This window comes from Streptomyces sp. NPDC038135, assembly GCF_055601245.1.
The window spans coordinates 619,890-677,560 of the sequence record NZ_JBVJXS010000003.1; the positions used below are offsets into that span (position 1 = coordinate 619,890).

The window sequence follows — 57,671 nt, forward strand, 5'->3', positions numbered from 1 at the left end:
GGGAAGGTCGATCCGTACGGCCGCTGCCGCGGCGGGTTCCGTCATGAGGACGAGCGTGCCACAGCTTCGATGGCCTGGGGCGCACGCTCCTGCGGAAGCTCGGGGCGCGGGTGCGGCTTGGCGTTCTGCAGGACGCTCGCCGACTCCTTCACGGACGCGGCGACCTTCTGCGGGCCCTGGCTCTTCTTCGCCTTCTTGGCGAACATCACGCCGATCAGCGCGAGCAGCGCGGCGACCAGCACGTTGGCCGCGAAGGACAGCAGGAAGCAGACCGCGAGGTTCCAGCCGCTCCAGGTGCGGATGCCGTACGCCAGCGCGAAGTTGAGCATGGGCAGGGAGAACAGCAGCAGCATGCCGGCGGCGCTGAACGCGCCGCCGCTGGTCGCCCCCCGCTTGACGTCCTGCTTGAGCTGGGCCTTGGCCAGCGCGATCTCGTCGTGCACCAGCGCAGACATCTCGGTCGTCGCCGAGGCGAACAGCTGGCCGATGCTGCGTTCGGCGCCGACCGGGCTGCCGTCGGGTGCGCTCATCGCGTTCTCCCTTTGAAGTCTCGCGTGCCGTGTGACGTCTCGAGTGCCGTCTTGATTTGTACCGTCTCGTCAGATCATGCCGGACGGCCGTCCTCAACGCCTGCCCCGCCCCGTACTTCCTATAGCCCGTGGCGCGCCGCGGCGGCCTTCTCGGCGGCGATGCGCCGGTGGTCGGCGGCCTTGCGCTCGAGGATCTCCGCCATCCGCAGGTGGTACGCCGGGTCGTCCTGCTCGTAGACGTCCGGGATGCCGTCCTCGTCCTCGTCGCGCTCCTCGTCCTCCCAGAGCCTGCGGTACCGGGCGTTGCGTATCTTCAGCAGCACCGTGGCGCACACGGCCGCGATCAGCGAGCCGCAGAGGACGGCCGCCTTCACCTCGTCGGTGAGCGCCATGTCGCCGTCGAAGGCCAGCTCGCCGATGAGGAGCGAGACGGTGAAGCCGATCCCGGCGAGCGAGGACACCGCGAAGACGTCGGCCCAGGCGAGGTCCTGGCTGAGCGAGGCCCGGGTGAAGCGCACGGTCAGCCAGGTGCCGCCGAAGATGCCGAGCGCCTTGCCCACGACCAGCCCGAGCACCACGCCGAGCGTCTCGGGCCGGGTGAAGACGTCCCCGAGCGCCCTGCCGGACACCGACACGCCGGCGCTGAACAGCGCGAACAGCGGTACGGCGAGCCCGGCCGACAGCGGCCGCACCAGATGCTCGATGCGCTCGCCCGGCGAGTGCTCCTCGCCCTCGCGGGTGGTGCAGCGCAGCATCAGGCCCATCGCCACGCCGGCGATGGTGGCGTGCACGCCGCTGTTGTACATCAGCGCCCAGACGACCACCGCGAGCGGCACGTACACGTACCAGCCGCGCACCCCCGCGCGCAGCAGCAGCCAGAAGACCACCAGCCCGGCGACGGCTCCGCCGAGCGCGGCCAGGTCGATCCGTTCGGTGAAGAAGACGGCGATGATCAGGATCGCGAAGAGGTCGTCCACGACCGCCAGGGTCAGCAGGAAGGCCCGCAGGGCGCTGGGCAGCGCGGTGCCGATGACCGCGAGGACGGCCAGCGCGAAGGCGATGTCGGTGGCGGTGGGCACCGCCCAGCCGTCGGTGGAGCCGCGCCCGGCGAGGTTGGTCAGGGTGTAGACGAGCGCGGGTACGGCCATCCCGCACAGCGCCGCGACCACCGGCAGCACCGCCGCCCTGGGATCGCGCAGGTCACCGGCGACCAGCTCGCGCTTGAGCTCGATCCCGGCGACGAAGAAGAAGACGGCGAGCAGCCCGTCGGCGGCCCAGTGCGCCACGGACAGGTTCAGGCCGAGCGCGGCGGGGCCGAAGTGGAAGTCGCTGACGGCCTCGTAGCCATGGCTCAGTGCCGGGATGTTCGCCCAGACCAGCGCGGTGACGGCGGCGGCGAGCAGCAGGACGCCGCCCACGGTCTCGGTGCGCAGCGCGTCCGCGACCACGGTCCGCTCGGGCAGGGACAGGCGCCCGAGGACCTTGCGGCCGGTCGAGGTGGAGGACGCGGTGTCACGGGGGGCGGCCACGGTGGGGACCTCCGGGTGTGGTGGGCAGGACTGAGCACATGCCGACCAGACTTCCCGGCGCACCTTGAGGCTCTTTCACATCGAGCACTGCCGAGGTTACCCAAGGTCGTCGCGGGATGCACCCGGCGATCCGAACATCGGACGCAAAAGGGGCACCCGGCGTGTTCGCGCCGGGCGCCCCTTCCGGCCGGTCCCGCGGCCGTGCGGACGGCGCCGCCGCCCGCGGTGCGGCCCTAGTCCTCGCTCGGCGCGGCCGGGAGCTTCGCCTGGATGAAGTCCATGACCGTGGAGTCGGTCAGCGTCGTGACGTCACCGAGCTGACGGTTCTCGGCGACATCCCGCAGGAGCCGGCGCATGATCTTGCCGGAGCGGGTCTTCGGCAGCTCCGCCACCGGCAGGACCCGCTTCGGCTTGGCGATCGGGCCGAGCGTGGCGCCCACGTGGTCGCGCAGCGCGCCGATCAGCTTGTCGTCCTCGGACGCCGAGCCGCGCAGGATGACGAAGGCGACGATGGCCTGGCCGGTGGTCTCGTCGGCGGCGCCGACGACGGCCGCCTCGGCGACCGACGGGTGCGAGACCAGCGCCGACTCCACCTCGGTGGTGGAGATGTTGTGGCCGGACACCAGCATCACGTCGTCCACCCGGCCCAGCAGCCAGATGTCCCCGTCGTCGTCCTTCTTCGCGCCGTCGCCGGCGAAGTACTTGCCCTCGAAGCGCGACCAGTAGGTGTCGATGAACCGCTGGTCGTCGCCCCAGATGGTGCGCAGCATCGACGGCCACGGCTCGGTGAGCACGAGGTAGCCGCCGCCTCCGTCCGGCACCTCGTTCGCCTCGTCGTCCACGACGGTCGCGCTGATGCCGGGCAGCGGGCGCTGCGCCGAGCCGGGCTTGGCCTCGGTGACGCCGGGCAGCGGCGAGATCATCATCGCGCCGGTCTCCGTCTGCCACCAGGTGTCCACGACCGGGGTGGCGTCGGCGCCGATGTGCTTGCGGTACCAGATCCACGCCTCGGGGTTGATCGGCTCGCCGACGGACCCGAGCACCCGCAGCGACGACAGGTCGAACTGCGCGGGGATGTCGTCGCCCCACTTCATGAACGTGCGGATCGCGGTCGGCGCGGTGTAGAGGATCGTGACCCGGTACTTCTCCACGATCTCCCAGAAGCGCCCCTGGTGCGGGGTGTCCGGGGTGCCCTCGTACATGACCTGGGTCGCGCCGTTGGCCAGCGGCCCGTACACGATGTACGAGTGCCCGGTGACCCAGCCGACGTCCGCCGTGCACCAGTAGACGTCCGTCTCCGGCTTGAGGTCGAACACCGCCCAGTGCGTGTACGCCGTCTGGGTCAGGTAGCCGCCGGAGGTGTGCAGGATGCCCTTCGGCTTACCGGTGGTGCCCGAGGTGTAAAGGATGAACAGCGGGTGCTCCGCGTCGAACGCCTCCGGGGTGTGCTCGGCGGACTGCCGGTCCACCAGCTCGTGCCACCACACGTCCCGCTCGCCGTCCCAGGCGACGTCCTGCCCGGTGCGGCGCACCACGAGCACGTGCTCGACGTTGTCGACCTTGGTGATCGCCTCGTCCACGGCGGGCTTGAGCGCGGAGGGCTTGCCGCGCCGGTAGCCGCCGTCGGAGGTGATGACGACCTTGGCGTCGGCGTCCTGGATCCGGGTGGCGAGCGCGTCCGCCGAGAAACCGCCGAACACCACCGAGTGCGCCGCGCCGATCCGGGCCGAGGCCAGCATCGCGATCGCGGTCTCCGGGATCATCGGCATGTAGATGGCGACCCGGTCGCCCTTGCGGACCCCGAGCTCCAGCAGCGCGTTGGCCGCCTTGGAGACCTCGTCCTTCAGCTCCGCGTAGGTGATCGAGCGGCTGTCGCCGGGCTCGCCCTCGAAGTGGATGGCGACCCGGTCCCCGTGCCCGGCCTCCACGTGCCGGTCCACGCAGTTGTACGCGACGTTCAGCTCGCCGTCCTTGAACCACTTCGCGAACGGCGGGTTCGACCAGTCCAGCGTCTCGGACGGTTCCTTGGCCCAGGTCAGCCGGCGGGCCTGCTCGGCCCAGAAGCCGAGCCTGTCAGCCTTGGCCTGTTCGTACGCCTCGGCCCCGACGTTGGCGTTCGCGGCCAGGTCGGCGGGCGGCGCGAAGCGTCGCTCCTCCTTCAAGAGGTTGGCCAGGCTTTCGTTGCTCACGACATCTCCCTTTCCCAGGGTGTCCGTTGTGTCCCAGGCCACAGCTCATCAGACGCGGGGGTCCGATGACAAGGGTCGACGGCCAAATTGGTTTAGACCTGTCGGCCCGGCTCGGGGATCAAACGGGACTTCGCAGCTCCGGGGCCGTCCCGGCCTCCTGTCCAGCCTCCTCTTCCGCCTCCTTTCCCGCAGCTCCCTCCACATGCTCGAACACCGCGGCGCCGTCCCCGCTCCCGTCGAGCAGATAGGCCTGCGCCTCGCCCACGTGGAAGTACATCCCGTGCAGCTCCAGCGCACCGGCCTGCAGGGCACGCGCGATCGTCTCGTGCGCCCGCAGGTGCTCCAGCTGCTGGACCACGTTGGTCAGGCACAGCTGCTCCACGGCGTCGGCGGGCGGCCGCCCGGCCAGCCGGGGCCGGTCACCGTGGTCGCCGGCCAGCCGGGCGAGGCTCGGCCGCCCGTGTCCGAGCCACCGCTTCAGCGGGGTCGCCGGGCCGCCGGGCTCGGCGGCCAGCAGCGCCTGCATGGCCCCGCACCCGGAGTGCCCGCACACCGTGATCGACCGCACCCCGAGCACGTCCACCGCGTACTCGATGGCGGCCGCCACCGAGTGGTCGCCGTGCTCCTCGCCCGGCGGCGGCACCAGATTGCCGATGTTGCGGACGACGAACAGGTCGCCGGGACCGCTGGCGGTGATCATCGACGTGACCAGCCGGGAGTCGGCGCAGGTGAGGAAGAGCTGCGAGGGCTGCTGCCCCTCCCGCGCGAGCCGCGCCAGCTCCTCGCGCACCAGCGGGGCGGTGTTCCGCTGGAACGAGCTGATGCCACGGGCGAGTTCGTGGGTGACGGGTGTGCTGGGGACCTGTGCGAAGCAGGCCCGGTGGTTGCGCCAGGGCGTCCACGGCCGGCACCGGCACACCGCGGACGGACCGGGATCCGACGAGCGGACTCCGCCCCGCCGACCGGTCAGCTCGGCGGTGCCGCCCCGCGCGGTGTGCGTGTTCTGCCAGTCCTGCAGCGACTCGTACGCCGCGTGGTCCATGAACGAGCCGTCCAACTCCACGACGGCGTGGACCCCTTGGGGTACGAGATGCAGGGCTCTGCTGAGCCGGGGCACGGCGAGGAACGTCAGCTGGCCCCGGACGTGTACGTGATGGACTCCTTCCTTCTCCGTGTGCGTGATGCGGGTGTGGGCGAGGCGGTGCAGGGCGAGGGCGACCGCCACGCCGACCCCGAGGGCCACACCCTCCAGGACGCCGAGGACCACCACGCCGAGTGTGGTGGCGACGTACACCAGCACTTCACGGTGGCGGGTCACCGTGCGGATGTGGTTCAGGGACACCATCTGGATGCCGACGGCCATCACCAGGGCGGCGAGCGAGGCGAGCGGGATCCACTCCAGGAGCGGGACCATCAGCAGTGCGGCGGCTACTACGAGAACGCCGTGCAGCATCGTGGAGTTCCGGCTCACCGCACCCGAGTTCACGTTCGCGGTGCTCCGCACGGCCACCCCCGCCACGGGCAGTCCGCCGAGCGCCCCCGAGACGATGTTGGCGGCGCCCTGGCCGAGCAGTTCGCGGTCGAGGTCCGAGCGCCCGACCAGAGGCCCGGGCCGGGCGGCGACCAGCTTGTCCACGGCGACCGCGCCGAGCAGTGACTGCACACTGCACACCAGCGTGGTGGTGAGCACGGCGGCGGCGATGCCGAGCCCCGGGCCCTCGGGCAGCCCGGCCAGCGCGTGACTGCTCCAGGACGGCAGGTCCACCCGGGGCAGCACCAGTCCGGTCAGCGTGGCGGTGACAGTGGCTCCGGTGACGGCCACCAGGGCGGCCGGGACCCTGCGCAGCAGCCGGCCGGCGCGGCCGGGGAGGCGCGGCCAGGCCAGCAGCAGGGTCAGGGTCAGCGCGCTCATCGACAGGGCGGCCGGGTCCAGCTCCGCGAGTTGAGCGGGCAGGGCACGCAGGTTGGCGAGGACGGAACTGTCCGGGCTGCCGCCGAGCACGATGTGCAGCTGGGCGACGGCGATGGTGACGCCGATGCCGGCGAGCATGCCGTGCACCACGGCGGGACTGACGGCGAGTGCGCCGCGGGCCACGCGCAGGCAGCCCAGGCCCAGTTGGGCGAGGCCGGCGAGGACAGTGATGCCGCAGGTGGTCCGCCAGCCGTAGCGGTGGATGAGGTCGGCGGTGACCACGGTGAGTCCGGCGGCGGGGCCGCTGACCTGCAGCGGGCAGCCGCCGAGCCGGCCGGCCACCAGCCCGCCGACCGCGGCGGCGACCAGGCCGGCCTGGAGCGGGGCGCCGGTCGCGAGGGCGATACCGAGGGACAGGGGCAGGGCGATCAGGAAGACCGCGATGGACGCGGACACGTCGGCGCCCTGGACGAGGCGGCGGCGCGGGGCGCGGGGCGGGCTGTGCGGCCGGTGTGAGTGGTGGGTGTGGGTGGGTGCGCAGGCGGTCATGGTCCCGTCTCCTCCGGGTGGCGCGGTCGCGTACGGGGTGGTGCCCCGTCGGTGGGGGGCTCGGTCGCGGCCGTGGGATCACGGCGTGCAGTGGCGGGATCAACGCTTCGTAAACGAACCGTAATGCAGAGTAAAGGTCATGCATAGCTTTTAGTCGCAAATGGGGTAAACAGTCACCTCTGCGGGCGAAGCGATCATTTCATCGGCTTGTCGTACTAATTCCTTCTCGGGCCCGTGCGACCTTGGCGGCGCTGTCGGCACAACCCGGCACATCACCTGAAAACGCCCTCATCAGCGTTTGCCTGAGAGAAGGAAGAAGGTGGGGCGGAAGATGGCCGCCACCCAGAGGATCGCCGTGGGCGCCATGGTCGCCGCGGCCTGTACCGCGTCGCTGGCCGGTTGCTCGTCCGGCGGCGACGGCCCGAAGCAAGGAGCGTCCGGCCCCAGGCAGGGGGCGCCGGCGCCCAACAGCGTGCTCCGTCTGATCGGTGACGGGTCCACCGCGTACACCGGAGGGCAGCCGCACCTGCCCGTCCCCGAGCGGCTCAAGCCCGGTCAGAAACCTCCCCAGTTCGTGGTGTTCTCCTGGGACGGCGCGGGGGAGGACAGCCAGAAGCTGTTCTCCCACTTCCGCAAGGTCTCCAAGGAGAACAACGCGACCATGACGTACTTCCTCAGCGGCGTGTACCTGCTGCCGGAGGAGAAACGCGAGCTCTACAGACCGCCGCAACACGCCCCGGGCAGCTCGGAGATCGGCTTCAACGACGCGCAGGGCATCTCCGACACCCTCAAGCAGGTGCGACTGGCCTGGCTCGAGGGCAACGAGATCGGCACCCACTTCAACGGACACTTCTGCGGTCCCGACGGCGGCGTCGGCGAGTGGTCGGTGCAGGAGTGGAAGAGCGAGATCGCCCAGGCCAAGCAGTTCGTGAAGAACTGGCGGACCAACACCGGCATGGAGAAGACCGCACCCCTGCCCTTCGACTACGACAAGGAGCTGATCGGCGCCCGGACCCCTTGCCTGGAAGGGCAGAAGAACTTCAGGAAGGCGGCCCGCCAACTCGGCTTCCGCTACGACTCCAGCGGAGTCGACGACCAGGTGTGGCCCGATAAGAAGGACGGCCTGTGGGACCTGTCGATGCAGCTGGTCCCCTTCCCGGGGCACACCTACGAGCAGTTGACCATGGACTACAACTTCATGGTCAACCAGTCCGGCACGCAGACCCAGGGCGACCCCGACATGTACGACTACTGGGGCGACCAGATGCGTGACGGCCTGCTCAAGGGCTTCTACCGCGCCTACGACGGCAACCGCGCGCCGTTGATCATCGGCAACCACTTCGAGTCCTGGAACGGCGGCACCTACATGCGCGCCATCGACGAGGTGGTGAAGGAGGTGTGCAACAAACCCGAGGTGCGCTGCGTCTCCTTCCACCAGCTCGCCGACTGGCTGGACGCGCAGGACCCGCAGACGCTGGCCAAGCTGCGCACCCTGAAGGTGGGCGAGGCGCCCCGGCAGGGCTGGGCGTCCCTCATGTCCGGGCGGCCGGCCCCGGCGCCCAAGGGTGTTCCCGGGGCGCCGGCGGTCAAGCAGTAGGCGTCATACCGGAGCCGCCAGGCCCTCGCCGAGCACGAACCCGGGGTCGATCTGCGCCGCCAGATCGACCCCGGTGCGCTCGTTGCCCCAGGCCTCCGCGTTCCGCAGGTGGAAGTGGACCATCTGGCGCGTGTAGCGCTCCCAGTCGCGCCGTTCGTACGTGGCGTCGGCGGCGGCCCGGAGCGTCTGCAGGGAGCGGACGTTGGCCTCCTCCAGAAGACCGAACCGGGGCGGGCGCCCCTTCTCCATCGCACGCACCCAGTCCGAGTGCCCGACCGTCACCAGCAGGTCGTCACCGGCCTCCGCGCGGAGGAAGTCGATGTCGTCCTGCCCCTGGACCTTGTTGCCGACGACCTTCAGGGCCACGCCGAAGTCGCGGGCGTACTCCTTGTACTGGCGGTAGACGGAGACCCCCTTCCGGGTCGGCTCGGCGACGAGGAACGTCATGTCGAAGCGGGTGAACAGGCCGGACGCGAAGGAGTCCGAACCCGCCGTCATGTCGACCACGACGTACTCGTCGGGGCCGTCGACGAGGTGGTTGAGGAACAGCTCCACCGCTCCCGTCTTCGAGTGGTAGCAGGCGACCCCCAGGTCGGCGTCCGTGAAGGGGCCGGTGACCATCAAACGGACCGCGCCGCCGTCGAGTTCCACCGGACGCGCGCAGGCGTCGTACACCGCGTTCGGCTCCCGCACCCGCACCAGCCGCGAACCCTCGCCGGGTGGGGTCGTCTTGATCATCGTCGCGGCCGAGGTGATGCGCGGGTTGGAGCCGCGCAGATGGTCCTTGATCAGCGGCAGCCGCTCGCCCATCGCGGGCAGCGCGGCCGCCTGGGCCTCGCCGAGGCCGAGCGCCGGGCCGAGGTGCTGGTTGATGTCGGCGTCGATGGCGAGCACCGGGGCGCCCGCAGCCACGAGGTGGCGGATGAAGAGGGAGGAGAGCGTGGTCTTGCCGCTGCCGCCCTTCCCGACGAAAGCAATTTTCATGTTCACGAACAGTAGTGAATCGATAGCTATATGTGTCGACAGGAGTGAAGAAGACCACTCCTTCGTGGGGTGGGGCGGTCGGGTGCGTAGGGTCGTACTCATGAGTACGACAGGCGCGACCGCCGATCCGCTCGCGGCCCTGGGCTCGCTGCCCGGCGTGGCCGAGTCCGTGGAGTCCGTGCGCAAGGCCGTGGACCGGGTCTACGGGCACCGGGTCATGCGCCGCCGCAGCAACGAGATCACCTCAGAGGCCGCGCTGCGCGGCGCCCGCGGCTCGGCCGCGCTGTCCGGCGCCGACTGGGCCCTGGAGGAGGTGCGGCGGCGCTCCGACTTCAGCGCCGACGCCGAGGCGATGGTCGTGGGCGCGGCGCTCAGGCTGACCGCCGAGGCGGGTCAGCTCCTGTCCATCTGGCGGCAGTCGCCCCTGCGGGTGCTGGCCCGGCTCCATCTGGTGGCCGCGGCGACCCAGGGCGACGACGTCGGCCGTCCGCGCCAGGCGGGCGAACCGGTCGACGAGCCGCTGCTCGAGCTGCCGCTGCCGGACGCCAGGGAGGTGTCGGGCCGGCTGGAGGGCCTGGCGGACCTGATCATCGCCGGCTCCTCGGCGCCGGCGCTGGTCACCGCGGCGGTGGTGCACGGCGAACTTCTCGCGCTGCGCCCCTTCACCTCGCACAACGGCCTCGTCGCGCGCACGGCCGAGCGGATCGTCCTGATCGGCAGTGGCCTCGACCCCAAGGCGGTCTGCCCGTCCGAGGTGGGTCACGCCGAGCTGGGACGCGCCGCCTACCTGGCCGCGCTCGACGGGTACGTCTCCGGCACCCCCGAGGGCATGGCCGCCTGGATCGCCCACTGCGGCCGCGCGGTCGAGCTCGGGGTGCGCGAGTCCACCGCGGTATGCGAGGCGCTGCAGCGCGGGGCCGCCTGAGCCCTGAGCGCGGGACACATGGGAAAGGCCCCCGCGAGGGGGCCGGACAGGGGTTGCGGCGGTACGAGTTCTCGTACCGCCGCTGGCATGCTCACCGGGTTACCAAGCGTCCTCGATATCTGCCCATCAGGTCGGGGTCTTTGCCCGTCACCTGGTGCGGCTGGCCCGTAATCGACGGGTCGACGTCGCGTGGGTGCCCGGTGTTCATGCGGGGTCCGTGGGGCCAGTGCGTAGTAGTAGGGGATCCTCACGGATGTCCTGTGGTCTCGCGGGCCTGAAACCTTTGTACTGCACCCCCGGAGCAAGTGGAACCCCTGCCCGCACTTCTTTACTTTCAGGTTCAAACGGCGGTAAACCGGTCAGGTGGCGGCGACGCCCCTGCGCCGGCTCGCGTACCAGACGAGGCCCGCGGTCGCGGCGGCCGCTCCGAGGGCCGCCGCCGCCACGAGAGCCGGACGCGGCGGTACCGAGAATCCGGGGATCCGCTGCTTGAGCCGGACCGGCCGGGCGAACTCCATGACCGGCCACCCGCGTGCGACCGCCTCGCGGCGCAGCGTGCGGTCCGGGTTCACGGCGTGCGGGTGCCCGACCGCCTGGAGCATGGGCAGGTCGGTCGCCGAGTCGCTGTAGGCGTAGCAGCGGTCCAGGTCGTACCCCTCGGACACGGCCAGTTCCCTGACGGCCTCCGCCTTGGTCGGGCCGTACGCGTAGTACTCCACCTCCCCGGTGAAGCAGCCGTCGTCGCCCACCACCATGCGCGTGGCCACCACGCGGTCGGCGCCCAGCAGCTCCCCGATCGGCTCGACCACCTCGGCGCCCGAGGTGGACACGATCACCACGTCGCGTCCGGCGGTGTGGTGCTCCTCGATGAGGGAGGCCGCCTCGTCGTAGATGATCGGGTCGATCAGGTCGTGCAGGGTCTCGGCGACGATCTCCTTCACCTGCTGGACGTTCCAGCCTCGGCACATCGCGGAGAGGTACTGGCGCATCCGCTCCATCTGATCGTGGTCGAGGCCGCCGGCCAGGAAGACGAACTGGGCGTACGCGGTACGCAGCGCGGCCCTGCGGTTGATCAGCCCGCCCTGGTAGAAGGACTTGCTGAAGGTGAGCGTGCTCGACTTCGCAATGACCGTCTTGTCCAGGTCAAAGAAGGCTGCTGCGCGGGGCAAGGAGTGGTTTTCCACGTCCCTGAGCATATGCGCCCACCATTCGGCGTAAGGTGGGGCGCGTGGGTTTGCCTGAGAAGGCTCTCGGGTACACCATGGAAGTCACGGATCGTTCGCGACCGTGCTAACCCGGTCCGACTCCTCCCCCCCCGAGTCGGCCGTGGGGACGACCCCCGCTCTCCCCCCCGGCGGGGGTCGTCGCATGTCCGGACGCATTTTCTCCCCTTTTCAACATGTCTCGCGACTGGTCGCGCCCGATGTCGACCGGACTCTGCCGTGCTCATGAGCCGTCACTCTGTGTAATTGAAGCGCTGCTCTGTGGAAGTCGCGGAGAGGGCGGCTCAAGGCTCACCGGTATGAGGGACCGCGATATTCACAACCGCTGAGTTGTACACGGTTTTCCACCAAGATCCACACGCTTTCCCGGATCGCTGCACCGTGATTCCCACGCACTCCGACGCCGGCGAGTTCATGGCCGGTTCCGATTGCCGGAGTGCCTATGGCCGGTTTCTGCCGCCTCGCAAAGAGCGCCGCTCGCCGGTCCTTCACATCTTTGGGAATCGCGGGGCCGCGGAGGCCGCGCGGAGGACATGGGAAGGGGGAGCGCACGTGATCGGAACCGTCGCCCACGACCCGGCACCGGCCACCGGAGGTCTGCCGGGACGGCCGCTCATCGTCACCGAGGACGCGGATCTGCTGGACGATCTGCTGCGCCTGTGCGCGGCCGCGGGCGCCACGCCCGAAGTGCATCACGGTGTACCCGATCACGGCGGTGGCTGGGAAGCGGCCCCGCTCGTCCTGGTCGGCGACGACGCGGCCCGCCGCCTGCGCGGAGCGGCGCGCCGGCGCGGAGTGGTGCTGGTCGGCCGCGACCAGGACGACTCCGGGGTGTGGAGAAGGGCCGTGCAGATCGGCGCGGACCATGTCTTGATGCTGCCCGACGGAGAGCAGTGGCTGGTCGACCGGATCGCGGACGTCGCCGAGGGCGTCGGCCGTCCGGCCCTGACGGTCGGGGTCGTCGGCGGCCGGGGTGGGGCCGGTGCGTCCACGCTGGCCTGCGCCCTCGCCGTCACCGCCGCACGCGAGGGGCTACGCACCCTTCTCGTCGACGCCGATCCGCTGGGCGGCGGACTCGACGTGCTCCTCGGCGGTGAGAGCGCCGAGGGATTGCGCTGGCCCGCCTTCGCCGCCTCCCGCGGCCGGGTCGGCGGCGGCGCGCTGGAGGAGTCGCTGCCCCGGTTGCACTCGCTGCGGGTGCTCAGCTGGGACCGCGGCGACTGCGTGGCCGTCCCGGCCCAGGCCGTCCGCGCGGTGCTCGCGGCCGCGAGGCGGCGCGGCGGCACGGTGGTCGTCGACCTCCCGCGGCGTCTGGACGACGGGGTCGCCGAAGCCCTCGCCCAGCTCGACCTGGCCCTGCTCGTCGTCCCGGCCGAACTGCGGGCGGTCGCGGCCGCCGGCCGGGTCGCATCGGCGCTCGGCATGGTCGTCGGGGACCTCCGGGTGGCGGTGCGGGGGCCGTACGCGCCCGGCCTCGACGACCGCGAGGTCGCCCGGTTGCTGGGCCTGCCCCTGGCCGGCGAGGTCCCCGTCGAACCGGCCCTGCAGCGCGCGCACGGCACCGCCAAGCCGCCCGCCGCGACCGGCCGCGGCCCGCTGGCCCGCTTCTGCACCGCCTTCTGGGAACAGGCACTGGCCGAGACGGGAGGCCCACGATGACCTTGCCCGGACTCGACCGGGCCGACGTCATGGCCCTGCTGGACGGGGTCCGACGCCGGCTGGCGGAGAGCGGCGCCGAACCGACCCCGGCGCGCGTCGCCCAGGCGCTGCGCGAACAGGGCCGGGTCCTCGGGGACGCCGAGGTGCTCGGCGCGGCCGAGCACCTGCGGTCGGAGCTGGTCGGGACCGGTCCGCTGGAGCCGCTTCTCGCCGATCCGGGCGTCACCGACGTCCTGGTGTCCGCGCCCGACCGGGTGTGGGTGGACCGCGGCGGCGGCCTGGAACTGACGCCGGTGACCTTTCCGGACGCGGCGGCCGTACGGCGTCTCGCGCAGCGGCTGGCCGCCGTGGCCGGACGCCGGCTGGACGACGCCAGGCCCTGGGCAGACGCCCGGCTGCCCGACGGGACCCGGCTGCACGCGGTGCTGCCCCCGGTGGCCGTCGGCTGCACCTGCCTGTCCCTGCGCGTCGTGCGACCTCGGGCGTTCACGCTCGGGGAACTGGTCGAGGCGGGCACCGTACCGCCCGGCGGGGACCAGGTCCTGCGGGCGCTGCTCGCGGCCCGGCTGTCCTTCCTCGTCAGCGGCGGCACCGGCAGCGGCAAGACGACTCTGCTGAGCGCACTGCTCGGTCTGGTCCAGCCCGGTGAACGGATCGTGCTCGCCGAGGACTCGGCGGAGCTGAGACCGGACCATCCGCACGTCGTACGGCTGGAGACCCGGCCGGCCAACCAGGAGGGGGCCGGCCTCGTGACCCTGGAGGACCTCGTCCGCCAGGCGTTGCGGATGCGGCCCGACCGGCTGGTCATCGGCGAGGTGCGGGGCCCCGAGGTGGTGCACCTGCTGGCCGCGCTCAACACGGGCCACGAAGGCTGCGGAACCGTGCACGCCAACGCCGCCGCCGACGTGCCCGCCCGGCTGGAGGCGCTCGGCACGGCGGCCGGACTCGACCGGGCGGCGCTGCACAGCCAGCTGGCGGCCGCGCTGTCGGTGGTGCTCCACCTCGTGCGGGACGGGTCCGGGCGGCGCCGGATCGCCGAGGTGCATGTGCTGGAGCGGGACGACTCGGGCCTCGTGCGGACGGTGCCGGCGTTGCGCTGGGGCGTGCGGGCCTTCACCCGGGAGCGGGGCTGGGAGCGGCTGCGGGAGCTGCTGAGCGGCGGGTTAGGGAGCGAACGGGACGAGAGGAGCGAGGGAAGTGAGCACTGAGACGTCGATGGGCGCGGCGGCGGCCTGTGTCGGGGCCGCGGCCTGGCTGCTGGGCGGACGGCACCACGGGACGCGGCGCGCGAGGCTGCTGCTGGCCGGGGGCGCGGGGGTGGCGACCGGCCCGCCCTCCTGGGAGCGGGCCGTGGGTGCACTGCGGAGACTGCAGGGACGACTGAGGCCCGAATGGTGGTCGCTCGCGGCCGGGCTGCTGCTCGCACTGCTGGGTGCCTCGGTGATTCCGGTCGTCGCGGGGGCGGCCGGGGTGCCGGTGCTGCGCAGGACGCGGCTGGCCCGGCAGGCCGGCCGGGCCAGGGAGCGGCGCGCGGACGCGGTGATCGGCCTGTGCGGCGCGCTGGCCGGGGAGGTGCGCGCGGGACGGCAGCCCGGTGAGGCGCTGCTGCGGGCCGCCCGCGATTCCGGCGGGCTCGGGGAGGCGCAGGACGGCGTGGTCGCGGCCGCGCGGTTCGGCGGCGATGTGCCGGGCGCGCTGGCCGTCGCGGCCCGGCAGCCGGGCGCGGAGGGGCTGCTGGGTCTCGCCGCCTGCTGGCGGGTGGCCGTGGACCAGGGCGCCGGGCTCGCGGACGGCCTCGAGCGGCTGGACGGGGCTCTGCGTGCCGAGCGGGACCAACGGGCGGATCTGAGGGCCCAGCTGTCCGGGGCTCGGGCGACGGCGCTGCTGCTCGCTGCGCTGCCCGCCCTCGGGCTGCTGCTCGGCTCGGCCATGGGCGCCCACCCCCTGCGGGTGCTGCTGCATAGCGGGGCGGGGCTTGGCTGCCTGGTGGCGGGAGCGGTGTTCGAGGGCGCCGGGGTGTGGTGGGCGGGGCGGATCGTACGGGGAGCTGAGGCGGCATGAGCGGTGAAGTCGTCCACAGGCTGGGGACAGTCGCGGCCGGTCTGCTGAGCGTGGGCTGGGCGGCCCGGTGGCTGGTCATGGCCCGGCGCCGGCGCCGGGCGCGACGCAGGGTGGCCGAACTGCTGGCCTTGGTGAAGGCCGAGTCGAAACCGCCCTTCGAGGTCGGGAACCAAGTGCGGCGGTGGCTGCCGGTCGTGGGGGCGATGTGCGGGGCGTGGGTGCTGGCCGGCGGCGCGGCCGGCGCGGTCGTGGCGCTCGCCGTGGGCGCGGGGCTGTGGCGGTGGCGGCTCCGGCGATCGGAGGCGGGCCCCGCGGAGGAGGTCGACAGAGCGCTCGCGGCCCGCCAGCTCCCGCTCGCCGCGGATCTGCTGGCCGCCTGCATCGCGGCCGGGGCCGGGCCGGTGATCGCTGCACAGGCGGTGGGCGAGGCCCTCGGCGGACCCGTCGGGGACGCGCTGGACCGGGGCGCGGCGGAGGTGCGGCTCGGCGGCGAACCGTGCGACGCCTGGCGCCGGTTGGCCGGTCTGCCCGGAGCCGGGGCACTGGCCCGGCTGCTGGAGCGGGCCGACGAGTCGGGCTTGCCCGCCGCCGGTCCCGTGGCCCGCCTCGCCTCCGACGCGCGGGCCGAATGGGCCAGAGCGGCCACGGCGCGGGCGCGCCGGGCGGGCGTCCTGGTCTCCGCGCCGGTCGGGCTGTGCTTCCTGCCCGCCTTCATCGCGATCGGCGTGCTGCCCGTGGTGATCGGGCTGGCGGGCGGCGTGACGGGGGGAGGTGGCGGCTGACGGCAGGCGCGAGGGAAGCGGCCGCGGGCGACGCGGTGACGGTGACGGCACGGGACGCGGATGGCGCGGTCCCGGAAACGGACGAGAACGCTGGAACGAGGGGAGTTCGAGATGCGTAGGTTCGACAGGCGCAGGTTCGGCATGCGCCGGAATGCCGGAAGGCTGTGGGTGCCGTTGCGGGAGCGGTGGCGCGCGGACGGGGGGATGGTGACCTCGGAATACGCGATGGGCATCGTGGCCGCGGTCGGCTTCGCGTTGCTGCTCTACGAGGTAGTCACCAGCGGCCAGGTCAAGGCGGAACTGCAGGCCATCGTGAAACGGGCCCTCAGTGCGCGGATGTGAGCGGGGGTCGGACCGCGGGTTCGTGACCGCGGAGTCGGCCGTGGTGCTGTCGGTGCTGGTGGCGTTCACCATGGCGCTGGTCTGGGGGCTGCTCGTGGTGGCCGCCCAGATCCAGTGCGTGGACGCCGCCCGCGCCGGCGCCCGGGCCGCCGCCCGGCAGGACCCGGCCGACGCGGTGGTGGAGGTGGCCCGGCAGGCGGCACCGCGCGGGGCACGGGTGACGGTCGGCCGGACGGGTGACCAGGTCCGGGTGACGGTGGTGGCCAGACCGCCGGTGCTGTCCGGACTGCCGTTCGAGGTACGGGAGGAGGCGGTGGCAGCGGCGGAGGAGACCGTCGGCGCGGGCGCGCAGTCGGGCACCGACACCGGTACAGGCTCCGGCACGGGCGCCGGTACGGGATCCGCTGCTGGAGCAGGCGAGAGCAGAGGCGCCGACACGGGGACGGCAGCCGGTGCCGGCATCGGTGCCGGTCCAGGTGCCGGTGCGGTAGCCGGAGCCGCCGCGGAGCCCGGGTCATGAGGCGCCGGCGAGTCGAACATGGCAGCGAAGCCCGCTGCTCGGACCGGGGCTCCGCCACCGTCTGGAGCGTCGGGGTGATCACGGTGCTGTGTGTGGTGTTCGGCGCCGTGCTCGCCCTCGGGCAGGCGGTCGCGGTCAGGCACCGGGCAGCCGGCGGCGCGGATCTGGCGGCGCTCGCCGCGGCGGACCACTGGGCCGAGGGCACCGCCGGCGCCTGCGCCCGGGCTGAACGGGTGGCGGCGGCCCAGGGGGTCAGGCTGGTGCGGTGCGTGATCGCGGGGGACACCTCGGACGTCACGGCGGCCTCGGGGCGCGGACCCTTCACGGCGGAGGTCAGGGCCAGAGCCGGGCCGCCCGGGCCCCTGCCCGCGGCGCCGGGGACGGCCGCTCCTAGACCGCCTGCTTGATCCGAAAGGCGCCCACAGAGCCGAGAGAGGCCCTGGCGCTCCGGTGCCCCGGTGTCCCGGCACCCCGGTGCCGCAAAGCCTCAGAAGCTCAGAGCCCGGTGCCGCGAAGCCCCGGATCTCAGCCCTGCGTCACCGAGTCCTCCTGAGCCTTGTCCTCCGGGGCCTCGCGCAGCAGCACCGTGAGGAGCCGAACCGCCCCCCGTTTGTGCAGCGGATCGTTGCCGTTGCCGCACTTGGGGGACTGGATGCAGGAGGGGCAGCCCGCCTCGCACTCGCAGGAGGCGATGGCCTCCCGGGTCGCGGCGAGCCAGGCGCGGGCGGTGTGGAAGGCGCGCTCCGCGAAGCCCGCGCCACCCGGATGGCCGTCGTAGACGAACACCGTCGGCAGGAGGGTGTCCGGGTGCATCGGGACGGACACCCCGCCGATGTCCCAGCGGTCGCAGGTGGCGAACAGGGGGAGCATGCCGATGGACGCGTGCTCGGCGGCGTGCAGGGAGCCGCCCAGGATCTCCGGGGTGATCCGTGCCTCGTCCAGCTGGTCCTCGGTGACCGTCCACCACACCGCGCGCGTGCGCAGCGTACGAGGAGGGAGGTCGAGCTTCGTCTCACCGAGCACCTCACCCGTGATGAGCCGTCGGCGCAGGAAGGAGACCACCTGGTTGGTGACCTCGACCGAGCCGTAGCAGAGCCGGCCGGAGCCCCAGGGGATCTCGACGTCCGTCTCCAGGACGGAGATAGATGTGGTGTCCCGGGCGACCGTCGAGTACGGCGGGTCGGCCTGCTCGACCAGCGCGACCGAGTCCTCCAGGTCGAGCGAGCGCACCAGGTAGGTGCGGCCCTGGTGCAGGTGCACCGCGCCCTCGTGCACCGCGGAGTGCGCGGCGCCCGCGTCGACCGTGCCGAGCAGGCGGCCCGTGCCCTCCTCCACGATCTGCACCGGCCGCCCGCCCGCGCCGCGGATGTCGGTCAGGTCGGCGGCCCGCTCCCGGCGTGTCCAGTGCCAGGCGCGGGTGCGGCGGCGCAGCAGCTTCGCGGCCTCCAGCTGGGGCAGCAGCTCCGCGCAGGCGGGACCGAACAGGTCGAGGTCCTCCTCGGTCAGCGGTATCTCCGCCGCCGCGGCGCACAGATGCGGGGCGAGGACGTACGGGTTGTCGGGATCGAGGACGGTCGATTCCACCGGTTGGTCGAACAGGGCCTCGGGATGATGGACGAGGAAGGTGTCCAGCGGGTCGTCGCGGGCCACCAGCACCGCCAGGGCGCCCTGTCCGGAGCGGCCCGCGCGGCCCGCCTGCTGCCACAGGGAGGCGCGCGTGCCGGGGTATCCGGCGATCAGGACGGCGTCCAGCCCCGAGACGTCCACGCCCAGCTCCAGGGCCGTCGTGGCGGCGAGTCCGAGGAGTTCGCCGGAGTGCAGGGCGCGTTCCAGGGCCCGGCGCTCCTCGGGGAGGTAGCCGCCCCGGTAGGCCGCGACACGCCGGGCGAGGGAGCGGTCGACCTCGGCCAGACGCTCCTGGGTGATCACCGAGATCAGCTCGGCGCCGCGCCGGGAGCGCACGAAGGCGACCGAGCGCACGCCCTGCACGGTGAGATCGGTCAACAGGTCGGCGGTCTCGGCGGTGGCGGTACGCCGGACGGGTGCGCCCTTCTCGCCGTGCAGCTCGGTGAGCGGGGGCTCCCACAGGGCGAAGACCAGCTCCCCGCGCGGGGAGGCGTCGTCGGCGACCTCCACGACCGGCAGGCCGGTGAGCCGGCCGGCGGCCACGGCGGGCTCGGCGGCGGTCGCGGAGGCCAGCAGGAACACCGGCGAGGAGCCGTAGCGCGCGCACAGGCGGCGCAGCCGGCGCAGCACCTGGGCGACGTGCGAGCCGAACACGCCCCGGTAGGTGTGGCACTCGTCGATGACGACGTACTTGAGCGCCTTCAGGAAGGAGGACCAGCGGGGGTGGGAGGGCAGTATCCCGCGGTGCAGCATGTCGGGGTTGGTGAGGACGTAGTTCGCGTACTGGCGGACCCACTCCCGTTCCTCGAACGGGGTGTCGCCGTCGTACACGGCCGGGCGTACGGCGCCGGCCAAAGGTTGTGAAAGTTCCTTCACCGAGCGGCACTGGTCCGCCGCGAGCGCCTTGGTGGGCGCCAGGTACAGGGCGGTCGCCCCGCGGCCGTTCGGGGCCTCGGAGCCGTCCAGCAGGGTGGACATGACCGGCACCAGGTAGGCGAGGGACTTGCCGGAGGCGGTGCCGGTGGCGACCACCACCGAGTCGCCGTCCAGCGCGTGCTCGGCGGCCAGCGCCTGGTGGGCCCACGGGTGCTCGATGCCGCACGCCTGCACCGCGGCGATCACTTCGGAGCGAATCCGGTCAGGCCAGACGGCATGCCGACCCGCACGCGGGGGCAAGTGCTCCGTATGAGTGATGCGCGCGGATCGGCTCGGCCCGGAGGCGAGCCGGTCCAGAACGGTGCCCGGAGACGGGCGGGACGCCGGGTCCGCCATGGGTCGATCGGATCGGTGATTCTTGGCCATCGGCACCGAGTGTGTCACCGGCGTGACGGACAATGGAGCCAAGGCGTCGTGCACACATGCCGGTAAGTGATTGAATGCCATCGCGGCTGGCGGTGCGCCCCGGGGGCCGCAAGCCGATGTTCCCGAGGGGCGACCGCTCGATAGCAAGGTGCTGGAGGATCCGTGGACCTGTCCCTGTCGACCCGTACCGTCGGCGATCGTACGGTCGTCGAGGTCGGTGGCGAAATCGATGTATACACCGCGCCCAAGCTGCGCGAGCAGTTGGTCGAGCTGGTGAACGACGGCAATTTCCACCTCGTCGTCGACATGGAGGGCGTGGACTTCCTCGACTCCACCGGACTCGGCGTGCTGGTCGGCGGCCTGAAGCGGGTGCGTGCCCACGAGGGCTCACTGCGCCTGGTCTGCAACCAGGAGCGCATTCTGAAGATCTTCCGCATCACCGGCCTCACCAAGGTGTTCCCGATCCACACCTCGGTCGAGGAAGCGGTGGCGGCCACCGACTGACCCCGGCCGGCCACCCGGTCCAGGCCGCTCGCCGGTCGGGACATCGGTCGGCCCCGCCCCGGGCCGGTGGGTCCGGGGCCACTAGTTCAGCAGGGGGTGCGGGCTCTCGGCGGCCCCGCCCCCGGACCGCACGCCCGTAGTCGCGAGGGGGATGCATGGCCACCGTCGAACTCCGCTTCAGCGCGCTGCCCGAGCACGTCAGGACCGCCCGGCTGGTGGCGGCAGCGGTGGCGCGCAGGGCCGGAGTGGACGAGGCCGTACTCGACGAAGTGCGCCTCGCCGTGGGCGAGGCCTGCTCCCGTGCCGTCGGACTCCATCAGAGCAACGCCATCGCGGCGCCCGTGAAGGTGGCGCTGATCGAGGACGAGAAGCAGTTCTCCATCGAGGTCGGCGACGAGGCCCCGCACGCCGCTCCCGCGGAGCGGGTGGCCGGCGGAGCCGCCGCGGACGCGGACGTGGAGGCCGAGGAGGACGAGATGGGCCTCGCGGTCATCAGCGGCCTCGTCGACGACGTGGAGGTCACGACGGGCCGCGACGGCGGGCTGATCCGCATGAGCTGGCCCACCGCCCCGTCGGCCGTCACGCTCGTCTGATCCGGCGCCCCGCGCGTTCGGACACCCGCGCACAGCGCATCGAAGGGCCCTGCTGAGCAGGGCCCTTCGTGCTGTCTCCAAGCGTGCCCGGTAATTCGTGAAAGAATTCACGATCAATAGCTGATAATTTGATCAAGCATCAATGTGGTCGTCAATGCCTTTGAGGCATTACCTCTTTCGGGTTCGATGGCGGGAACTCGATCATTTGCTGAAGAGCACCAGAAGGCGAATTCCGTTTACCGTCCCCTGTTTAGATCACTCTGGGGTACCTACAATCCGTCCACATCTTGAGCTCAGCCCAAGCGTCAAGGAGGACGAATGGCGGGGCTTTCTACCCCTCATCAGTTTGGCCACCCCACAACCCTCGCGGCCGCGGTACTCACGGACGACAACCGGATCATCGTGGCGGTGATCGCGGCCGTCGCCCTGGCCGCGCTCGCCGTCGCAGGCGTCCTGGTGCGCCAGGTGCTGGCGGCGGGCGAGGGCACCGACAGCATGAAGGAGATCGCCGGAGCGGTCCAGGAAGGTGCCAAGGCGTATCTCGCCCGACAGTTGCGCACGCTCGGCGTATTCGCCGTCGTCGTGTTCTTCCTGCTCCTGCTGCTGCCCGCGGACGACTGGAATCAGCGTGCCGGACGATCGGTGTTCTTCCTGATCGGCGCGGTGTTCTCGGCGACCACCGGCTATATCGGCATGTGGCTCGCCGTGCGCAGCAATGTGCGCGTCGCCGCCGCGGCCCGGGAAGCGACCCCTGGCGAAGGCGAACCCGAAAAGGATCTCACCACCGTCTCGCACACCGCGATGAAGATCGCATTTCGCACAGGCGGCGTCGTCGGCATGTTCACGGTGGGTCTCGGCCTGCTGGGCGCCTCGTGCGTGGTGCTGGTGTACGCGGCCGACGCGCCGAAGGTGCTGGAGGGCTTCGGCCTCGGCGCCGCCCTGATCGCCATGTTCATGCGAGTCGGCGGCGGCATCTTCACCAAGGCCGCCGACGTCGGCGCCGACCTGGTCGGCAAGGTCGAGCAGGGCATTCCCGAGGACGACCCGCGCAACGCCGCGACCATCGCCGACAACGTGGGCGACAACGTCGGCGACTGCGCGGGCATGGCGGCCGACCTGTTCGAGTCGTACGCCGTCACCCTGGTGGCCGCGCTGATCCTCGGCAAGGCCGCCTTCGGCGACTCGGGGCTCGCCTTCCCGCTGCTGGTGCCCGCCATCGGTGTGATCACCGCCATGATCGGCATCTTCGCGGTCGCGCCGCGCCGGGCCGACCGCAGCGGCATGACCGCGATCAACCGGGGATTCTTCATCTCGGCGGTGATCTCGCTCGTGCTGGTCGCGGTGGCGGTCTTCCTCTACCTGCCCGCGAAGTACTCCGGCCTGAGCGGCGTCAGCGACGCGGCGATCCGCGCGAAGGACGGCGATCCCCGGATCCTCGCCCTGGTGGCCGTGGCGATCGGCATCCTGCTCGCCGCCGTGATCCAGCAGCTCACCGGCTACTTCACCGAGACCACCCGGCGCCCGGTCAGGGACATCGGCAAGACCTCTCTCACGGGCCCGGCCACCGTCGTGCTCTCCGGCATCTCGGTGGGTCTGGAATCGGCCGTCTACACCGCCCTGCTCATCGGGCTCGGCGTGTACGGCGCGTTCCTGCTCGGCGGCACCTCGATCATGCTGGCGCTGTTCGCGGTGGCCCTGGCCGGCACCGGCCTGCTCACCACGGTCGGCGTGATCGTCGCCATGGACACCTTCGGGCCGGTCTCGGACAACGCGCAGGGCATCGCCGAGATGTCCGGTGACGTCGAGGGGGCGGGCGCCCAGGTGCTCACCAACCTGGACGCGGTCGGCAACACCACCAAGGCCATCACCAAGGGCATCGCCATCGCCACCGCCGTCCTCGCGGCGTCGGCGCTCTTCGGCTCCTACCGGGACGCCATCACCACCAACGTGCAGGACGTCGGCGCCAAGCTCACGGGCCCCGGCTCACCGATGAGCCTGTCGCTGGACATCTCGCAGCCCAACAACCTCGTCGGCCTCATCGCGGGCGCCGCGGTCGTCTTCCTCTTCTCCGGACTCGCCATCAACGCCGTGTCGCGTTCGGCCGGTTCGGTGGTGTTCGAGGTGCGGCGGCAGTTCCGGGAGAAGCCCGGAATCATGGACTTCACCGAGAAGCCCGAGTACGGCAAGGTCGTCGACATCTGCACCAAGGACGCCCTGCGTGAGCTGGCCACGCCCGGTCTGCTCGCCGTGATGGCGCCGATCTTCATCGGCTTCACGCTCGGCGTCGGCGCGCTCGGCTCCTACCTCGCGGGCGCGATCGGCGCGGGCACGCTCATGGCGGTGTTCCTCGCCAACTCCGGCGGCGCCTGGGACAACGCCAAGAAGCTGGTGGAGGACGGCCACCACGGCGGCAAGGGCAGCGAGGCCCACGCCGCCACGGTGATCGGCGACACGGTCGGCGACCCCTTCAAGGACACCGCGGGGCCGGCGATCAACCCGTTGCTGAAGGTCATGAACCTGGTCTCGCTGCTCATCGCGCCCGCGGTGATCAAGTTCTCCTACGGCGACGACAGGAACCTCGGCGTGCGGATCGGGATCGCGATCCTCGCGCTGCTGGTCATCGTCGTCTCGGTGTACGTGTCCAAGCGGCGCGGGATCGCCGTGGGCGACGACGAGAGCGCCGAGCGGGTATCCAACTCACCCGACGCGGCGGTGGTTTCGTAGCCCGCATCCAACGGGCCTGCGCAACCGGCGGGCGGGCGGCACGTACTGACGTGCCGCCCGCCCGCTGCGTGTGTGCGCCGCCGCCCAGGCCGTGAGCCTTCTCTCCCATGGTGCAAAGAATCACAAAAGCAGACTTCCGGGGCTTTCGGCATGTGGGGGCTGTCGGTATGCCGTGTAGATTCCGGGGGCCGAGAGCCATGGAAGGGACCGATCCGGTGAACAAGAAGCTCACGGCCGCACTGTCCGGCGGTGCGGTACTGGTAATGGCGTTGTCGGGATGCAGCGGCAGCAAGGACAGCGGGCCCGACCCCAAGCTGGTCGCCTGGGCCAAGACGGTGTGCGACGCGGTGCCCGGGCAGGACGCCAAGATCAGGGAGGCGAACGCCTCGATCGCCAAGATAGCCACGGACAGCAACCTGCCGCCCAAGACCGCCAAGAGCACGTACTCGTCGGCCTTCCAGGACATGGCCGACGGCTACAAGGGGCTGGCCGCCGCCATCAACAGCGCCGGTGCGCCCCCCGGGGTCGAAGACGGCGCCAAGCGCCAGAAGGACGCCGCCAAGAACCTCGCCGGCCTCGCCACGGCCTACGGCGACCTGAAGAAGAAGGTCGACGGACTCGACACCAAGGACCAGGGCAAGTTCGCCAAGGGCCTGCACGAGGTCGCCGACCAGACGAAGCAGATCGGCGAGCAGAGCAACAGCGGCACGGAGGCCCTGAAGCGGCTTGAGCAGGGCGAGGTGAAGCAGGCGATCGCCGAGCAGCCGAGCTGCAAGGTCGCCGCCTCCGGCTCCGCCACCACGTCGGCCACCACCGGCTGACCCGCCCGCCGGGCGAGCCTCCCGACGGACACGCGGACACGCGGACACGCGGACACGCGGACACGCGGACACGCGGACACGGGCGGGCGGCCGGCGTCCGAGGCCGGCCGGCTCCGGTGCCTCACGGGCATCGCGGGCCGAGCCGCCAGCGCCGGAGCCGCCGCCCCGGGTACCGCCGCTTCGTCGCAGCCGCCGAGGTCGGCACCGGCTCGACCGCCGGTAGCCCACGGGCCCTCGCCCGGGCGGGCACCTCGGGCCGGCGGACACGGGCCGCCCGCCCGCGCCGCGGCGGCACCGGCCGGCCGTGCCGGGCCACAATGGTGACGTGACTGACTCCGGCCTCGCCCCCCTGCCCGCCACCGACCGGCCCGACGTCGCCGCACGCCTGCGCGACGCCCTGCTGGCCGCCTCCTTCACCGCCGACGGGCTGCTCGATCTGCTCGGCGCTCCCGCCTACGCGGCGCTGGCCCGCAGTGAGACCGTGCCCGCTCTCCGGGCCACCCGCGGCGACACGCCGCTGGAGACGCTCGTACGCCTCTTCCTGCTCCAGCAGCCGGTGCCCCACGCGCGCGTGGCGGCCGTGCTGCCGGTCGCGGAGGCTCTGGAGGGCGGCTGGCTCGCGTCCGTGGCCGGTGACGAGGTCGCCGCGACCGTCGACGTGCGTCCCTACGGCGGCCCGGACGGCGAGGACTGGTTCATCGTGTCCGACCTGGGCTGCGCGGTCGGCGGGGCCGGCGGCATCGGCCGGCGGGACGAGGGCGTGGTCCTGGGCGTCGGCGGCGCCTCCATGACCCTGGCCGGCATCACCGTGCGCACGCCCGTCGCCTCCGCGCTCGACCTCGGCACCGGTTCCGGCATCCAGGCCCTGCACGCCTCCTCGCACGCCACGCGCGTGACGGCCACCGACGTCAACCCGCGCGCGCTCCACATCACCGCGCTCACTCTGGCGCTCTCCGGCGCGCCCGCCGCCGACCTGCGCGAGGGCTCGCTGTTCGAGCCGGTCCGGGACGACGAGACGTTCGACCTGATCGTTTCCAACCCGCCCTTCGTGATCTCGCCCGGCGCACGGCTGACGTACCGCGACGGCGGCATGGGCGGGGACGATCTGTGTCGCTCGCTCGTTCAGCAGGCGGGGGAGCGGCTGACCGAGGGCGGGTTCGCGCAGTTCCTCGCCAACTGGCAGCACGTCGCGGGGGAGGACTGGCAGGACAGGCTCAGGTCGTGGGTGCCGCGCGGGGGCGATGCCTGGATCGTGCAGCGCGAGGTGCAGGACGTCACGCAGTACGCCGAGCTGTGGCTCAGGGACGCCGGCGACCACCGCGGCGACCCGGCGGAGTACCAGGCGCGCTACGACGCCTGGCTGGACGAGTTCGAGGCGCGCAAGGTCAAGGCGGTCGGCTTCGGCTGGATCACCCTGCGCAGGACCGGGGCGGCGGAGCCGTCGATCACCGTGGAGGAGTGGCCGCACTCGATCGAGCAGCCGCTCGGGGAGGCGATCCGGGCGCACTTCGACCGCCTCGACTACCTCCGGGACCACGACGACGCCGCGCTGCTCGAAGGCCACTTCAGGCTGACCGCCGAGGTGGTCCAGGAGCAGGTCGGGCTGCCCGGCGCGGAGGACCCCGAGCACGTGGTGCTGCGCCAGCACCGCGGAATGCGCCGCGCCACGAAGGTGGACACGATCGGCGCGGGCTTCGCGGGCGTGTGCGACGGCAGCCTGAGCGCCGGCCGCATCCTCGACGCGATCGCCCAGCTCGTCGGCGAGGACCCGGTCCGGCTGCGCGACCGCACCCCCGAGCAGATCCGGCTGCTGGTCGAGCAGGGCTTCCTGGAACCGGAGGGCTAGCCGGTCCGGGCCCCGGGACGCCGTGCCGGGGCCCAATCACGCCCACGCGTCCCGCCGCCGTACCACCGGTCCCCGAGCCGCCGTAGCCGTGTCCGGACCGCCGTCGTATGCCGCCGGCACAGGCCGGAACGCGCCGGTGCCGGTAAAACGGCCGGAAAAATACGGGCGCGCTCGTGCCGGGGGCTGTCCGCACGCGTGCTCGGTGACCCGGCGGCCTTCCGTTCACCCCGATGTCGCCCGCCCGTCTCCCGTGCGTGCCACCCTCCCCGCGCCGGGTACGGCACTCGGCGCGGGAGGGACGGGCGGGGTCATGGAAAGCGGACCGGCGATCTTCGCGGGAGTGGTGTTCGCCCTGTTCGGGGGCGCCCTGCTGGTGTGGACCGGCGTACGGGTGCGGCACCGCGAGCCGGTCGCCCACGGTGTGAGCCCGGTCGCATCGGCCACCCTCGCGGGCACCGCCGGGGTCGTCGCACTGGGCCTCGCCGCGTACTGCCTGACCCGCCTCTGACGTCGGCGGCCGTGGTGCCGCACCGGTAATGGGAGCGTCACGCTCCGGACAGGACGGCGGGGACAGCCGTGGAGTCCGGGCGGCAGGAATGCCGGTAGTCGGGTTACCGTTCGAGTGGCCGTTGTGGGCTTTTCCCGTTTGACACGGGGGCGGGATGTACCGTCACACTCCGCAGCGTCACAAGAGCCAGAAGCACGGCGCGACCCCGAAGCGAAGACCGGGGGGAGCGGCCGGCGTCGACCGGAGAGAAGAGCGAAGTTGTCCCCGACCAGCGAGACCGCACAGGGCGGCCGCCGACTCGTCATCGTCGAGTCGCCTGCCAAGGCGAAGACGATCAAGGGCTACCTGGGCCCCGGCTACGTAGTCGAAGCGAGCGTCGGGCACATCCGCGACCTTCCGAACGGTGCCGCGGAGGTACCCGAGAAGTACACCGGCGAGGTACGCCGACTCGGTGTGGACGTCGAGCACGACTTCGAGCCGATCTATGTCGTCAACGCGGACAAGAAGGCACAGGTCCGGAAGCTCAAGGACCTGCTGAAGGACTCCGACGAGCTCTTCCTCGCCACCGATGAGGACCGCGAGGGCGAGGCCATCGCGTGGCACCTCCTCGAGGTCCTGAAGCCCAAGGTCCCGGTCAAGCGGATGGTCTTCCACGAGATCACCAAGGACGCGATCCGCGAGGCCGTCGCCAACCCCCGCGACCTCAACCAGCGCATGGTCGACGCACAGGAGACCCGCCGCATCCTCGACCGCCTCTACGGCTACGAGGTCTCGCCGGTCCTGTGGAAGAAGGTCATGCCGCGGCTGTCGGCCGGCCGCGTCCAGTCCGTCGCTACCCGGCTCGTCGTCGAGCGCGAACGCGAGCGCATCGCCTTCCGCTCCGCCGAGTACTGGGATCTGACGGGCACCTTCGCCACCGGCCGCGCCGGTGACCCCTCGGACCCCTCGTCGCTGGTCGCGCGTCTGCAGACCGTCGACGGCAGGCGGGTCGCGCAGGGCCGCGACTTCGACTCCCTGGGTCAGCTCAAGGGCGCGAACACCCTGCACCTCGACGAGGCGAACGCCCGCGCCCTGGCCGCCGCGCTGGAGAACACCCGCTTCTCCGTGCGCTCCGTCGAGTCCAAGCCCTACCGCCGCTCGCCGTACGCCCCGTTCCGTACGACGACGCTGCAGCAGGAGGCGAGCCGCAAGCTCGGCTTCGGCGCGAAGGCGACGATGCAGGTCGCCCAGAAGCTGTACGAGAACGGCTACATCACGTACATGCGTACGGACTCCACGACGCTGAGCGAGACTGCGGTCGCGGCGGCCCGCGCCCAGGTCACCCAGCTCTACGGCGCCGACTACCTGCCGGACCGGCCGCGTACGTACGCCGGGAAGGTCAAGAACGCGCAGGAGGCGCACGAGGCGATCCGGCCCTCGGGTGATCGTTTCCGCACCCCGGCCGAGACCGGCCTGACCGGCGACCAGTTCAAGCTCTACGAGCTGATCTGGAAGCGGACCGTCGCCTCCCAGATGAAGGACGCGACCGGGAACAGCGTGACCGTGAAGATCGGCGGCACCGCGGCCGACGGCCGGGACGTCGAGTTCAGCGCGTCCGGCAAGACGATCACCTTCCACGGTTTCCTCAAGGCCTACGTCGAGGGCGCCGACGACCCGAACGCCGAGCTGGACGACCGCGAGCGCCGGCTGCCGCAGGTCGCCGAGGGCGACGCGCTGTCCGCCGAGGAGATCACGGTCGACGGCCACGCCACCAAGCCTCCGGCCCGCTACACCGAGGCCAGCCTGGTCAAGGAGCTCGAGGAGCGGGAGATCGGCCGCCCGTCGACGTACGCGTCGATCATCGGCACCATCCTCGACCGCGGCTACGTCTTCAAGAAGGGCACGGCCCTGGTGCCGTCCTTCCTGTCCTTCGCCGTGGTCAACCTGCTGGAGAAGCACTTCGGCCGGCTGGTCGACTACGACTTCACCGCGCGCATGGAGGACGACCTCGACCGCATCGCCCGCGGCGAGGCGCGTGCCGTGCCGTGGCTGAAGCGGTTCTACTTCGGCGAGACGGCGCCGGACAGCGGCTTCGCCGCGGGCGCGGCGGACGCCGGCAACGGCGACGGGGACCACCTCGGCGGTCTCAAGGAGCTGGTGACCGACCTGGGCGCGATCGACGCGCGCGAGGTGTCCTCCTTCCCGGTGGGCAACGACATCGTGCTGCGGGTGGGCCGCTACGGCCCCTACATCGAGCGCGGCGAGAAGGACACCGAGCAGCACCAGCGCGCCGACATCCCGGCCGACCTGGCGCCCGACGAGCTGACCGTCGACCTGGCCGAGGAACTGCTGGCCAAGCCGAGCGGCGACTTCGAGCTGGGCACCGACCCGGTGAGCGGCCACCAGATCGTCGCCAAGGACGGCCGTTACGGGCCCTACGTCACCGAGGTGCTGCCCGAGGGCACCCCGAAGACCGGCAAGAACGCGGTGAAGCCGCGGACGGCCTCCCTCTTCAAGTCGATGTCGCTGGACACGGTGACCCTCGACGACGCGCTGCGGCTGATGTCGCTGCCGCGTGTCGTCGGCGCGGACGCCGAGGGCGTGGAGATCACCGCGCAGAACGGCCGCTACGGCCCCTACCTGAAGAAGGGCACCGACTCGCGCTCGCTGCAGGCCGAGGAGCAGCTCTTCACCATCACGCTGGAAGAGGCGCTGGCTATCTACGCGCAGCCGAAGCAGCGTGGCCGGGCCGCCGCCAAGCCCCCGCTGAAGGAGCTGGGCGAGGACCCGGTGTCCGCCAAGCCGGTGGTGGTCAAGGACGGCCGCTTCGGGCCGTACGTCACCGACGGGGAGACCAACGCGACCCTGCGCTCCGGCGACAGCGTCGAGACGATCACCCCGGAGCGCGGCTTCGAACTGCTCGCCGAGAAGCGGGCGAAGGGCCCCGCGAAGAAGACGGCGAAGAAGGCCACCGCGAAGAAGGCCGCTCCCGCGAAGAAGACCGCCGCCAAGAAGACGGCGGCGAAGAAGACGGCGGCGGCCGCGAAGAAGACCACCGCGAAGAAGACCACGGCCACGAAGACGACCGCGAAGAAGGCGACGGCCTCGAAGGCGACGGCCGCGGGCACGGAGGACTGACACCCGCCGGGTCGCCGGCCGGACCGTCACTCCGGCCGGCCCCGCCTCCGGTCCGGCGCCGGCCCCGCGGCTCCGGCTTCGCGAAACGAACGCCCCGGCATCACTTTGACGTCGGGGCGTGCACACGTCAGGAGTGATGGGTGTGGTGTCGGCGCCTGCGGATAGGCTGAACGCATGACGCGAGCCGAGCAGCCAACGGCCCCCACGCCAGCACCGGACGACGCCCTGGTCGCGGACTCCCGCGAGCGCGCCGTCCGCTCACTGCTGCGCCGACCCCAGGTGAAGCGCCTGTGGAGCGCGCAGCTCGTGAGCGGTGTCGGTGACTGTCTCGCCCTCCTCGTACTGATCGTCCTGGTCCTCCAGGCGGCCGTGTCCGAGGGCTCCTTCGGCGGGGGGTACCGGGGCGCGGCGTTCGCAGTGGCGACCGTCTTCGCGGCACGCATCCTCGCCACCCTGCTGTTCGGCGCCGTCCTCCTCGGCCCGCTGACCGCGCTCACCGCCCAGGACGGTCCGCTCGACCGCCGCTGGACGATGGTCGGCGCCGACGGCCTGCGGGTCGCGCTGCTGATCGTCGCGCCCCTGTGGATCGACTGGATCCCTGACAACGCGCTCGCCGTCCTGCTGGTGACCGTCTTCGTCACGGGCGTCGCGGAGCGGCTGTGGACGGTGTGCCGGGAGAGCGCGGCCCCCGCCCTGCTGCCCGCCCCGCCCCCGGAGGGAGCGACGGTACGGCCGCTGCCGGACCACCTGGACGCCCTGCGCCGGCTCGCGCTGCGCACCGCCTTCCTGGCCGTCCCGCTGGCCGCCGCCGTCCTGGTCGTGGCCGCCCTGCTGAACAACCTGCTCGGCACCGGCGTGGCCTGGTTCGACCAGCACCAGGCGGCCCTCGGCTCCTATGTCGCGGCCGGCCTGTTCGCCGCGTCCCTGTCCGTGCTGACCTCCCTGGAGCTGCCGGACACGCGCACCCCGCGCGCGCGGTCCCCGCTGGAGGGGCTGCGCCGCCCGCGCACCGGCACCGGTGTCGACAAGGGCCGCACCGGCGCCATCCCGCTGCTCGTGCCCGCCTGCGCGGCCGTCGCCGGAGCCATCGCCGCCGCCGTCGCGGTGTGCGTGCTGCACGCCAGGGACCTGGGCGGCGGCCCGGTCCTCTACGGCCTGCTGGTCCTCGGCCTGACCGGCGGAGTCGCCGTCGGCATCCGCACCGCTCCCTCGGTGCTGCCGTCGCTCTCGCGCCGTCGGCTCCTCGCGCTCGCCATCGCCTTCACCGGCATCGCCCTGCTGGCCGCCGGGCTGGTCCCGGACGTCACCACCGTGCTGCTGATCGTCACGCTGGCCGGCATCGGCGCGGGCATCGCCGCCAACACCGGGCACGCCCTGCTGGACCAGGAGACCGAGGAGTACCGCAGGGCGCGCACCACCGAGCACCTGCACGCGGTCGTGCGCATCTTCATAGCGCTCGGCGCCCTGATCGCGCCCGTCGTCGCGGGGCTCATCGGCCCGCACCGGCTGGAGAACGGCAAGTTCGTCTTCGCGCACGGCGGCGCCTCGTTCACGCTCATGCTGGTCGGCGCGCTGCTGCTGCCGGTGGCCGTGATCGTCCTCGCCAAGGCCGACGACCGTTCCGGCGTCCCGCTGCGGCACGACCTCAAGGACGCGCTGCTGGGCGGTGACGACCCGGTCACCACGCAGACGGCGGGCGGTTTCTTCATCGCCCTCGAGGGCGGCGACGGCGCCGGCAAGTCCACCCAGGCCGAGGCCCTCGCGGAGTGGATCCGGGCCAAGGGCCACGAGGTCGTGCTGACCCGCGAGCCGGGCGCCACGCCGGTCGGCAAGCGGCTGCGCTCGATCCTGCTGGACGTGTCCTCGGCAGGGCTGTCCCACCGCGCGGAGGCGCTGCTGTACGCGGCCGACCGCGCCGAGCACGTCGACACGGTCGTACGTCCCGCCCTGGAGCGCGGCGCCGTCGTCATCTCGGACCGGTACATCGACTCGTCCGTCGCCTACCAGGGCGCGGGCCGCGACCTGTCCCCGACCGAGGTCGCCCGCATCAACCGGTGGGCCACCGACGGACTCGTCCCGCACCTCACCGTCCTGCTGGACGTCGCGCCGGAGGCCGCCCGCGAGCGGTTCACCGAGGCCCCCGACCGGCTCGAGTCGGAGCCGGCCGAGTTCCACGCGCGCGTACGGGCCGGTTTCCTCACCCTCGCCGCCTCCGACCCCGGTCGCTACCTGGTCGTGGACGGCGGGCAGGAGCCCGAGGCCGTCACCACCGTGATCCGGCACCGGCTCGACACCGTGCTGCCGCTGTCCGAGGCCGAGATCAAGGCCCAGGAGGAGGCGCGGAAGAAGGCCGAGGAGGAAGCCCGCCGCAAGGCCGAGGAGGAGGCGGCGCGCAAGGCCGAGGAGGAGCGCCTGGAGCGTGAGCGGCAGGAGCAGCTCGCCAAGCTGCGCGCCGAGGAGGAGGAGCGCAAGCGCCGCGAGCTGGAGGAGGCGCAGCGCCGCGAGGCCGAGCGGCAGGCGGAGGAGGCCCGGCAGCGGGCCGAGGAGGCCGCCCGCCGAGCCGAGGAGGAGCGGCAGCGGCTGCTCGCCGAGGAGAAGGCCCGCGCCGAGGAGGAGGCCCGCCGCCGGGCCGAGGAGGAGCGGCGGCGCCGGCAGGCCGAGGAGGAGGCCCGGCTGCGCGCCGACGAGGAAGCGCGGCAGGCCCGCCTGCGCGCCGAGGAAGAGGCACGGCGCCTGGACAAGCAGCGGAAGGCCGAGGAGGCGCTGCTGCGCGCCGAGGAGGCCCGCCGGCAGGCGGCCGCCGCGGCCGCCGCGGCCGACACCGCGGCCCGCCGTCCCGGCGCGCCGCAGCCGAAGGTCCCGGGCATGACGCCCGACGCGGCGACCGTGGCGACGCCGGTGGTCTCGCCGGGCACGGCGGAGACGGTGCCCACGCCCGTCGTCTCGCCGGGCGACGACGAGACGGCGGTGCTGCGGCCGGTGCGCGAGGAGCGCGCCGAGGACGCGCGCACGGCCGGCCGCGTCCCCGACTCCGAGGTGACGGCCGAGCTGCCGCAGCCGCCGGCCCCTTCGGGCGCAGCGGACGAGACCGCCGTGCTGCCGCCCGTGTCGGCCGACGAGACGGCCGTACTGCCGCCGGTGCCTTCCGGCGCCGCCGACGAGACCGCCGTGCTGCCGCCGGTACGGGACGACGACCCCGCGCACCGGGTGCCGCCCGGCTACTTCCGGGAGGACTCCGCGGACGGCCGGAGCGCCGCCCGTCCCGACGGCGGCGAGGACCGCACGCGGGAGATGCCCCAGATCGGCGCCGACGGCACGCCCCGGCGCCGCCCCCGGTCCGACTGGGCCGAGGAGACCCCGCTGGACGACCTGCCCTCCCTGGCGGACGAACTGCTCGGGTCCTACGGCGACCGTGAGCCGGAGCACGACGAGTCCGGCGACGACGAGCCCCGCCGGCGGCGTGGCCGCGGCCGGCGCGGCTGAGCGCCGACGCCGAGGGCGCACACCGGAGAAGGCCTGCCGAACGGGCAGGCCGGGTGAGGAACACCGGGTGGCGCCCGCCGGACCCCACGGGGTACCGGCGGGCGCCACCGTCGTTGTCAGTGCCCGCCCGCACAATGGAGGGCGGAACGCGGAGTGTGACGAAAGGACGGCGCGACCCATGACCGTGTGGGACGACCTCGTCGGACAGGACAAGGTGAGCGCGGTGCTCGACGGCGCCGCGCGGGACGCCGACGCCCTCGTCACGGCCGCCGTTGAGAGCCGGCCGGCGCCGGAGGCGTCGAGGATGACGCACGCGTGGCTGTTCACCGGCCCGCCCGGAGCCGGCCGCAACCAGGCGGCGCGGGCCTTCGCCGCGGCCCTGCAGTGCGTGAGCCCGGACCGCGCCCTCGGCGGCACCCCCGGCTGCGGGTTCTGCGACGGCTGCCACACCGCGCTGCTGGGCACCCACGCCGATGTCAGCACGGTCGCCGCCGTGGGCGCCGAGATCCTGGTGAAGGACATGCGGGACACGGTCCGCAAGTCGTACACCGCGCCGGCCAACGGCCGCTGGCAGATCATCCTGGTCGAGGACGCCGAGCGGCTGAACGAGAAGTCGGCGAACGCCGTCCTGAAGGCCGTGGAGGAGCCCGCGCCCCGCACGGTGTGGCTGCTGTGCGCCCCCTCGGTCGAGGACGTCCTGCCCACGATCCGCTCCCGCTGCCGCCACTTGAACCTGCGCACGCCCTCGGTCGAGGCCGTCGCCGACATGCTCGTACGCCGCGACGGCGTCGAACCCGCGGCAGCCATGGCCGCCGCACGCGCCACCCAGGGCCATGTCGACCGGGCCCGCCGCCTGGCCACCGACCCCGCCGCCCGCGAGCGCCGGGCCGCCGTGCTCCGGCTCCCGCTGCGGCTGGACGAGATCGGGGCCTGCCTCAGGGCGGCGCAGGAGCTGGTCGACGCGGCGGCGGAGGACGCCAAGCAGCTCGCCGAGGAGATGGACGGCAAGGAGACCGAGGACCTGAAGGCGGCGCTGGGCGCGGCCCAGGGCGGTCGGCTGCCGCGCGGCACGGCGGGGGCGGTGAAGGATCTCGAGGAGATGCAGAAGCGCCGCAGAACCCGCACCCAGCGCGACAGCCTCGACGTCGCGCTCGGCGACCTCACCGGCTTCTACCGCGACGTTCTCGCCCTCCAGCTCGGCTCCCGCGTCGCCATCGCCAACGGCGACGCCGAGGAGGCCCTGGACCGGCTGGCCCGCGGCAGCAGCCCGGAGGCCACGCTGCGCCGCATCGAGGCGATCGCCGCCTGCCGGGACGCCCTGGACCGCAATGTGGCCCCGTTGCTCGCGGTGGAGGCGATGACGATGGCGCTGCGGGCGGGGTGAGCCGGGCGTACGGTGGTTGACGGTTTCGTCCTCCGTACGAGGCCACGTCCCGTACGCCGCGTACTCATCGCGTCGCTCAGCGTTACGATCGGCTGATGCACACCTGGCCCTCCCTCCGCCGGCCCCTACGGACCGGCCGGACCCGCACCGGAACGCGCCCCCGGCCCCGATCCCGGGTGACGGCCGGGGTCGCGGGTGCCCTGGTCGCGGCCGCCGCGCTGCTCGTGTCCGCCTGCTCCGCCGGCAGTACGACGACGTCCACCGGCGCGGCGGAGGCGGCGCTGGCCGCGCTGCCGCGGGCCACGCCCCCGGCACTGGCCCCGTACTACGACCAGCACCTGCGCTGGCGGGCCTGCGGAGTCGCCGGCTTCCAGTGCGCCACGATGAAGGCGCCGCTCGACTACGCCGACCCCGGCGCGGGCGACATCAAGCTGGCCGTCGCGCGCAAGGGCGCCACCGGCAAGGACAGACTCGGCTCGCTGCTGGTCAACCCGGGCGGCCCGGGCGGCTCGGCCATCAACTACCTGGAGCAGTACGCCGGGATCGGCTACCCGGCCGAGGTCCGCGCGCTCTACGACATGGTCGCGATGGATCCGCGGGGCGTCGCGCGCAGCGAGCCGGTCGAGTGCCTCGACGGGCGCCAAATGGACGCCTTCACCCAGACCGATGTGACCCCCGACGACCAGCAGGAGACGAACACGCTGGTCGCGCAGTACCGCAAGTTCGCGGAGAGCTGCGGGGCGCGCTCGGCGCGGCTGCTGCGGCACGTGTCCACCGTCGACGCGGCGCGGGACATGGACATCCTGCGGGCGGTGCTGGGCGATTCCAAGCTGAACTACGTCGGGGCGTCGTACGGCACCTTCCTCGGCGCGACGTACGCCGGTCTGTTCCCGAACCGGGTGGGCCGGCTGGTCCTGGACGGCGCGATCGACCCCTCGCTCGACTCCCGCCGGGTCAACCTGGACCAGACGGCCGGCTTCGAGACGGCGTTCCAGGCGTTCGCGAAGGACTGCGTGCACCGGTCCGACTGCCCGCTCGGCGGCAAGGGCACGACCCCCGCGCAGGTCGGCGACCATCTCAAGGCCTTCTTCCAGAAGCTGGACGCCCACCCCGTCCCGGCGGGCGACGCGAGCGGCCGCAGACTCGGCGAGTCCCTGGCCACCACCGGTGTGATCGCCGCGATGTACGACCAGGCGGCCTGGGGGCAGCTCCGCGCGGCGTTGTCCTCGGCGATGCGGAAGAACGACGGCGCGGGCCTGCTCGCCCTCTCCGACAGCTACTACGAGCGGGACGCGAAGGGCCAGTACAGCAACCTGATGATGGCCAACGCCGCCGTGAACTGCCTCGACCTGCCGCCCGCCTTCACCGGCCCCGCGCAGGTGGAGAAGGCGCTGCCCGCGTTCGAGAAGGCGTCCCCGGTCTTCGGCGAGGGCCTGGCCTGGGCCTCGCTGAACTGCGCGTACTGGCCGGTGAGGGCCGTCGGCGAGCCGCACCGGATCGAGGCGAAGGGCGCCGCCCCCATCGTGGTCGTCGGCACCACCCGCGACCCGGCGACCCCCTACCGCTGGGCCCAGTCCCTGGCCGCCCAGCTCTCCTCGGCCCGCCTCCTCACCTACGTCGGCGACGGCCACACCGCCTACGGCCGCGGCAGCTCCTGCATCGACTCGGCGATCAACGCCTACCTCCTCAACGGCACCCCGCCACCCCCCGGAAAACGCTGCTCGTAGCACCCGTACCCGCCCCGCGGCCCCCCTGCTCCGGGGCGGGTACGAAGCACCCCACGAAACTGTGTAGACTTACCGACGTTGCTGATCGCACCATGGTGCGGGCAGCGCGCCGCTTTAGCTCAGATGGCCAGAGCAACGCACTCGTAATGCGTAGGTCTCGGGTTCGAATCCCGAAAGCGGCTCCGAGAAACCCCAGGTCGCATGTTGCTGACCTGGGGTTTTCTGTTACACGCCAGTTGAGTCCTGGGGTCAGGCCACGAACTCCTTAGCCCAGAAGGTCCGGTAGATCAGCTTGCGCGAGACCTCCATCAGGTAGGTGATGGCGCGGACCTCGATCTCGGTGAGTTCGGGGTGCCATATGTCGAACAGCAGCACCGCGCGGCCTTCGGCACTGTCGTTCCACACCTCGTGCTCGAAGGAGTCGTCGAAGACGAACGCCTTGCCGGTCTCCCACTCCCTCGTCTCGCTGCCGACTCGGAACCGGGCGCCCTGCGGGGTGACCAGGCCGAGGTGGCAGCGGAGGTGAGCGTTGGTGAAGCCGGTGTGCGCCGCGATGTGCGTGCCGGGGTCCAGGACCGAGAAGTACGTCATGCCGCAGCCCAAGGCGCCCGGGATCGGTTCGAGCACCTTCACGGTTTTCGGGCAGGCGTCGATGTTCCTGGGGTAGGACTTGGCCGAGTGGTAGAGATAGTGCGCAGACCACCGACCTTCGTCGGCGAGTTCGGTCGGATTGGCGACGACCCGTTTGCCCGCCAGGCCGCCCAAGCTCTCGAACTCCCGTGTGATGTCCTCCGTGGCCGCTTCCACCTGCGACAGCCACGGGAAGAGGTCGTCGTCCCACCAGGCGACCTCGGACAGGCCGGGGACGAACAGGTTCGGTTCCTGACCGCCGCTCATGTGCTCGCTCACTTTGCCCTGGATCACGATGTCCAGGCCGGTGAGGACCCGTTCCAGTGAGGCGCGGTCGACTTCCTGCTCCTCGATCCATCGCTCCAGGTAGGCCGGGCTCTCGGCAAGCCACGGTTGCATGCGTTCCTCCAGGCGTCGTCGGTCGTGGATGCGGCCGGAAGGCCGGCGGACGAGATCAGTTGCCGGTGAGCATCGCGCTGAGGCTCTCCAACGCGCTCGCTCGCGTCCGTTCACGCGCCGGGCTCTTCGACACGAAACCCGTGAGCGTGCGGCGCAGTGTGTCGCCTGCGGTGTGGTCCACCCGGCCGATGGTGTGGACGGTGTCCGACTTGACCATCACCAGCCGGTTCGGCTTCGGCACGATCGCGACGGGGCTGGACGTGCTGCGCTCGATCCGTGCCTCCATCCGCAGCACCAGGTCGTTCTCGGCGGTCTCGTCCTCGGTCACCGGCTGAGGATCTTCATCGATCAGCTTCAGCTCACCACCCCAGGAGGGACGCCACCGGTCGTGAAGAAAGAGGATGAACTCGCCCTGCCGGCCCAGCCCGGCATCGTTGTGCCAGCCGAGTCGGCTGCCCGCCGGGTACTTCCAGAAGGCGAACATGATCCGGTCCCAATCGGTGCCTGCCGCACCGTAGAAGTGGGCGTACGCACGCACCACCCGGGCCAGTTCCTCGTACACCCGGGGCTGTCCCAGGGCGCCCGGTGTTCCCAGATCCGGACCGAAGCGGCTGCCTCGGGAGCGGAATGCCGACCCGTCCTCGGCCGAGATGACGCTCTCCCGCAGGGTGAACGCCGCGCTTTCCATGAGGTCCTGAGCCGCGGCGAAGTCCGGTCGGCTCAGGAAGTCGTCGATGACGATGTAGCGGCGTCCCCGCTGTGTTTCGTGCACGTTCCCCACCTCCGCGATCAATGGGTCTGGTACTGAGCCCCGTACCGAGCCGTCCGGGCCGCCAGGACCGCTTCTCCCCAGCCCGCAACGCACCGCCGCTCAGGAGCGAGCAGCACCTGGTCGGGGAGCTCCGCGCAGATCATGTCCTCAAGCCGGGTCGCGAGGGCGATCCAGTCGAGAGAGCCCAGGCCGAGCAGCGAGAGGTCACGCGTTCGCAGTTCGGCGTCTTCGGCCAACTCCTCCGCCTCCGGGGCAGCGATCCCCCGATCGGCCATGACCTCCACGACCAGCCTCGCGACCAGCAGTTCACAAGCTCGCAGCTGCGCCGCGTCCGTCATCCGCCCGCCTTCCGTATCGTCTCGATCAACGCGCCCCGGTCCCACTTGCCCAACGTGGTCAGCGGGAACCGCTCACAGACGACCACCCGCGGCACCGGTACGTCGGCCGGGGAGCGGGCCAGGGACGCGAGCAGATCCTCTGCGGACGCGTCCCCCTCCACCACGGCGTGGAAGTCCTCGGTCTCGGGGCTGTCGCCGCGGGGCAGGACCAGCAGGCACACGTCCGTCACTCCCGGCACTGAGCGCAGGATGTGCTCCGTCACGTCGGCACGGATGAACCTGCCGTTCAGCCGCAGCGGTCCGCGGGCCCGCTCCTCGAAGTGCACGCAGCCGTCGGCGTCGTGCCGGACGACGTCGCCGGTGGCCCATTGCGTCAGAGGGGCGCGTTCGTCGCCGAAGTAACCCTCCACCGGTGCGGACGACCGCAGGATCAGCTCTCCGCGCTCGCCCGGTGGCGGCGCGACGATGTCGACTCCCGGTACCGGGCGGCCCATTCCCCGGTCTCCGAAGAAGGTGCCCCCGGTCTCGGTGGAGCCGTATCCGCGCAGCAGCGGTACGCCGAACCGCTTCCTGAACGCCTCGTCGAGGTCGTCCGGCACCGGGCCGGCGCCCGCCATCGCGGCACGCGGGCCGGACTCGCCGTGCTGTCGGGTCTCGGCCAGCAAGCGGGCCAGAGGCGGGGTGACGGCCAGCACCGTCACGGTTCCGGAGTCGGCCTTTCCAGCCAGGGTGCTCGCCCGGACGAAGGGCGTCACGTCGACGTCGCATCCGCTGAGGAGCGCGCTCATGGTGACGCCCCAGCCGAAGGAGTGCCCGAGCGGCACCGGGATCGCCACACGGTCGCCGGGGACCAGTCCCAGACCCGCCCGGTAGCCCTCCGCGTCCTGCAGCACGCTGGCCACACCGCGGCGGGCGATCTTGGGATGGCCGGTGCTGCCCGAACTCAGGTGGAGCACCGCTGTGGTGTCCAGCCGGATGGCCCTGTGCTCCGGGGCGGCGGGGAGCACGGACAGGGTCTCCGTGATCTGGCAGGCGTCGAGACAGGTCTGGACGGCCTCGCCGCCCTGAAGGGATTCCTGGAACGGTAAGGGCAGGGGCACCGCGTCCAGCTGCCAGGCCGCCATGGCGGCCATCACCAGATCGCGGCCCTGCAAGTGCCTCAGCACCACGATGTTGCCGGGCTGCACGCCGGCCTGCTCCAAGCGGTCGCAGAGCAGGTGGAAGGTGGACCCGCCGGCGTTGATGCGTTCGCCGTCGACATGGGCTCCGTGCGCCAGAACGCGCGTCACCAGATCCTGACGCCCCTGCGACATCACCGTACCGCCTTCGGCTTCCGCGCCTCCGCCAGGCCGAGGCCGGAGGTCATCACCCGGTCGATGGTGAGGATGGGCAGGACCGTCGCCACGCTGCCGACCACGCCGACCCACAGCGTCGCGGTGACACCGATCGCCGAGCCGAGCCAGCCCGCCACCAGCGCCGCCAGCGGCATGCTGCCCCAGACGACGAAGCGGATCGAGGCGTTCATACGGCCCAGGAGATTCTTGGGGCAGAGCGTCTGCCGGAGGCTGACCTGGGTCACGTTGAAGAGCAGCGCGCCGACGGTCATGCCGAACTCGCCGAGCAGCAGGACCGCTCCCGCGAGGATCTTGCCGTGCGGGGCGACGACGGCCGCCACGGGGTTGGCGACCGTGAAGAACGCCGCCGTGAGCAGACCACAGGACATCACCGCCCCGGCGCTGAAGCGTTGCCGGGCCTTGGGGGCGAGCAGCGCCCCCAGCACGCCGCCCGCGGCACCGCAGGTCATGACGAGTCCCAGCATGAACGAGTCGAAGCCGATGGTGCGCATGACGAGGACGGGTACAAGCGTGGAGACCACGGTGGCGAAGAAGTTCGACACCCCCATGGAGACCGCCAGCCGCCGGATGACGGGCTGGTCCCGGACGAACCGCAGGCCCTCCCCGACGTCGGTCAGCAGGCGGCGCTCGGACCCGGCGGCCGGCGCCGGCCGCTGCTCGGCGTCTTTGGTCACGCTCAGGGAGAGGAAGCTGACGAGATAGGTGAAGGCGTCCACGAGCATGACGACGGGCGCGCTGACGACCCGCATGAGCAGGCCGGCCAGGGCCGGCCCACCGAGGGTCGACACCTGGGCCGTCGCCTCGAGTCGTGCGTTGGCGGCGCCGATGTCCTCCTCGGGTACCAGGACCGGCACGTACGACTGGTAGGCGACGTCGAAGAAGACGCTCACCACGCCCACGAGGACGGCGACGACGTAGAGCACCTCTATCTGCAGGTGACCCGTCAGCCAGAGCAGCGGGACCGCGAGGATGGTGACGCAGCGTGTGAGCGCGGCCCACATCATCGTCTTGCGCTTGAGCATCCGGTCCACCCATGCACCCGCGGGAAGGCCGATGAGGAGGTAGCAGACCGTGGACGCCGCCGCGAGTACTCCGACCTGCCGGGTGTTGGCGTCGAGGAGTTCGACGGCGGTCACGGACAGGCCGAGGGTGCCGATCCGGGTGCCGAACTGCGAGAGCGTCTGACCGGCCCAGAAGCGTCTGAAGTTCGTGGATGCCACGGAGTAGGTGCTCACGACACTCGCTTTCGGCCGCCCGCTCCCACGGGGACGTCGGTGCTCGCGTCGGGGTCCAGGAAGACCGAGCCGCGCAGGCGCAGGCCCGAGGCACTGGTCAGATCCTCGACGTGTCGTTTCCTCACCACGTAGCGGTCCTTGCCGTAGATCAGGTAGCGATGCTGGTTACTGTCGCCGGTGAAGTTCACCGTCATGACGTTGGCGCCGGCTTCCAGGCCCCTGGACTGCCCGCCGGCGGAAGTCTTCTCCAGAGCGCTCACGGACGGGATCAGCATCTGGGGCCGGTGGAGTCGCAGGACGGCGATCGTGTTGAGCGCGAGCTCGTTGGAGCCGGCGGGCTCCAGCTGGAGGGGCGTGTTGGGCGCCGGTACGAAGGGAGCCACACTGCACATGTGCGCCCCGAGCGACTCGGCCAACTCGACGTCGTCGACGATGCTCTCCAAGGTCTGCCCCGGCAGACTGGAGATCAGGCCGGTCCCCACCCGGAAGCCGAGGTCCATCAGATCCCTGAAGCAGCGCAGGCGCTCGTCCAGTGACTCGTGGCGGATCGCCTGGTGCAGGTCGGGGTCGCTCGTCTCGTGCTTGAGGATGTAGCTCGTGGCCCCCAGGTCGCGCAGGCGCTCGTACTGGCTCCGGCGCAGGTTGCCGAGATTCAGGAGGATCTCGACCCGGCCGTCGAACAGCTCGCGGATGCGCGGGATGGCGTCCTCCATGGTGGCCAGGTTGCGAGGCGTCTCGCCGCCCTGGAGGAGGACGATGTCGATCCCGGCGTCCCGGATGTCGCGGGCGCGCTTCACGATGTCGTCGCTGCTCATGAAGTAGCGGTCGTTCTCCGGCGTGTTGTCCCTGCGCATCGGACAGTAGTCGCAGTTCACCCGGCACACATTGGTGATCTCGATGACGCCGCGCAGGATCACGGTCGGCCCGTAGTACTCCTCTCTGAGCCGCCGGGCCTCGGCGAAGAGCTCCTCCTGAGCCGGACCCGTAGCAGTGAGGTACGACCGTATTTCACTTCGAGTCAGCATCGCGATACCTCGTTCGATCGTTCAGTTCGGACGGCTCGTTGACGGGGAGTTGCGGCACGTCGAGGTGGACCACCTGTTCGGCGGCGAGTCCGGAGTCCGCGGTCTCCCGGAAGGTGCGGTGGACGGTCGCCAGGTCCGGTTCGAAGACGATGGTCGACACCTGGCCGTTGACGGTCACGGTGATCGTGCGACCGGGAGAGATCCGGTCGCCGCACAGATGGAGCGTGACTCGCTGAGCGCCGCTCGCCGCTATCTCGATCCGGTCCGGGACGGTCCACCGGGCGTGGATGTCGCCCTGCCGTTGCGGCCCGATGCCGCCGAGGGCCACCCAGTGGGCCCGGCCATGGGCGTCCTCGTCGGCCCGGTGGCGGATCTCAAGAGGCTGGGACCCGCGCCGCGCCCGGCCCAGCCACTGCTCGATCCTGCTGAACAGCGGAGTGTCCGGCGTGAGTCGGAGTGTGTCCAGGCCGTGCGCCCCGTCCGGGACCTCGACGTACCGCACGTCTCGATGTCCGAGATCCTGCAGGATGCGGACGGACTCACGGTCGAACTCCGCCGGAATACGGGTGTCCTGGCCGCCGTGCACGACGAAGAGCGGTAGCGGAAGAGTGTTGGGCAGCAGAGCCCTCGTCCGTGCGTCCGGCCCGAACGACTCCCAGATGGAGAGGGCTCCGTTGAGCGGGACGGCGGCGGCGAAGGAGGGCCAGAACCGCATGCCGAGGTTCCAGGTGGCCAGTCCGCCCATGGAGACGCCGGTGAGGACACAGCGGTCCGGGTCGGCGTCCAGCGCGGTCCGGGCCCAACGGAGGGCGGCGAGCGGGAAGTCGCGGCCGGCCAGGTCCCAGCGGGGCATGCTGAACCGGCTGCCGAAGATGCCGGCCAGGTCGAGGTTGTTCGACGTCTCCGCGGGCTGCTGCGCCGTCGGGGCGAGGACAGCCATCGACAGCCTGTCCCCGAGGGCGGTGAAGTAGGGCAGCACCTGCTCCCCGCTGCCGCCCGCCCCGTGCAGGACGATCAGAGCTCCGAGCCGCCGACCCGACCGGTATGGCGGTACGTGCACCGCCATGTCGGTGCGTCGGCCGTGCTCGTCCGACAACTCCACCGTGCCCGACCATTCACGCCATTGCCGACCGTCGCAGTGGCCGAGCAGCTTGCGCAACTGCGCCGCGTCGACGCCGTGACGGCTGAGTTCGGCGTGTGCCTTCTCCAAGTCGGGGTGCAGGGACAGGGCCCGTGCTTCACTCGGCATCATGCGCGGACCGGCCTCTTCCCGTCGCGGACCGCGTTCTGGTGAGCGGCCGCGAAATCCAGGCGCCCGAGCCGGACGGGCGTCCGGCTGAGGCGGCGCGCCTTCACCGAGGCCAGGAAGAACGCTGCCGACAGATCCGCGGCGGGGACCGGGAACTCCAGGTAACGCGCGCCCTTGGACCGGGCCACGGGAGCGGCTGCCGAGAGCACGAGGCCGACGTCCGAGACCGAGTGCGCCGGAAAACCGCTCAGTACCAGGCGGTGACGGTCGTGAACCCAGTGCACGGCGTCGGGGGAGTCATCGGTGAGCAGATCGGCCACCAGCGGATCCCACGCCGACTGCTCCGGCAGGTCCACTGTGAGCCGACCGCAGCCGGTGACGGAGGCTTCGCCGTACGGCGCGTCGTCCGGTACCCGTACCTCGAACCGGTGCACCAGCGGACCGGTCGATCGCAGCCGCAGCATGCGGGCCAGCGCGGCCTCGGGCTTGTGCGGTTCGACCCAAGCGGCCAGTCCGGCGTACCCGTCGTCCCGAGCGGCGTCGCGCAGCGCGAACGCCAGCTGCAGCGCGGCGCCGCTCCCGCGCAGGGGCCCGCTCACGAACACGCCCTTGAGTAGGAGGCGGTTCCCCCACTTCATGCTGCGGTGAACGGCTCCCAGGCCACCGTCCGGCGAATCGAGCCCCAGCCAGAGGTAGTCGTCGCCACTCATGAGTTCCCTTGTCAGGGTCGGAGCGTCCAGCTCTTCGAGCTCTACGATCCGCAGCACGCCGTCGACGTCCTCCGGCGTCAGCCGGCGCACCCGGCCGGTCGTCGTGGGCCGCCGCGTGCCCTCGGGCGCAGTCATGCGAGCGGCAGCTCTCGACTCAGTGCCAGGTACGGGAATTCCGTGGGCGCGGGCTCTCGCGAGTCCGCCGGGAGCGGCACCTTGGCCATGCGCTTGCTTGAGCTCCGCGCCGCCATGAAGTTGAAAAGGACGCTGGAAGGCATGAAACGTTTCTCGAGATCTCGGATGATCCACGAGAAAGTGTCGGAGTGGAACGGGTAGAACGTCGGAGCGAGCAAATCCTCGTCGGCCATTCCAAGCTGCCTGGCCATGCCGGTCTGGGGCAGGACGCGGTAGCCGACATGCATGACCAGTTCGCCGTCCTCCAGCATGGAATTGATGTACTGGATACTGTTGCGCACGCTCTCCTCGTTGTCTCCGGGCCCGCCGAAGACGACATTCACTCGGGCGGGTATCCCGTGTTTCCTGCACCGTTCGAGACAGCGGTCCACATGCCGCGTGTCGAACGTCTTCCCGAGGAGCTTCATCACCCGGTTGTCGAGACTGTCGGGGGAGATCACCACGAATTCGACCCCGCTCCCCGCGAGGAGTTCGGCAAATTCGTCGTCGAAGGGCTTCGGAGTGAAATACGCCGACCAGGTCAGGCCGGGCAGAGCCAGCTCCGCGATGAGCTTGACGACTTCCTTGGCATAGCGGAGTTCACTGTTGAAGATGCCATCGGTGAAGAAGACTCGGCGAATTCCCGCGGCGTGTATCGCCCGTAGTTCCGACGCGATGAGGTCCAGGGGCTTCAGGTCACCACTGTTGTCGCCGTTGAGATACGCGTACGGGCAGTAGACGCACCCCTGATAACAGGTCTTCCGGCGCGTCTCCACCCCGATCATCGCGCCCTCGAACCTGGTGTAGACCTCCATGAGCGACTTCGGGTGCCGCAGCACCTCTGTCAGGAAGCCCTCGTAGCGGCGGCCGGTGATGTTCTTGCCCAGCCCGCGGTGATCCTCGGGTGCGGCCAGGATGTCGAGCATGGCCTGTTCGCCGGGACCGATGACACCTACGTCGAAGCCGAGCAGGGCCCGTAGCTGATCGGCGAACAGGGTGTATCCCGGGCCCCCGCCGACCAGGAGGGGGCGACGGCCGCCGGCCTCTTCCAGAGCCGCGCGCACTCTGTCGACGAATCGGATGTAGTGCTCGACATGGCCGTCGCAGGAGATGTCGATCGGGTCGATGTTGCGAATGGTGAATCCGATGACGTCCCAGGATTCGGTGGCCCAGGCCAGGTCGTCCACGGCTCCGGGATCCTCGACGAAATCGATCAGGCGGGTCTGGTGGCCTGACAGGTCGAGAGCGTCCTGGACGCACCGCAGACCGATCGGAAAGATCGGTTCGTTGCCGGGCATGGGGAGACTGGCCAGATTGACCAATGCGACGCGGGCCATCTCGGTCCTCTCTGGAAGGCGCTGCACTGCGACGAACACGCGAACAGCGGGGGCAGGCCCCGGGAAAGGCGACCTGTCCCCTCTGTCCGTGGATTGCTGACCCGGCGCGCAGGGGAGTGGACGCCGCTATGCGACGTGCTGCCTCCTGCGCGTCGTGGCTCGGATCAGGCGCAGGAGGGCGACGACATCGCGTGCAGGAAGTCGGAGTCGACGAGGTCGAAAAGCGTCTCGCAGAGCTTGTCGAAACGCTCCGGCTCGATCGCCATGAGGACCTGGACGGCCTCCTTCTCCATCAGCATGTTCGACGCTTCGAGGGTTTCGCGGGGGTTGTTGGCCAGTTTCGCCGCGAAGTCCTCGTCGTGGCTGAGGCGCCCGATGAGCGCCTCCATCGTGAGGGCCGCCTTGTTGGCGTCCGAGATCTGCTCGGCGGAGTACTCGACTACTTGCTGTGACATTTGTCCTCCTCTTCCCCCGTGCACCGGGGGACAGGCAGCAACGGCGGAAAGCGAGTCGCATGAGAGCCGGCCTCGGGTGATCGAACGCCGCGAGCCGAACCGTTTACGTTCATTGGCTGACCACCCGTGATCGAGCTCAGCTTGCGACCCTGTAGATCCTTGTTGATCGGGTGACGAATGTCATCGACGCCCCACGTGTTTGGCTCAAAAGGCCCGAGTGACACGGCAATGTTTGAAGTCGCGGGTGACGGGCTGTTGCAGGCAGGGAGCAGGACGACCGGACGCTATGGACGACCCATGGATGCGTGCAGCAGCCAACTGATGGCGTGATCCCATCGCTTTCCAGCCTCGGGGCGCTTTGTGTGGACGCCCTTTTCCGCCGGTTTACCGCGTACGTATGAATGACCCTCGATCAACCTCTACGTCCAAATCCGAAACCAGATCGAATCGGAATCTTTGCCGTTGATTGATAGACGGGGAGTCGAGTTGTCTGTGTGACCGCGGCAGAGGACGGGACGGGACCCCGGTCGTTCACCTCTGCCGACCGGGGTCCTTCTGCGTCCCCGGACCAGGCCTGCGGCGACACTCCCCCGAGTTACGCGTGCGACGCGCGCGCCGTCGGGCCGGATCCGATGGAGTGATCAGATCAGGGCTCGCCAACGGATCGCTAACATATGGCCAACGGTTCGTCCGCAAGCCGCCGACAGGCCGGCCGGAAGCAGGACCGCGGGAAGGCAGTGGGCAGCGTGGAGCGGCGGTACGAGCTGCGGTTCGGACTGCTGGGGCCACCCGCCCTGTACGACCGACAGCCGTACGGGATTTCGTACGAGCCCTCCGCCGGCCCGCACGGCGAACCGCACGGTGGTCCCGGCTCCCTCGACACTGCCCCGGACGGCGGATCCGACACCCGGCCCCGTGCCATCGGCAGCCCCAAGATGCGCGCCCTGCTCGCCGCGCTGCTGCTGGAGCCCGGCCGGGTGGTCTCGACCGAGTCGCTGAAGGACGCCCTGTGGGGCGGGGCGCCCCCCGTCTCCGCGCGGGCCTCGCTGCACAACCACGTCACCCGGCTGCGCCGGCTCCTTGACGATCCCGGGCGGCTCAGAAGCGTGGCTCCCGGATACCTGCTGCGCGTCGACCAGGGCGAGCTGGACGTACACGTCTTCGACGCAGGCGTCACCGCGGCGCGTGCCGCCCACGCCCGAGGGGACTGGCCGGACGTCCTGCGCGCCGCCGCCTCCGCGCTCGCGCTCTGGCGCGGGACTCCGCTCGGCGGGCTCTCCGCCGACCTCGGCGGCCACGCCCTCGTGCAGCGCCTGGAGGAGGCCCGGCTGCTGCTGCTGGAGTGGCGCTACGACGCCGAACTCGCGCTCGGCGGCGCGCGGTTGGCCGACATCGTGCCGGAGCTGACGGCCCTCGTCGCCGAGTATCCGCTGCGCGAGGCCTACCACCGCCGGCTCATGCTCGCCCTGCACCGCACCGGCCGGCAGGCCGAGGCCCTCGCCGTCCACCGCGACCTGCGCGCCCGCCTGATCGAGGAACTCGGCGTCGAACCCGGCCCGGCGGTCCGCGAGGCCCATATCGAGGTCCTTCGGGAGGTTCCGGCGCCGAAGTGGGGTGAGAGGGGCCAACCGGAAGGCTCCTCTCCGAACGGGCGCGCCTGCGTCCCGGTCGACGGCGGGCCGGGCGGCCGTGACGCTCGCGTCCCGTCCGGAGAGGAGGCGGCTGTCCGTGCCCTCCGCGGCACACCGGTACTCGCCCTCGGTGCCTCTGCCCCGCAGGGGGTGCGCGTCGGTCAGGGCGACACCGGCAGCTCCGACGTGCCGGACGCCGAGGGTGGCGGTGCGGTCCTGTCTCCGTCCGGGGATCCGGGGTACCCCTCGGCCCAGCGCCCCGTCCCGGCGCAGCTCCCGCCCTCGCCGCCCCACTTCACCGGCCGGCTGGCCGAGCGCCATGGCCTGCGGCGGGCGCTTGCCGCGCGGGGCAGCAGACTGGCCGTGATCAGCGGCATGGCCGGCGTCGGCAAGAGCGCGCTCGCGCTGCACGTGGCCCACGAGCTGCGGGATCGTTTCCCCGACGGTCAGCTCCACGTCAACCTGCACGGCGCCACGCCCGGCATGACCCCGCTCACCCCGGCCCAGGCGCTCGCCGCCCTGCTGCGCGACCTCGGTGCCGAGTCGCGGAACATCCCCGAACAGCCGGACGCCGCGGCCGCGTTGTTCCGCTCCCTGCTCGCCCCCGCCCGCGTGCTGCTGATGCTGGACGACGCGGCGAGCGCCGCCCAGGTGCGGCCCCTGCTGCCGGCCGGGCCCGGCTGCGCGGTGATCGTCACCAGCCGGTCGCCGCTGACCGCCCTCGACGGCGCCCGGCGCTTCCCGCTCGGCCCGCTGACCGGCGAGGACAGCGCCGCGCTGCTGCGGGCCGTGAGCGGGCGCGCGGAACTCGACGCGGGGCACCCCCTGATCGAGCTGACCGGGAGGCTGCCGCTCGCGCTGCGGGTGGTCGCCGCCCGGCTGGCCGCCCGCGGCGCCCTCACCCCGGATGTACTGGCCGGTCAGCTCGCCGCCTCGGGCAGCAGGCTGTCCCACCTGGAGTACGACGACCTGAGCGTCCGCCGGTCCCTCGCCGTCGCCCACGACGCGCTCGCCGCCGCCGACCGCGAGGCCGACCGGGACGCGGCCCTCGTGCTGCGCCGCATCGGGGAACTCGACCTGCCGACCTACGGCGCCCTGCTCGTCGCCCGCCTCACCGGCACCGACGGGCGCCGCGCCGAGGCCGCCCTGGACCGGCTGGTCGACGTGGCCCTGCTGGAGGAGACGGAGTACGGCCGCTACGCCCCGCACGACCTGGTCCGCGACTTCGCCCGCGAACTGGCCGGTGCGAGTGGCGGGCCGGCCGCCGGCGCCGAGCCCGACCTCACCGCCCTGAACTGGTACGCGGCGGCCGCCGAACGTGTGCTGACCGCCGTCGTGGAGCCCGGCCTCGACCAGGACGACCGCCGCCGGCCCACCCCGACGCAGCCGCCGGGCCACGCGGCGGACGTGGCGGCCCTGCCGGCCTTCGAGTCCGCCGACCAGGCCTTCGCCTGGGGTGACATGGAACTGGAGAACGTCGTCGCGCTGGTGGAGCGCAACGCCGGCACGGCCGACGTCCGCCGGGCCGCAGGCCTCTCCGCGCTGGTCCGGCTGTTCTTCCCCTATGTGCTGCGGCGCGGCCGGGTCGCCGAGATGGAGGTGCTGGGGCGGGCCGCGCTCGACGCGGCGCGCGGCCTCGGGGACGCGCCGGCGGAGGCGTACGCGCTGGGCGACCTCGCCGGGCTGCACTTCCTGACCGGCCGGCAGAACGACGCCCTCGCCCTCACCGACGAGGCCCTCGCGATCTGGCGCCGGATCGGCCCGGTCTCCTGGATCCGGCGCAGCCTGAACAACCGCGGGCTGCTGCTGGAAGGGCTCGGCCGGTTCGCGGAGTCCGAGGACGCGCTGCGGCAGAGCCTCGCGTACTCCCGCCGGCTCGACGACCCCTACGGAGAGGCCATCACCCACAGCCACCTCGGCAACCTCTACGAGCACACCGACCCGCGCGCGGCGATCGAACGGCACCGGCGCTCGCTGGCGATCGGGGACGCGATCGGCGCGGTCATCGTGCGGCACTCGGCCCACTGCAACATCGGGTACGCCCACCTCGCCCTCGGCGAACCGGCGGCGGCCGCACGGCACTTCGAGGAGAGCCTGCGCATCCTCGGCGGACACGGGGACTGGCCCGGCGAGTCGCAGACCCGGCTCGGTCTGGTCCGCGCGCTGCGGCGGCTCGGGGAGACCGGGCGGGCCGCCCGGGAGTGCGCTGAGCTGCTGCGCCGGGCCGACGCCCGCGCCGACCGCTACATGGGCGGTCTGGCCCGCCACCAGCACGGGCTGCTGCTGCGCGAGCAGGGACGGCCGGCGCAGGCGCGCGAGGTCTGGCACGCGGCCCTCGCGGCGCTGGACGGCACCGACGAGCAGACGGTCCTGGAGGAGCTGCGCGAGCTGGTGGCCGCCACCCCGGTGTGCTGACCGGCCCTCACTTGGCGTCGGCGTAGCACTCCACGACCGCGGTCGTGAACGGGAAGCGCACCGGTGTCTCGCCGAAGGTGAGCCGTCCCGCGAGGCGCGAGGCCTCCTGGATCGCTTCGACGACCGCGCCGGCCTCGTCGGCGGGACAGTGCACGATCACCTCGTCGTGCTGGAAGAAGACCAGCTCGGCCGCCAGGTCCGCGCAGGCCCGGCGCAGCCCGGCGAGCAGCAGCAGCGCCCAGTCGGCGCCGCTGCCCTGCACGACGAAGTTCCGGGCGAAGCGGCCGCGCGCACGGGAGTCGCCGGAGGCGTGCCCCGGACCCCAGCCCGGGCCGGCCGCCCGGTCCCCGGTGTCGTCGTCGCCGACCGGGATGCCCGCCTCCTCGGCCGCGTCCTCGCCCGGGCCGGCCACGGGCGGGCAGGTGCGGCCCAGCCAGGTGCGGACGAGCCGGCCCTCCTCACCGGCCCGGGCGGCCTCGTCGACGTAGGCGACGGCCCTGGGGAAACGGCGTCTGAGGGCGGCGAGGTTCTTCAGGCCGTCACCGGACGTCTGGCCGTAGACCGCGCCGAGCACGGCGATCTTGGCCTGGTTCCGGTCGCCGGAGAAGGCGCGGTCCGAGACGGCCTGGTACAGGTCGTCCTCGCGTCCGGCCACCTCCATCAGGCCCGGATCGCGGGAGATGGCGGCGAGGACGCGCGGCTCCATCTGGTCGGCGTCGGCCACCACGAGCCGCCAGCCGGGATCGGCGACCACGGCCCGCCGGATCACCTTCGGGATCTGCAGCGCGCCCCCGCCGTTGGTCACCCAGCGCCCGGTGACCGTGCCGCCGGCCAGGAACTCGGGCCGGAAGCGGCCGTCGCGCACCCAGTCCTGCAGCCAGGACCAGCCGTGCGCCACCCAGATGCGGTACAGCTTCTTGTACTCCAGCAGCGGCTTCACCGCCGGGTGGTCGACGGAGGCGATCTCCCTGCGGCGGGTGGAGCGGACCTTGATGCCGGCCCCGGCGAAGGCCTTGACCACGTCGGCGGGCAGGTCGGGCCGCACGCGGCGGCCGAAGGCGGCCGACACCTCGTCCGCCAGTTCGGCCAGGCGTCTCGGCTCGCCGCCGCCCGCGTAGCGCTCGCCGAGCAGATCGCGCAGCATGTCGCGATGGACCTCGGCGCTCCAGGGCAGGCCGGAGCGGTTCATCTCGGCGGCCACCAGCATCCCCGCCGACTCGGCGGCGGTCAGCAGCCGCATGCGGTCGGGGTGGGCGGTCCGCTCGTGCCGCCGCTGCTGCTCGGCGTAGACGGCGAGGAGGTCGGTGAGGGGCAGGCGGTTGCCGGCCGGCTCGAACAGCGGGGACTGGGCCCCCGGTTCGGCCTGCCGCTGCGGCGGGTCGGGCGGTACGGGGCCGCCGCGGAGGCGGGCCAGGGCGGCGGCGGCCGAGCGCGGCTCGCCGTATCTGCCCTCGTGGCCCAGCAGGAGCGTCTCGGCGTCCTCGATGTCGTAGCACCGCTCCACTCGCACCCCCGTGGCGAGCAGACGCGGGTAGACGTCGGCGGTCGACCGCCACACCCAGCGCGTCACCTCCGGACGGCTCCGCACCGCCCCGGCGAGATCGCTCTCCCGCCGCACCGGCCCGGCGGGCAGCCCGTCGGGGCCGAGGGGGGCGACGTCCACGCCACCGTCCTCGGCCGCCGCGAGAGCCCACCGGCCGGACATGGAAGGAGTCTGTCAGGGGGCACTGACAATGGCCTTGACCTGCCGGTTCGTGCGGTTTCAGGAGCAGGGGCCACGAGCGGCGTGAGTTCGTGAGGCGTTAGGGCGAGCGTGAGGGGCGGGGGGCGAGGGCAGGGCGTGCGACGGAGCCGCGTGCTGCCCGGGATCAGTCCGTCGCCGCCTCCTCCGCGTCCGCCGCCGCCTTCTTGTGCTCCAGCAGCGTGGCCAGCACCCGGCCGACGAACTCCTCGGTCGCCGCCTTGGTGACGCCGAGGCCGCTGAGGACGCCCGTGCCGTTCTCGTGTTCCAGCAGGGCCAGCAGGAGATGCTCGGTGCCGATGTAGTTGTGGCCGAGCCTGAGGGCCTCGCGGAAGGTGAGCTCCAGGACCTTCTTGGCCTCGGGGCCGTAGGGCACGAGGTCCGGGGCGTTCTCGGCGGCCGGCGGCAGCGCCGCGGCCGCGGCCTGGCGCACCGTGTCCAGCGGGACGCCCTGGGCGGTGATCGCCTTCGCGGCCACGCCCTCCGGTTCGGCCAGCAGGCCGAGGACCAGGTGCTCGGGGCGGCCCTCGGAGTGGTGGGCGGCCACCGCCTCGTTGTGCGCGGACATGACCACGTTCCGCGCGCGGGGGGTGTAGCGGCTGAAGCCCTGGCTGAGGTCGAGGTCGGCCGACTCCTTGGGCACGAACCGCTTCTGCGCCGCCTGCCGGGTGACGCCCATGCTCTTGCCGATGTCGGTCCAGGACGCGCCCGAACGCCGGGCCTGGTCGACGAAGTGACCGATCAGGTGGTCGGCCACGTCACCGAGGTGATCGGCGGCGATCACCGCGTCCTGGAGCTGGTCGAGGGGTTCGGGGTGAACCTTCTTGATCGCCGCGATGAGATCGTCGAGGCGTACGGATGCCGTGATGTTCGGATTGGTCGCCATGTGTCAACCGTAGGTTGCGCTCCTAGGGGTGTCAACCGATAGTTGACACCTTCCCGAGGGGGAGTCTCCAAGTTGTCCACAGGGTGTGGACGGATTCGCGCACGCTGTCGGCGGTGCATGGCACGATCGACGGGTGACCAGCACTGCCAGCACCGTCGAGCGGGCCTTCCGCGCCGCCCTGTACGAAGACGCCGACGCCGGACTCGACACGGGTGCCTCCCTGCTCGCCGCCGACCCCGCGGCGGACGCCGAACTCGTGCGCCGGGGCGAGGAGTTCGTGGCGGCCGCCTGGCGGCGCGGCTGGCAGCCCGCCGACGTCGTGCGGCTGGTGCGGCGCGAGCTGGACGAGGTCCACCTGGCCCTCGTGTCGGGCCTGATCCGGGCGCAGTCCGGGCAGGACCGGCCCCGCGGGCGCCGCTGGGCCGCCCAGATCGAGGCACTCCCGGATTCCGCCGCGCGAGCGGGCGACCGCTTCTCGCACGCCACCGCGGTACTGGAGCTCTACCGCTTGCTGCTGCGCCTGCCCACGCTCGAGGTCCTGGAGGAGCCCCGCCGTGATCGGGGACCCGGCGCCTCCCGCACGCTCACGCGTATCCGGGCGCTGCTCGCCAAGGCCGAGGCCACCGGCTACCCGGAGGAGGCGGAGGCGCTCTCGGCCAAGGCGCAGGAGCTGATGGCCCGGCACAGCGTCGACGAGGCGCTGCTCGCCGCCGAGGCCCCCGCGCCGGACGCGCCCGGCGCCTGCCGCATCGGCGTGGAGCCGCCGTACGAGCAGGCCAAGGCGGTGCTGCTGGACGCGGTGGCCACCGCCAACCACTGCCGCGCCGTGTGGAACGAGGCGCTGTGCTTCTCCACGGTCGTCGGTTTCGAGGCCGACCTGGAGGCGGTCGAACTCCTGCACACCTCGCTGCTGGTGCAGGCCACTCATGCGATGACCAGGGCCGAGGCCGCGCAGCGCGCCGGCGGCCGCAAGCGCACCAAGACCTTCCGGCAGTCCTTCCTCGCGGCCTACGCGCACCGGGTCGGCGACCGCCTCGCGGCCGTGGCCGGAACCCAGGTGACCGAGGACCTGCTGCCGGTCCTGGCCACCCGGGAGATGGCCGTCACCGACCGGCTCGGGCGCATGTTCCCCGAGACCACCACGACCCGGCTGCGCGGGGTGAGCGACGCGGCGGGCTGGACGGAGGGCGCGCGGGCCGCGGACGAGGCCCAGGTCATAGCCCGTCCCCGGCTCGGCTGACCCTTCGGGCCCGCGCCCGCCGCACCGGCCGGGTGTCAGTCCCCGACCTGCTGGAAGGCGCTGACGGAGGCGTCCGGGGTGCCGCCTGAGCCCTTGGTCGCGACGGGCCCGTAGGACCACGGGAAGCTGCGCGTGGTCTTCGTGCCGGGCAGGGCGATCTTCACCGACTTCGCCGCCAGGCCCGCCTTGCCGCCCGCCCCGCCGCGCACGTAGGTGATGGTGAAGGTCGCCGAGTCCCCCTTGGCGAGCTTCAGCTTCTGCGCCTTGGCCCCCTCCTGCACGGGCAGGGCGACCTCACCGCCGCCGGTGCTCAGCGCGGCGGCGGCGAAGTGGTCCAGGGTGCAGGGGGTGCTCTGGTTGGTGATGCTGACGGGCACCTCGCCGGTGTCCCCGGCGGCCGGGGCCACGCTGGCCGACCCGATCTGCACCGAGACCCCGCCGATCTCGCAGGCGGAGCCGCTCTTGCCGTTCTTGCCACCGCCGCCGTCGTCGCAGGCGGTCAGCAGCAGGGCGGCGGCGAGGGCGGTGACGGTGAGCGGAATGGCGCGCATGAGCAGGTCCCATCGAGGTCGTGACGGTCTCCTCGCATCATGACGGCTGCGGCGGGGGCCCGCTCACGCACCCCACGGAATTCACCGCTTCAGGTTGGTCGGCATCCCGGAGGGCAGCTTGCCGCCCTCGGCCTTGGTGTACGTTTCCTCGCCGAGCTTGCCGGACCAGGTCACCTTCAGGGCGTCCTTGCTCACCGAGTCGACCATGCCGCTGCTCCAGTCCTCGCTGCCGTCGACGCAGTTCAGGTGGATCATCCGCATGCCGGACTCGGTGCCGGCGGTACCGGTGCACGTGGATCCGCCCGTCGCGAAGAGCGCGGCCTTCTCGCCGGTGATCACCAGGGCCACGATCGTCCCCTTGGCGGTGGTGACCCAGCTGCCCTGGAGTTCATCGGAAGCGCCCGTGACCTTGCCCGTCGGGCCGCTGCCGGACTCCGAGCCGGCCGTCGGCGCCGGGGCCGGTGAGGACTCGTCGTCGCCGCCCCCGCTGCACGCGGTCAGCGCCAGCGCGCCCACCAGCAACGCCGCCGCGGCCGCCGTCCGCGCCCTTGCAGTCGCCGTCATCACGTCAAGCTCCCAAGCTGTAGCGAACCGGCCGCCCCGGGGCCGTCGTCCCGCCCGGGACGGCGCCCCGAACCGGAGGGACCGCAGCAAGTTACCAGCCGTTACGCCGAGCGCTTCCGGACGCCGTGCGGAAATCCCCGCACTCCCGCCCGCCCGGTACGGGTAGGAGAATCCCTACGGTTGACGCGTAGGGAAACACCTACCTATTCTGGGGTCATGACCATCACGCACGCCTCCTTCGTCACCCTCCCCGTCTCCGACCAGGACCGGGCCCTGCGCTTCTACCGGGACGTCCTCGGCATGGAGGTCACCGCCGACCGGCGGCTGCCCCAGGGCCGCTGGCTCCAGGTGGCCCCCGCGGGGGCGCAGACCGTCCTCACGCTCTCCGGGCCGGGGATGGGCGGTTTCACGCCCGGCTCCGCGCAGGGGATCATGTTGGTCACGACCGACGTCGACGCCGACTGCGCCCGGCTCGCCGCTGCCGGGACCGCGGTGCAGGGGCCGGACGAACTCCCCTGGGGGCGCATGGCCTCCTTCACGGACCCCGACGGCAACGGTCTGATGCTGCTGACGGAGAAGGAAGGTTTCTGACGCTCCATGAACCGGACCGCCCCATGAATCCGGCCGCCCCATGACCGGGACGGACACCGCCGCCGAGGACCGCGTCTTCGCCGCGCTCGCCAACGCCACCCGCCGCGAGGTGCTGCGGCTGCTGCGCGAGCGCGGTCCGCAGGCCGTGCAGGTCCTGGCCGAGCACTTCGACATGCGCCGCCCGAGCCTGTCCGAGCACCTCAAGGTGCTCCGGGACGCCGGCCTGGTCTCCGAGCAGCGCTCCGGCCGGCAGCGTATCTACCGCCTGGAGGCGGCCCCCCTCGCCGAGGTGCAGGACTGGCTCCATCCGTACGAGCGGTTCTGGCGCGACCGGCTGAAGGGCCTCGGCGACCTGCTCGACCGCATGCCCGACGATGACCACCCATGAGCACCGCACCGCCCGGTGACGCCGACGACCTCACCACCGTCCGCGTCGACCAGTTCTTCCCGCACCCGCCCGCCAAGGTCTGGCGGGCCCTGACCGAGCCCGCCCTGCTGGCCCGCTGGCAGATGCCCGGCGCCGAGGACTTCCGGCTCGAGGTCGGCCACCGGTACCGGATGACCTCGGTCCCGCGCCCGGGCGCCCGCTTCTCCGGGGTCGTCGAGGTGCGGGTCCTCGCCTTCGTCCCCGAGCGGATGCTGTCCCTCCGGTGGGCCGACGCGGACCCCGCCGGTCCCGCCGACTGGACCATCACGTGGACGCTGGAACAGGAAGGGCGCGGCACGCGTCTGTTCCTAGTGCACGAGGGATTCGATCCGGACGACCCGGCGCAGCTGATGGCGCGGAAGATCATGGACGGGGGCTGGAGAGGGCATGTGCTGCCGTCTCTCGGACGCACGCTGGAACGGTTTCGGTAAAGCGGACGTCAAAGCTGTAATCACGGCGACACACCCCGTGCACGTGCATCTGCTCATGCATCCGCACATGAACGCAGCTATGATCCGGGACAGTTGACCAAGACACATCCATGGCCACATCAGCCAAGTGCACCACCGGGGAGCGACCTGTGAACCGCGACGTTGACGGCGTGTACGGGGGGTTCGACGTGTACAACGGCATGGCAGCCACACAGCTGGACGGAGTGGCCTGGCAGAAGAGCAGGCACAGCAACTCGCAGGGTTCCTGCGTGGAGTTCGCGCGCCTGCCCGGCGGTGACGTGGCGGTGCGCAACTCGCGCTTCCCGGACGGGCCCGCACTCGTCTACACGCGCGCGGAGATCGAGGCCATGCTCCTCGGCATCAAAGACGGCGAGTTCGATCACCTCGTGGCCGGCTGAAACGTCTCAGCGCCCCGCGGACCCGCGGCGACCCGGTGTACGCGCGTAGACACCGGGCGTGACTCGGCCCCGCCCGGTGTCAGTCGGCCGGCCGGAGCCGGAACAGCGCCCAGACGACCTTGCCGCCGAGCGCGCCCGCGAGCGGTTGCCAGCCCCAGCCGTCGGCGAACGAGTCGACCAGGAACAGCCCCCGCCCGGACTCGGCCGAGAAGTCGTCCGAATCGCGCGGCGCCGGTGTCTCGTCACTGGGGTCGCGCACCGCGCACACCAGCCGCTCGGTCCAGCGCAGCAGATGCAGGCGCACGGCGGGCGGCGGGGGACAGGCCGGGTCCGCCGGGCCGGACGCCGCGGACCGCCGGGCCTCGCCGGACGGGCGCTGGTGCGGGAGGGGCAGGCCGTGCCGCAGGGCGTTGGTGACGAGTTCGGAGACGACGAGGCATATGTCGTCGAAGCGGTCGCCCACGTCCCACTGGTCCAGGGTGCGGCGGGTGAAGCGCCGGGCCTCGCCCACGGCCTCGAAGCGGGCCGGCAGGGCGCAGGAGGCGGCATCGGAGACGGCCGCTGGGTCCAACGGCGGAAGGCCCTGCCGTAACGGCTTGAGCATGGTCGATCCATTCGTCCCCATGCGAGGCACTCCCGGAATTCGCGGTCGTAGCGAT

Annotated in this window: 47 protein-coding genes, 1 tRNA gene and 1 pseudogene (1 of these 49 only partly in view); 26 read left to right on the top strand and 23 right to left on the bottom strand. The window is 72.0% G+C overall.

What is annotated here, in order from left to right; all coding sequences use genetic code 11:
- From ACZ7JA_RS11195 to ACZ7JA_RS11215, 5 genes are all read right to left on the bottom strand, one after another.
- Positions 1-45, bottom strand: the start of a protein-coding gene (locus tag ACZ7JA_RS11195) for an alpha/beta fold hydrolase (RefSeq protein ID WP_351667395.1). It extends 891 nt beyond the left edge of the window; only the first 45 of its 936 coding nucleotides appear in the window; the start codon lies at positions 43-45; the stop codon falls past the left edge of the window.
- Positions 42-530 (bottom strand): phage holin family protein, encoded by a 489-nt coding sequence (locus ACZ7JA_RS11200; protein ID WP_351667393.1) that lies wholly within the window; start codon positions 528-530, stop codon positions 42-44. Before ACZ7JA_RS11200 ends, ACZ7JA_RS11195 begins: the two co-directional genes overlap by 4 nt.
- Positions 531-649: 119 nt before the next feature.
- On the bottom strand, positions 650-2,059 hold the full coding sequence (gene nhaA / locus ACZ7JA_RS11205; protein WP_470807926.1) for a Na+/H+ antiporter NhaA: 1,410 nt from the start codon (positions 2,057-2,059) through the stop codon (positions 650-652).
- 233 nt (positions 2,060-2,292) lie between these two features.
- Complete coding sequence (acs, locus tag ACZ7JA_RS11210) at positions 2,293-4,248, bottom strand: acetate--CoA ligase (protein WP_389300715.1); 1,956 nt, start codon at positions 4,246-4,248, stop codon at positions 2,293-2,295.
- 118 nt (positions 4,249-4,366) lie between these two features.
- Complete coding sequence (locus tag ACZ7JA_RS11215) at positions 4,367-6,709, bottom strand: SulP family inorganic anion transporter (protein ID WP_389449017.1); 2,343 nt, start codon at positions 6,707-6,709, stop codon at positions 4,367-4,369.
- 331 nt (positions 6,710-7,040) lie between these two features.
- Between ACZ7JA_RS11215 and ACZ7JA_RS11220 the strand changes: the two genes are divergently transcribed.
- On the top strand, positions 7,041-8,306 hold the full coding sequence (locus ACZ7JA_RS11220) for a polysaccharide deacetylase family protein (protein WP_470807927.1): 1,266 nt from the start codon (positions 7,041-7,043) through the stop codon (positions 8,304-8,306).
- 3 nt (positions 8,307-8,309) lie between these two features.
- Here ACZ7JA_RS11220 and ACZ7JA_RS11225 read toward each other — a convergent pair whose 3' ends face one another.
- Positions 8,310-9,290 (bottom strand): ATP-binding protein, encoded by a 981-nt coding sequence (locus ACZ7JA_RS11225; protein ID WP_470807928.1) that lies wholly within the window; start codon positions 9,288-9,290, stop codon positions 8,310-8,312.
- A gap of 100 nt (positions 9,291-9,390) precedes the next feature.
- On the opposite strand from ACZ7JA_RS11225, the gene ACZ7JA_RS11230 reads away from it, so the two are divergent.
- A complete protein-coding gene (locus ACZ7JA_RS11230; RefSeq protein ID WP_389300727.1) occupies positions 9,391-10,215 on the top strand; it encodes a Fic family protein in 825 nt (274 codons plus the stop codon).
- Between the two features lie 359 nt (positions 10,216-10,574).
- On the opposite strand, the gene ACZ7JA_RS11235 is transcribed toward ACZ7JA_RS11230, so the two are convergent.
- Positions 10,575-11,411, bottom strand: coding sequence for an HAD family hydrolase (locus ACZ7JA_RS11235; protein ID WP_403683663.1), 837 nt, complete (start codon positions 11,409-11,411; stop codon positions 10,575-10,577).
- 579 nt (positions 11,412-11,990) lie between these two features.
- Between ACZ7JA_RS11235 and ssd the strand changes: the two genes are divergently transcribed.
- The 7 genes and pseudogenes from ssd to ACZ7JA_RS11270 all read left to right on the top strand — a co-directional run bounded on the left by ssd (position 11,991) and on the right by ACZ7JA_RS11270 (position 17,209).
- Positions 11,991-13,097 (top strand): septum site-determining protein Ssd, encoded by a 1,107-nt coding sequence (gene ssd / locus ACZ7JA_RS11240; protein ID WP_470807929.1) that lies wholly within the window; start codon positions 11,991-11,993, stop codon positions 13,095-13,097.
- On the top strand, positions 13,094-14,305 hold the full coding sequence (locus ACZ7JA_RS11245; RefSeq protein ID WP_450742612.1) for a TadA family conjugal transfer-associated ATPase: 1,212 nt from the start codon (positions 13,094-13,096) through the stop codon (positions 14,303-14,305). The genes ssd and ACZ7JA_RS11245 overlap by 4 nt, the downstream gene beginning before the upstream one ends.
- A gap of 7 nt (positions 14,306-14,312) precedes the next feature.
- A complete protein-coding gene (locus ACZ7JA_RS11250; RefSeq protein ID WP_470807975.1) occupies positions 14,313-15,158 on the top strand; it encodes a type II secretion system F family protein in 846 nt (281 codons plus the stop codon).
- Positions 15,155-15,940: a type II secretion system F family protein gene (locus ACZ7JA_RS11255; RefSeq protein ID WP_389449029.1), complete on the top strand. Its 786-nt coding sequence runs from the start codon at positions 15,155-15,157 to the stop codon at positions 15,938-15,940. The genes ACZ7JA_RS11250 and ACZ7JA_RS11255 overlap by 4 nt, the downstream gene beginning before the upstream one ends.
- Positions 15,941-16,081: 141 nt before the next feature.
- Positions 16,082-16,282: a DUF4244 domain-containing protein gene (locus ACZ7JA_RS11260; RefSeq protein WP_470807976.1), complete on the top strand. Its 201-nt coding sequence runs from the start codon at positions 16,082-16,084 to the stop codon at positions 16,280-16,282.
- Positions 16,283-16,304: 22 nt separating this feature from the next.
- Positions 16,305-16,628: pseudogene (locus ACZ7JA_RS11265) on the top strand (TadE family type IV pilus minor pilin); the annotation flags it as partial.
- Between the two features lie 170 nt (positions 16,629-16,798).
- Entirely contained in the window at positions 16,799-17,209 is a 411-nt protein-coding gene (locus ACZ7JA_RS11270) for an Rv3654c family TadE-like protein (protein WP_351667371.1), read from the top strand.
- A 118-nt stretch (positions 17,210-17,327) separates the two neighbouring features.
- On the opposite strand, the gene ACZ7JA_RS11275 is transcribed toward ACZ7JA_RS11270, so the two are convergent.
- Positions 17,328-19,811 carry a DEAD/DEAH box helicase gene (locus tag ACZ7JA_RS11275; RefSeq protein ID WP_470807930.1) on the bottom strand — a complete coding sequence of 828 codons (2,484 nt, stop codon included), beginning with the start codon at positions 19,809-19,811 and terminating at the stop codon, positions 17,328-17,330.
- 81 nt (positions 19,812-19,892) lie between these two features.
- On the opposite strand from ACZ7JA_RS11275, the gene bldG reads away from it, so the two are divergent.
- The 11 genes from bldG (at position 19,893) to ACZ7JA_RS11330 (ending at position 36,619) form a co-directional block, all read left to right on the top strand.
- Positions 19,893-20,234, top strand: coding sequence for an anti-sigma factor antagonist BldG (bldG, locus tag ACZ7JA_RS11280; RefSeq protein ID WP_010986038.1), 342 nt, complete (start codon positions 19,893-19,895; stop codon positions 20,232-20,234).
- A 155-nt stretch (positions 20,235-20,389) separates the two neighbouring features.
- Positions 20,390-20,827, top strand: a complete 438-nt coding sequence (locus tag ACZ7JA_RS11285) for an ATP-binding protein (protein WP_470807931.1) — start codon at positions 20,390-20,392, stop codon at positions 20,825-20,827.
- 318 nt (positions 20,828-21,145) lie between these two features.
- Entirely contained in the window at positions 21,146-23,551 is a 2,406-nt protein-coding gene (locus ACZ7JA_RS11290) for a sodium-translocating pyrophosphatase (protein WP_351667365.1), read from the top strand.
- 215 nt (positions 23,552-23,766) lie between these two features.
- Positions 23,767-24,372 carry a small secreted protein gene (locus tag ACZ7JA_RS11295; protein WP_351667363.1) on the top strand — a complete coding sequence of 202 codons (606 nt, stop codon included), beginning with the start codon at positions 23,767-23,769 and terminating at the stop codon, positions 24,370-24,372.
- Positions 24,373-24,697: 325 nt separating this feature from the next.
- Entirely contained in the window at positions 24,698-26,218 is a 1,521-nt protein-coding gene (locus tag ACZ7JA_RS11300) for a DUF7059 domain-containing protein (RefSeq protein WP_470807932.1), read from the top strand.
- Between the two features lie 310 nt (positions 26,219-26,528).
- Positions 26,529-26,726, top strand: a complete 198-nt coding sequence (locus tag ACZ7JA_RS11305) for a hypothetical protein (protein WP_389300750.1) — start codon at positions 26,529-26,531, stop codon at positions 26,724-26,726.
- Positions 26,727-26,984: 258 nt separating this feature from the next.
- Positions 26,985-29,843 carry a type I DNA topoisomerase gene (topA, locus tag ACZ7JA_RS11310; protein WP_351667357.1) on the top strand — a complete coding sequence of 953 codons (2,859 nt, stop codon included), beginning with the start codon at positions 26,985-26,987 and terminating at the stop codon, positions 29,841-29,843.
- Positions 29,844-30,017: 174 nt separating this feature from the next.
- Positions 30,018-33,326 (top strand): dTMP kinase, encoded by a 3,309-nt coding sequence (gene tmk, locus ACZ7JA_RS11315; protein ID WP_389449042.1) that lies wholly within the window; start codon positions 30,018-30,020, stop codon positions 33,324-33,326.
- Between the two features lie 178 nt (positions 33,327-33,504).
- Positions 33,505-34,710, top strand: a complete 1,206-nt coding sequence (locus ACZ7JA_RS11320) for a DNA polymerase III subunit delta' (RefSeq protein WP_403683685.1) — start codon at positions 33,505-33,507, stop codon at positions 34,708-34,710.
- Positions 34,711-34,805: 95 nt separating this feature from the next.
- Complete coding sequence (locus ACZ7JA_RS11325; RefSeq protein ID WP_470807933.1) at positions 34,806-36,437, top strand: alpha/beta hydrolase; 1,632 nt, start codon at positions 34,806-34,808, stop codon at positions 36,435-36,437.
- A gap of 108 nt (positions 36,438-36,545) precedes the next feature.
- Positions 36,546-36,619, top strand: a tRNA-Thr gene (locus tag ACZ7JA_RS11330).
- Positions 36,620-36,686: 67 nt separating this feature from the next.
- On the opposite strand, the gene ACZ7JA_RS11335 is transcribed toward ACZ7JA_RS11330, so the two are convergent.
- The 10 genes from ACZ7JA_RS11335 to ACZ7JA_RS11380 all read right to left on the bottom strand — a co-directional run bounded on the left by ACZ7JA_RS11335 (position 36,687) and on the right by ACZ7JA_RS11380 (position 46,116).
- Positions 36,687-37,466, bottom strand: a complete 780-nt coding sequence (locus ACZ7JA_RS11335; protein WP_470807934.1) for an aspartyl/asparaginyl beta-hydroxylase domain-containing protein — start codon at positions 37,464-37,466, stop codon at positions 36,687-36,689.
- A 55-nt stretch (positions 37,467-37,521) separates the two neighbouring features.
- A complete protein-coding gene (locus ACZ7JA_RS11340; RefSeq protein ID WP_470807935.1) occupies positions 37,522-38,238 on the bottom strand; it encodes a 2OG-Fe(II) oxygenase in 717 nt (238 codons plus the stop codon).
- A gap of 17 nt (positions 38,239-38,255) precedes the next feature.
- Positions 38,256-38,576, bottom strand: coding sequence for a hypothetical protein (locus ACZ7JA_RS11345; protein WP_470807936.1), 321 nt, complete (start codon positions 38,574-38,576; stop codon positions 38,256-38,258).
- Complete coding sequence (locus tag ACZ7JA_RS11350; protein ID WP_470807937.1) at positions 38,573-39,889, bottom strand: class I adenylate-forming enzyme family protein; 1,317 nt, start codon at positions 39,887-39,889, stop codon at positions 38,573-38,575. The genes ACZ7JA_RS11345 and ACZ7JA_RS11350 overlap by 4 nt, the downstream gene beginning before the upstream one ends.
- Entirely contained in the window at positions 39,889-41,166 is a 1,278-nt protein-coding gene (locus ACZ7JA_RS11355) for an MFS transporter (RefSeq protein WP_470807938.1), read from the bottom strand. The genes ACZ7JA_RS11350 and ACZ7JA_RS11355 overlap by 1 nt, the downstream gene beginning before the upstream one ends.
- Positions 41,163-42,191 carry a biotin synthase BioB gene (locus ACZ7JA_RS11360; RefSeq protein ID WP_351667340.1) on the bottom strand — a complete coding sequence of 343 codons (1,029 nt, stop codon included), beginning with the start codon at positions 42,189-42,191 and terminating at the stop codon, positions 41,163-41,165. Before ACZ7JA_RS11360 ends, ACZ7JA_RS11355 begins: the two co-directional genes overlap by 4 nt.
- Positions 42,175-43,443 (bottom strand): hypothetical protein, encoded by a 1,269-nt coding sequence (locus tag ACZ7JA_RS11365; protein WP_470807939.1) that lies wholly within the window; start codon positions 43,441-43,443, stop codon positions 42,175-42,177. The genes ACZ7JA_RS11360 and ACZ7JA_RS11365 overlap by 17 nt, the downstream gene beginning before the upstream one ends.
- Complete coding sequence (locus ACZ7JA_RS11370) at positions 43,440-44,240, bottom strand: GNAT family N-acetyltransferase (RefSeq protein WP_351667338.1); 801 nt, start codon at positions 44,238-44,240, stop codon at positions 43,440-43,442. The genes ACZ7JA_RS11365 and ACZ7JA_RS11370 overlap by 4 nt, the downstream gene beginning before the upstream one ends.
- Before the next feature lie 41 nt (positions 44,241-44,281).
- Positions 44,282-45,700 (bottom strand): B12-binding domain-containing radical SAM protein, encoded by a 1,419-nt coding sequence (locus ACZ7JA_RS11375; RefSeq protein WP_351667337.1) that lies wholly within the window; start codon positions 45,698-45,700, stop codon positions 44,282-44,284.
- 125 nt (positions 45,701-45,825) lie between these two features.
- A complete protein-coding gene (locus ACZ7JA_RS11380; protein ID WP_470807940.1) occupies positions 45,826-46,116 on the bottom strand; it encodes a hypothetical protein in 291 nt (96 codons plus the stop codon).
- 737 nt (positions 46,117-46,853) lie between these two features.
- On the opposite strand from ACZ7JA_RS11380, the gene ACZ7JA_RS11385 reads away from it, so the two are divergent.
- Positions 46,854-50,162, top strand: coding sequence for an AfsR/SARP family transcriptional regulator (locus ACZ7JA_RS11385; protein ID WP_470807941.1), 3,309 nt, complete (start codon positions 46,854-46,856; stop codon positions 50,160-50,162).
- Positions 50,163-50,169: 7 nt separating this feature from the next.
- On the opposite strand, the gene ACZ7JA_RS11390 is transcribed toward ACZ7JA_RS11385, so the two are convergent.
- Together ACZ7JA_RS11390 and ACZ7JA_RS11395 are read right to left on the bottom strand one after the other, a co-directional pair.
- On the bottom strand, positions 50,170-51,867 hold the full coding sequence (locus tag ACZ7JA_RS11390; RefSeq protein ID WP_470807942.1) for a bifunctional 3'-5' exonuclease/DNA polymerase: 1,698 nt from the start codon (positions 51,865-51,867) through the stop codon (positions 50,170-50,172).
- A 163-nt stretch (positions 51,868-52,030) separates the two neighbouring features.
- Positions 52,031-52,789: a Clp protease N-terminal domain-containing protein gene (locus ACZ7JA_RS11395; RefSeq protein ID WP_470807943.1), complete on the bottom strand. Its 759-nt coding sequence runs from the start codon at positions 52,787-52,789 to the stop codon at positions 52,031-52,033.
- 133 nt (positions 52,790-52,922) lie between these two features.
- Here ACZ7JA_RS11395 and ACZ7JA_RS11400 point away from each other — a divergent pair, with 133 nt between their 5' ends.
- The gene (locus ACZ7JA_RS11400; protein ID WP_470807944.1) at positions 52,923-54,029 is read left to right on the top strand and encodes a DUF2786 domain-containing protein; all 1,107 of its coding nucleotides are present in this window, start codon (positions 52,923-52,925) and stop codon (positions 54,027-54,029) included.
- 35 nt (positions 54,030-54,064) lie between these two features.
- Here the strand turns inward: ACZ7JA_RS11400 and ACZ7JA_RS11405 are convergent, their stop codons facing one another.
- Complete coding sequence (locus ACZ7JA_RS11405; protein WP_389300788.1) at positions 54,065-54,580, bottom strand: DUF4232 domain-containing protein; 516 nt, start codon at positions 54,578-54,580, stop codon at positions 54,065-54,067.
- A gap of 81 nt (positions 54,581-54,661) precedes the next feature.
- Positions 54,662-55,144: a hypothetical protein gene (locus tag ACZ7JA_RS11410; RefSeq protein WP_470807945.1), complete on the bottom strand. Its 483-nt coding sequence runs from the start codon at positions 55,142-55,144 to the stop codon at positions 54,662-54,664.
- 216 nt (positions 55,145-55,360) lie between these two features.
- Between ACZ7JA_RS11410 and ACZ7JA_RS11415 the strand changes: the two genes are divergently transcribed.
- The 4 genes from ACZ7JA_RS11415 (at position 55,361) to ACZ7JA_RS11430 (ending at position 57,012) form a co-directional block, all read left to right on the top strand.
- A complete protein-coding gene (locus ACZ7JA_RS11415; RefSeq protein ID WP_389300792.1) occupies positions 55,361-55,735 on the top strand; it encodes a VOC family protein in 375 nt (124 codons plus the stop codon).
- 40 nt (positions 55,736-55,775) lie between these two features.
- Positions 55,776-56,123 (top strand): ArsR/SmtB family transcription factor, encoded by a 348-nt coding sequence (locus ACZ7JA_RS11420; protein WP_470807946.1) that lies wholly within the window; start codon positions 55,776-55,778, stop codon positions 56,121-56,123.
- Complete coding sequence (locus ACZ7JA_RS11425) at positions 56,120-56,593, top strand: SRPBCC family protein (protein WP_351667327.1); 474 nt, start codon at positions 56,120-56,122, stop codon at positions 56,591-56,593. Before ACZ7JA_RS11420 ends, ACZ7JA_RS11425 begins: the two co-directional genes overlap by 4 nt.
- A 200-nt stretch (positions 56,594-56,793) precedes the next feature.
- Complete coding sequence (locus tag ACZ7JA_RS11430) at positions 56,794-57,012, top strand: DUF397 domain-containing protein (protein ID WP_351667492.1); 219 nt, start codon at positions 56,794-56,796, stop codon at positions 57,010-57,012.
- A 79-nt stretch (positions 57,013-57,091) separates the two neighbouring features.
- On the opposite strand, the gene ACZ7JA_RS11435 is transcribed toward ACZ7JA_RS11430, so the two are convergent.
- On the bottom strand, positions 57,092-57,637 hold the full coding sequence (locus tag ACZ7JA_RS11435; RefSeq protein WP_351667326.1) for an ATP-binding protein: 546 nt from the start codon (positions 57,635-57,637) through the stop codon (positions 57,092-57,094).
- Between the last annotated feature and the right edge of the window lie 34 nt (positions 57,638-57,671).

Bases quoted from the DNA above. Each gene is read 5' to 3' on its own strand.
- ACZ7JA_RS11420 (WP_470807946.1), top strand. From the start codon at position 55,776: ATGACCGGGACGGACACCGCCGCCGAGGACCGCGTCTTCGCCGCGCTC.
- ACZ7JA_RS11200 (WP_351667393.1), bottom strand. From the start codon at position 530: ATGAGCGCACCCGACGGCAGCCCGGTCGGCGCCGAACGCAGCATCGGC.
- ACZ7JA_RS11235 (WP_403683663.1), bottom strand. From the start codon at position 11,411: ATGCTCAGGGACGTGGAAAACCACTCCTTGCCCCGCGCAGCAGCCTTC.
- ACZ7JA_RS11290 (WP_351667365.1), top strand. From the start codon at position 21,146: ATGGCGGGGCTTTCTACCCCTCATCAGTTTGGCCACCCCACAACCCTC.
- ACZ7JA_RS11245 (WP_450742612.1), top strand. From the start codon at position 13,094: ATGACCTTGCCCGGACTCGACCGGGCCGACGTCATGGCCCTGCTGGAC.
- ACZ7JA_RS11335 (WP_470807934.1), bottom strand. From the start codon at position 37,466: ATGCAACCGTGGCTTGCCGAGAGCCCGGCCTACCTGGAGCGATGGATC.
- ACZ7JA_RS11430 (WP_351667492.1), top strand. From the start codon at position 56,794: ATGGCAGCCACACAGCTGGACGGAGTGGCCTGGCAGAAGAGCAGGCAC.
- ACZ7JA_RS11225 (WP_470807928.1), bottom strand. From the start codon at position 9,290: ATGAAAATTGCTTTCGTCGGGAAGGGCGGCAGCGGCAAGACCACGCTC.
- ACZ7JA_RS11390 (WP_470807942.1), bottom strand. From the start codon at position 51,867: ATGTCCGGCCGGTGGGCTCTCGCGGCGGCCGAGGACGGTGGCGTGGAC.
- ACZ7JA_RS11250 (WP_470807975.1), top strand. From the start codon at position 14,313: ATGGGCGCGGCGGCGGCCTGTGTCGGGGCCGCGGCCTGGCTGCTGGGC.
- ACZ7JA_RS11405 (WP_389300788.1), bottom strand. From the start codon at position 54,580: ATGCGCGCCATTCCGCTCACCGTCACCGCCCTCGCCGCCGCCCTGCTG.
- ACZ7JA_RS11275 (WP_470807930.1), bottom strand. From the start codon at position 19,811: ATGGCATTCAATCACTTACCGGCATGTGTGCACGACGCCTTGGCTCCA.
- ACZ7JA_RS11270 (WP_351667371.1), top strand. From the start codon at position 16,799: ATGAGGCGCCGGCGAGTCGAACATGGCAGCGAAGCCCGCTGCTCGGAC.
- ACZ7JA_RS11345 (WP_470807936.1), bottom strand. From the start codon at position 38,576: ATGACGGACGCGGCGCAGCTGCGAGCTTGTGAACTGCTGGTCGCGAGG.
- ACZ7JA_RS11415 (WP_389300792.1), top strand. From the start codon at position 55,361: ATGACCATCACGCACGCCTCCTTCGTCACCCTCCCCGTCTCCGACCAG.
- ACZ7JA_RS11350 (WP_470807937.1), bottom strand. From the start codon at position 39,889: ATGTCGCAGGGGCGTCAGGATCTGGTGACGCGCGTTCTGGCGCACGGA.
- ACZ7JA_RS11380 (WP_470807940.1), bottom strand. From the start codon at position 46,116: ATGTCACAGCAAGTAGTCGAGTACTCCGCCGAGCAGATCTCGGACGCC.
- ACZ7JA_RS11325 (WP_470807933.1), top strand. From the start codon at position 34,806: ATGCACACCTGGCCCTCCCTCCGCCGGCCCCTACGGACCGGCCGGACC.
- ACZ7JA_RS11410 (WP_470807945.1), bottom strand. From the start codon at position 55,144: ATGACGGCGACTGCAAGGGCGCGGACGGCGGCCGCGGCGGCGTTGCTG.
- ACZ7JA_RS11305 (WP_389300750.1), top strand. From the start codon at position 26,529: ATGGAAAGCGGACCGGCGATCTTCGCGGGAGTGGTGTTCGCCCTGTTC.
- ACZ7JA_RS11285 (WP_470807931.1), top strand. From the start codon at position 20,390: ATGGCCACCGTCGAACTCCGCTTCAGCGCGCTGCCCGAGCACGTCAGG.
- ACZ7JA_RS11255 (WP_389449029.1), top strand. From the start codon at position 15,155: ATGAGCGGTGAAGTCGTCCACAGGCTGGGGACAGTCGCGGCCGGTCTG.
- ACZ7JA_RS11395 (WP_470807943.1), bottom strand. From the start codon at position 52,789: ATGGCGACCAATCCGAACATCACGGCATCCGTACGCCTCGACGATCTC.
- ACZ7JA_RS11230 (WP_389300727.1), top strand. From the start codon at position 9,391: ATGAGTACGACAGGCGCGACCGCCGATCCGCTCGCGGCCCTGGGCTCG.
- ACZ7JA_RS11215 (WP_389449017.1), bottom strand. From the start codon at position 6,709: ATGACCGCCTGCGCACCCACCCACACCCACCACTCACACCGGCCGCAC.
- ACZ7JA_RS11320 (WP_403683685.1), top strand. From the start codon at position 33,505: ATGACCGTGTGGGACGACCTCGTCGGACAGGACAAGGTGAGCGCGGTG.
- tmk (WP_389449042.1), top strand. From the start codon at position 30,018: ATGACGCGAGCCGAGCAGCCAACGGCCCCCACGCCAGCACCGGACGAC.
- ACZ7JA_RS11360 (WP_351667340.1), bottom strand. From the start codon at position 42,191: ATGCTGACTCGAAGTGAAATACGGTCGTACCTCACTGCTACGGGTCCG.
- ACZ7JA_RS11425 (WP_351667327.1), top strand. From the start codon at position 56,120: ATGAGCACCGCACCGCCCGGTGACGCCGACGACCTCACCACCGTCCGC.
- ACZ7JA_RS11365 (WP_470807939.1), bottom strand. From the start codon at position 43,443: ATGATGCCGAGTGAAGCACGGGCCCTGTCCCTGCACCCCGACTTGGAG.
- ACZ7JA_RS11220 (WP_470807927.1), top strand. From the start codon at position 7,041: ATGGCCGCCACCCAGAGGATCGCCGTGGGCGCCATGGTCGCCGCGGCC.
- ACZ7JA_RS11260 (WP_470807976.1), top strand. From the start codon at position 16,082: ATGCGCCGGAATGCCGGAAGGCTGTGGGTGCCGTTGCGGGAGCGGTGG.
- ACZ7JA_RS11435 (WP_351667326.1), bottom strand. From the start codon at position 57,637: ATGGGGACGAATGGATCGACCATGCTCAAGCCGTTACGGCAGGGCCTT.